We start from the raw sequence: 54,047 nt of genomic DNA, 5'->3' as shown, positions 1-54,047 counted from the left end.
GTTCGCCGATGCGCTTGAGCAGCGCGCCGACACCGGGTTCATGCACCTCGCAGCAAAGGAAGTTCTTCTCGGGCATCAGGGCCGCGATGTGCGCCGTCGCCTCGCCCATGCCGAAGCCGATCTCGAGCACGGTCGGGGCCTGGCGGCCGAAGGCGGCGGCGAAGTCCAGCGCTTCGGCACGGTAGGGAAGCAGGAAGCGCGGCCCGAACTGCTCGTAGGCCCGGGCCTGGCCTTCGGTGGTGCGGCCGCCACGCTTGACGAAGCTCTTCAGCCGGCGGTGCAGCGGATGCGCCTCGCCGGTGGGTTTGTCGCCCGCGGGCGCATCGGCCGGCGGGTCGGAGGGGAGGTCGGTGGGAGAACTGGGAGTCACGGCGGCGGATTGTAGAGACCGCGCCATTCGACCACCCATGAGGCGAGCGCTTCGGCCGGGGTGGCGGCGGCCGCCCGCCGCAGCCCGAGCACCTGTGCTGCACGCTGCAGCGCCGCCAGCGCCTCTGCCGGCGTCGACGTGGCAAGCGCTTCGGCGCCGTTCTGCTTGGACAGCTTGTCGCCGTCGGCGGCGAGCACCAGCGGCGTATGGAGGTAGCTCGGCGTCGGCAGTCCGAGGGCCTGCTGCAGCAGGATCTGGCGTGCCGTGTTGTCCGCCAGGTCTTCACCGCGCACCACGTCGGTCACGCCCTGGTCGGCGTCGTCCACCACCACCGCGAGCTGGTAGGCCCACGGCCCGTCGGCGCGCTTGAGAACGAAGTCGCCGACCTCCTGCCCGACCGACTGTTGCCGGGCGCCGAGACGGCGGTCGTTCCATTGCAGCAGGCCGGCGCCCCGAACCGCTTCGAACTTCGAGGTCGCGAAGCGCCAGGCCCGTGCCGGCTTGCCGTGCAGGCCGTCGCGGCAGGTGCCGGGGTAGACCCGTTCGCCATGGCGTGCGTGCGCGATGCCGCGTGCGGCCAGTGCCTGCTCGATGTCCTTGCGCGAACAGCCGCAGGGGTAGGCCCACTGCGCGGCCACGAGGCGATCGAGCGCGTCCTGGTAGAGGCCCGTGCGGCGGGTCTGCCACTCGGGCGCGGCATCGGGCAACAGCCCGCAGGCGGCCAACTGCGCGAGGATGCGCTGGTCCATGCCGGGCAGGCAGCGTTCGGTGTCGGCATCCTCGATGCGCACCAGCCAGCGTGCCTGCGGGCCGCGGGCCCGGACGTCGAGCCAGCTGGCCAGTGCCGCGACCAGCGAGCCGGCATGCAGCGGCCCGGTCGGCGAAGGCGCGAAACGGCCGATCCGGCGCATCGGTCCGGCGAGCGGATCAGGCCAGCTTGAGCGCCAGCGTCAGGCCGGAGAGGAAGGCGTCCTCGACCCGATGGCCGGTGCACCAGTCGCCGGCGATGCCGATGCGGGCCTTGGCGTCCCACAGGTGCGGCTTGCCCACCGGCACCTGGGTCTGCGCCTCGGGCCAGCAGCGGGCCTGCGCGTGCGAAGGCTCGGCGCGGATGCCGGTGATCTCGGCGAAGGCGCGCAGCAGCTTGGCCTCGACCCGCGCGGCGTCGTCGCGCAGGTGCTCCTGCGACCAGGCGGCGCTGGCCTGCAGGGTCCAGCGCTCGATCGGATCACGCCCGGGCTTGGACGATTCGCGCGCCAGCCAGGCCACGCGATGGTGGGTGCTGCGGGCGGCGTTCCATTGCGGCCCCAGGTGCGACAGCGTCGGCTGGTTGGCCTGGGGAAAGGCGATCATCAGCGTCCAGCAGGGCGCGATGCGAACCGGCTCGATCCGGCGGCTGAGGTCGGCGGACAGTCCGCCGTCGCCCAGCAGCGCGCGGGCCCGCGCCGGCGGTACGGCCAGCAGCACCGCGTCGAACCCGGAATAGACATGCTGCGAGTCGTCGGCACCGGCCGTGCGCAGCTGCCAGCGCCGGCCGTCGAGGGCGTCGCGCTCGATCTGCTTCACGTGGGTGCCGGTCAGCAGCGCGTCGCCGAGCGGCTGGGCCCAATGGGCGACCAGCGCATCCATGCCGGGCTGGGCGACGAAATGCGGTTCGCGCGCCGGCAGGGCGGCCTCGGCGACCCGGCCGTGGGCGTCGAGCACGCGCACCAGGTTGGCGCTCCAGGGCTTGCAGATCTGGGGGGTGGTTTCCAGCACCCGTGCGAAGCGCGGATCGCGCACCGTGAAGTACTGGGCGCCGCTGTCGAAGCGGCCGAAGGGGGTGGACTCGCTGGCCATGCGGCCGCCGGCGGCGGCTTCGCGTTCGAACACCGTCACGCGGTGGCCGGCCTGCAGCAGCGTTCGGGCACAGGCCACGCCGGCGATGCCGGCGCCGATGACGGCGTAGTGGCGGGAGGCGGGGGATCGGTGGCGGTCGGCGTCGGGGCGCAGTGTCATGGCAGTCTCTCGGTTGTTGCCATGTGACTCTAACCGGGTTGGCTAGCGCCCACGGTGGCGTTCGAGCAAGGCGCGGCGCGTGCCTTCGTTGTCGAAGCGCTCCAGCCACCACTGCATCGCGCGGCCCGGGCTGCCGGCGCTGCGCACCCGCCAGGCGCAGTGCATGGTCGCGATCGGCAGCACCCGCTCGGTCTTGCGTTCGACCAGGTGGCCGGCCTCGATGTACGGGCGCGCCATCGGTTCCGGCAGGAAGCCGCCGCCCAGCCCGTGCAGCTGGGCCGCCAGCTTGGCCTGCATGGTCGGCACCGTCAGTACATCCTGGCCGCCGACCAGGTTGACCGTCATGCTCGGCCCCGAGCGCGCCGAGTCGGCCGCGGCCACCGCGCGATGCTGGCGCAGCACGTCGTCGCTGAGCGGCTCCGGGAGCCGGGCCAGCGGATGGTGCGGCGCCACCGCGTAGACGAAGAACAACTGGCCCAGCGGCCGGCTGCGGATGCCGGTGGCGGTGAAGGCCAGGCTGGCGGCATCGAGCACCGCGCCGACCGCCAGGTCGGCCTCGCCGCTGGTCAGGGCCTCGATGGTGCCGAGCAGGGTTTCGTCGCGCAGCTTGAGCCGCGTCGGCGGCTCCAGGGCATAGAAGGCGCTGACCAGGTCCAGCAGCGGGTCGCGCGCGATCACGCTGTCGACCGCGATCGTCAGCATCGGTTCCCAGCCGGTGGCGATGCGCTTGACCCGGTTGGCGACCGCGTCGATCTCGCCCAGCAGGCGGGACGATTCGCGCAGCAGCTCGACGCCGGCCTCCGTCACCTGCGCCTGGCGTCCGCTGCGGTCGAACAGCAGCACGTCGAGCGCGTCCTCGATCAGCCGCACCCGGTAGCTCAGGGCGCTCGGCACCAGGTTCAGCGAGCGGGCGGCAGCGGCGAAGCTGCCGGTGCTGGCCACGGTTTGCAGCATGGCCAGGGCATCCGGCGTCAGCACGTCACGGGCGGTGGGCATCGGGCTCGATCATTCAAAAAAATTGAATGATGCCATCAAAGCCGGACGCTTTCAGGGCCGGCCCCGGACCCTAAAGTTGAGGCATCCGCTGCGCACAGGGCGCGGCATTTCGGAAGGCCCTCCACGAGAGGGCAGGAGTTCGACGATGTTGCAGGTTCGCAAATCCCAGGAACGCGGTTATGCCGATCACGGCTGGCTGCGCTCCTTTCACAGCTTCTCTTTCGCAGGCTACTACGATCCGGCCCACATGGGCTTCGGCAATCTGCGCGTGATCAACGAGGACCGGGTCGCCGCCGGTGCCGGCTTCGGCACCCATGGCCACAAGGACATGGAGATCATCAGCTATGTCCTTTCCGGCGAGCTGGCGCACAAGGACAGCATGGGCAACGTGGAATCGATCCCGCCCGGCGACGTCCAGCGCATGAGCGCGGGCCGCGGCGTGATGCACAGCGAGTTCAACCACAAGGCCGATGAGACCACGCACTTCCTGCAGATCTGGATCGAGCCGAACGTGCGCGGCATCGCGCCGGGCTACGAGCAGAAGACCTTCCCGGCCGATGAGAAGCGCGGCCGCCTGCGTCTGGTCGCGTCGCCCGATGGCGCCGACGGCTCGGTGCTGCTGCATGCCGACGCCCGCCTGTTCGCGGGCCTGCTCGACGGCGACGAACAAGCCAGCCTGGCGCTGGACCCGAAGCGCAAGAGCTACGTGCACCTGGTGCGCGGCGAACTCGAAGCGAATGGCACGAAGCTCGCTACGGGTGACGCTGCGCTGATTGAAGGCGAAAGCCGGCTGACGCTCGGTGCCGCCAAGGATGCTGAAGTGCTCGTATTCGATCTCGCAGCCTGAGATCCAAACTTTTTTTCAACCTAGAGGAGTCCATCCCATGTCCACCACCACCGCCCCCTACGCCGCCGCGCCCAGCGCCGGCGCCACGCAAGACTCGCTCGCGCTGCTCGGCCGCGTGCTGATCGCCTTGCTCTTCGTGCCGGCCGGATTCGGCAAGATCGGCGGCTTCGCCGGCGTCGTCGGCTACATCGGCGCCGTCGGCCTGCCGATGCCGCAGCTCGGCGCGGTCATCGCGATCGCCGTGGAACTCGGTCTCGGCCTGCTGCTGCTGGTCGGCTACAAGACGCGCATCGTGTCGATCGTGCTGGCCGTGTTCACGGTCGCGACGGCGGTGTTCTTCCACAACTTCTGGGCCATGCCCGCCGACAAGGCGTACATCAACCAGCTGATGTTCTTCAAGAACATCGCGATCGCCGGTGGTCTGCTTGCGATCGCCGCCCTCGGCGCCGGTCGATTCTCGATCGACCGGAAGTAGTCCTCGCCCCAGCCCGGCCGCGCCGGCCGGGCTATTGCGTACGATGCGCGATTGTTTTCTTCCAGGAAGTATTCGATGGCGGACATCGTCGTAGTTTTCCATTCGGGCTATGGCCATACGCAGCGCATCGCGCAGGCGGTGGCCGACGGCGCCGAGGCCCACATGCTGGCGATCGACGCCGACGGCAATCTCCCGGCCCACGGCTGGGAGCTGCTGGCGGCGGCCGATGCGATCATCATGGGCGCGCCCACCTACATGGGCGGGCCGAGCTGGCAGTTCAAGAAGTTCGCCGACGCCTCCTCGAAGGTCTGGTACGTGCAAGGCTGGAAGAACAAGCTCTTCGCCGGCTTCAGCAACAGCGCCGCCATGAACGGCGACAAGGACGCCACGCTGACCTACCTCTGGCACCTAGCGATGCAGCACAGCGGGCTGTGGGTCAGCCTCGGGATCATGCCGAGCAACGACAAGGCGGCGACGCGCGACTCGCTCAATTACGTCGGCGGCTACAACGGCCTGCTGACGACATCGCCCACCGACGCGAGCCCGGCCGAAATGGCCCGTGGCGACTTCGACACCGCACGCGCGTTTGGCGAGCGGGTCGCCGAGGTGGCAAGATCGCGGGCCTGATCCCGCAACCGCCCCACGGAGAACCCCGATGACCGCACCGCTTCTGCTTCAACCCCACGACAAGGACCTCGGCGGCGGCTTCAAGGTGCGGCGATTGCTGCCGGCGGCGAAGCAGCGCTCGGTCGGCCCGTTCGTCTTCTTCGACCATTTCGGGCCGGCCACCGAGACGCCGGGCTCCGAGCACGACGTGCGCCCGCATCCGCACATCGGCCTGGCGACCGTCACCTATCTCTTCGAGGGCGCGATGATGCACCGCGACAGCCTCGGCAGCGTGCAGGAGATCCGCCCCGGCGCGATCAACTGGATGACCGCCGGGCGCGGCATCGTGCACTCCGAGCGCAAGCCCGACACGCTGCGCGATGCCACCTACGTCAACCACGGCCTGCAGCTGTGGGTCGCCTTGCCCCAGGCCCACGAAGAAGTCGAGCCGAGCTTCGTCCACACCGCGGCGGCAGACATTCCGGCGCTGGAGGTGCAGGGTGTGCCGGTGCGGGTGCTGGTCGGCGAAGCGTTCGGCGTTCGTTCGCCGGTGGCGACGCTGTCGCAGACCGTCTACCTCGACGTGGCGCTGCCGGCGGGCGGGCGATTCGAACTGCCGGCGCTGGCGCGCGAGCTCGCGGTCTATCCGGTCGATGGCGACATCACGCTCGACGGCGAGCCGGTGGCGCAGCACCAGATGGCGATGCTGGCCGAAGGCCAGGGCGGCGTGCTGGCCGCGCAGGGCGCGGTGCGTCTGGTGGTGATCGGCGGCGAGCCGCTCGACGGGCCGCGCTTCATCACCTGGAACTTCGTATCGAGCCGTCGCGAGCGCATTCTCGAGGCCGGCGCCGACTGGGCCGCCCAGCGCATGGGCCATGTGCCCGGCGAAACCGAATTCATTCCGCTGCCGGGCCATCCGTTCCAGGTGCAGCAGGCGGCGGATTCCGGCACGACGCCGGTCTGAGCCTCAGTTCTTTTTGAGCGCCAGGTCCGGGTCTTCCGAGGCCCGCGCGCTGGCGCGGTTCGAACGCGCGCTCAGGTCCGGCGCCAGCGATTCGCGGCCGTCGAACACGAAGCACTCGCCGTGGTAGTGCGCACCGCCGACCTGTTCGAAATACTTGAGGATGCCGCCTTCGAGCTGCAGCACATCGGCCAGGCCGGCCTCGCGCATCAGGATCGCGGCCTTTTCGCAGCGGATGCCCCCGGTGCAGAAGCTGACCACGGTCTTGCCGACCAGTTCGTCGGCGTGCTGCTTCAGTGCCTTGGGGAATTCGGTGAACTTGCCGATCCGCCAGTCGATCGCGCCGTCGAAGCTGCCGTGGTCGACCTCGAAGGCATTGCGGGTGTCGAGCAGCGCCACCGGCCTGCCGGCGTCGTCGTGCCCCTGGTCGAGCCAGCGCTTGAGCGTCGGGGCGTCGACGCCCGGCGCCCGGCCTGCGGCCGGCTGGATCGCCGGATGGTCCATCCGGATGATCTCGCGCTTCAGCTTGACCAGCATGCGCCGGAACGGCTGCGCCTGCGACCAGCTCTCCTTGGCCTCCAGGTCGGCAAAGCGGGAATCGGCGCGCAGTTCCCCGAGGAAGGCGTGGACGTTTCCTTTTTCCCCGGCGAGGAACAGGTTGATGCCTTCAGGCGCCAGCAGGATGGTGCCCTTGAGCGCCAGCGCATGGGTGCGGGCACGCAAGTGCTCGCGCAGCTCGGCGCTGTCGGCGATGCCGACGAATTTGTAAGCGGCGATGTTCAGTATTTCTTGCACGGGGCGCGATTGTAGGGATGCCCGCATCACATCGTGGAGGCGGCGTTTTCTACAATGGCCGGATGTTCGTTCACCTGCGCCTGCACACCGAGTTTTCCGTCGTCGACGGCACCAACCGCATCGATGAAGTCGTCAAGGCCGCGGCCGCCGACGGCCAGCCTTCGCTGGCGATCACCGACCTCAACAACCTGTTCGGCGCCGTCAAGTTCTACAAGGAGGCGCGCGGCAAGGGCGTCAAGCCGGTGCTGGGCGCCGAAATCCATGTCGAAGGCCTGGGCGCCGAGCCGGGCGCGCTGACCCGCATCATCCTGCTGGTGCAGAACAAGGAAGGCTACCTGCACCTGTCCGAGCTGCTGGCGCGCGCCTGGACGCAGAACGTCGGCCGCGGCCAGGCCCAGGCGGCCTGCAAGCTGGCCTGGCTCGAGGAACTGCAGGGCGGGCTGATCGCGCTGTCGGGCGCGCAGGCCGGGCCGCTCGGCGCGGCGCTGCTGCAGGGCCAGGAAGAGCGCGCCGCCGAGATCGCACTGCAGCTCGCCGGACTGTTCCCGCACCGCTTCTACATCGAGCTGCAGCGGGCCGGCCGGCCCGACGACGAGCCGCACGTGATCGCCGCCGTCAAGCTCGCCGCGCGCCTCAGGCTGCCGGTGGTCGCGACCCATCCGGTGCAGTTCGCCACCGCCGACGACTACGAGGCGCACGAGGCGCGGGTCTGCATCTCCGAGGGCGAGATCCTCGGCAACCCGCGCCGGGTGCGCAAGTTCACGCGCGAGCAGTACTTCAAGTCCTCGGCCGAGATGGCGGCGCTGTTCGCCGACGTGCCGAGCGCGTTGGCCAACACGGTCGAGATCGCCAAGCGCTGCAACCTCACGCTGGTGCTCGGCAAGCCGCAGCTGCCGAACTTCCCGACGCCCAACGGCATGCCGATCGAGGAGTACTTCCGCGTCGCCTCGTTCGAAGGGCTCGAAGAGCGCCTGGCGCACCTGTACCCTGACGCCGCCAAGCGCGATGCCGAGCGGCCGCGCTATGTCGAGCGGCTCGAGTTCGAGATCAACACGATCCTGAAGATGGGCTTCCCGGGCTACTTCCTGATCGTCGGCGACTTCATCAACTGGGCCAAGAAGAACGGCTGTCCGGTCGGTCCGGGCCGGGGCTCGGGTGCCGGCTCGCTGGTGGCCTACGCGCTCAAGATCACCGACCTCGACCCGCTCGAATACAAGCTGCTGTTCGAACGCTTCCTGAACCCCGAGCGGGTTTCGATGCCCGACTTCGACATCGACTTCTGCCAGGGCAACCGCGACCGCGTGATCGACTACGTCAAGGACAAGTACGGCCGCGACGCGGTGAGCCAGATCGCCACCTTCGGCACCATGGCCGCGCGGGCCGCGATCCGCGACGTCGGCCGGGTGCTCGACATGAGCTACATGTTCTGCGACGGCGTCAGCAAGCTGATCCCGAACAAGCCCGGCAAGCCGGTCACGATCCAGTACCCGCCCGCGGACCTGTCGGAAGCCGACCGGGAAAAGTACGCGATCGCCGCCGAGCCGCAGCTCGCCGCCCGCATCGAAAAGGAAGAAGAAGTCCGCATGCTGGTCGAGCTGGCGCAGAAGCTCGAAGGCATGACCCGCAACATCGGCATGCACGCGGGCGGCGTGCTGATCGCGCCGGGCAAGCTCACCGACTTCTGCCCGCTCTACCAGCAGCCGGGCAGCGATTCGGCCGTGAGCCAGTACGACAAGGACGACGTCGAGGCCGTGGGCCTGGTCAAGTTCGACTTCCTGGGCCTGGCCACGTTGACGATCCTGGAGATCGCCAAGGACTTCATCGTCGCGCGCCACAAGGGCCAGGAGAACTTCGCCTTCGAGAACATCCCGCTCAACGACGTGCCCACCTACAAGCTCTTCTCCGAGGGCAAGACCGAGGCCGTGTTCCAGTTCGAATCGCGCGGCATGCAGGGCATGCTGAAGGACGCGCGGCCGACCCGGCTCGAGGACCTGATCGCGCTCAACGCGCTGTACCGTCCCGGCCCGATGGACCTGATCCCGAGCTTCGTGGCGCGCAAGCACGGCCGCGAGCCGGTTGAGTATCCGCACCCGCTGGTGGCCGAGATGCTGTCCGAGACCTACGGCATCATGGTCTACCAAGAGCAGGTGATGCAGACCGCGCAGATCCTGGGCGGCTACTCGCTCGGCGGCGCCGACCTGTTGCGCCGCGCGATGGGCAAGAAGAAGGCCGAGGAAATGGCCGAGCACCGCGAGATCTTCCGCAAGGGCGCGGCCAAGAACGACATCGACCAGAAGAAGGCCGACGAGATCTTCGACCTGATGGAGAAGTTCGCGGGCTACGGCTTCAACAAGTCGCACGCGGCCGCCTACTCGCTGCTGGCGTACCACACGGGCTGGCTCAAGGTCCACTACACGGCCGAGTTCTTCTGCGCCAACATGACGGTGGAAATGGACGACACCGACAAGCTCAAGGTGCTGTTCGAGGACGCCCAGAAGAACTTCGGCATCAGCTTCGAGCCGCCGGACGTGAACCGCGGCAACTACCGCTTCGAGCCGGTCACCGATCGCGTGATCCGCTACGGACTCGGCGCGGTCAAGGGCACGGGCCAGCTCGCGGTCGAGGCGATCGTGAAGGCACGCGAGGAGGGCGGCGCGTTCACGAGCCTGTTCGACTTCTGCGTGCGCGTCGACCGCCAGCGCATCAACAAGCGCACCGTCGAGGCCCTGATCAAGGCCGGCGCCTTCGATGCGATCCAGCAGAACCGGGCCTCGCTGATCGCCTCGGTCGACCGCGCCTTCGAATTCGCCAACGCGACCCAGGCCAACGTGGCGCAGGCCGACATCTTCGGCGACTGCGAGCACGGCTCGGCGACCCAGGAGCCCGGCCTGGTCGACGCCACGCCCTGGGGCGTCAAGGAGCGGCTCACCTACGAGAAGACGGCCGTCGGCTTCTACCTGTCGGGCCACCTGTTCGACGAGGTCGAGCACGAGGTGCGGCGCTTCTGCAAGCGCGAGATCGACGAGCTGCTCGACAGCCGCGAGCCCCAGGTGATCGCCGGCATCGTGAGCGACTTCAGGGTCATCAACGGCCAGCGCGGCCGGCTCGCGATCTTCAAGCTCGACGACAAATCGGGCGCGATCGACGGCACCGCCGACGAAGCGCTCTTCAATGCCAACCGCAATGTGCTCAAGGACGACGAGCTGGTGATCGTCAGCGGTCGCCTGCAGCCCGGCCGCGGCGGTTTCGAGGCCCGCTTCCAGGTCCAGCAGGTCTGGGACCTGGCCACGGCGCGCTGTCGTTTCGGCAAGTTCCTGCGCGTGGCGGTGAACGGCAAGGCGCCCGACATCGCGCGGTTGGTCAAGGACTTCCCGCCGCGCACCGAGCAGAGCGAGCACGGCGAGCTGCGGCAGGGGCTGGGCGTGCGCCTGTCGATGGCGCGCGGCGGCGCACAGGTCGAACTGCAGCTGGGCGAGCGGGCGAAGTTCTTCCCCACCGATGCGGCGCTGGCCAGCTGGACGGCGCAGGCCGATGCGGGCAAGGCGGCGGTGGTCTACGAGTAGACCCGTGCATGTTCAGCCTCGACCGCGAGCTGTTCCTGCTGCTCAACGCCGACGCGGACGCGCAGGACTGGCTGATCGGCACGGCCTATTTTCTGGCCGTCCATGCGCACTGGCTGTTGCTGGCGCTCGTGCTGGGGCTGGCGCTTCACCGCTGGCGGCCGCTGGTCAGGCCGCTGGCGGGCGCCGTGCTGGCGATCGGCATCGGGAGCGTGGCCTGCGAGCTCATCGGGATGATGTGGGATCGGCCGCGGCCGTTCGAGCAGGGCCTGGGCGTCCCGCACCTCGTCCATGGCGGCAGCCCGTCCTTCCCGAGCAGCCACGCCACGGCGTATGCGGCGCTGGCCTTTTCGTTCCTGCTGGTGGCGAGATACCGCCAGGTCGGCGGGGCCCTGCTCGTGCTGGCGGGGCTCGTGAGCGTGGCGCGTGTGGTGGTCGGGGTGCACTTTCCGCTGGACATCGCGGCCGGCGCCGCCATCGGGTGCCTGGCCGCGGTCGCCGCGCATTCACTGGTCGAATGGATGTTCGGCATCGCCCGATCCGTGGGGATTCGCAAAGGCTCGTAGCGAGCCGATGCGTCCGAAGGCGCCGCCGGCCCTCACGCTGCGCCGACTGGATCAGCGTTTCGGCCGCAGCGTCACGATCAACCGCGGCGGCACCGTGCCGTCGATGTCGCGCGGCAGCTTCTCGGTTTTCTGCAAGGCGCGCAGGGCGGCGTCGTCCCAGTTCGGCAGGCCGCTGGTCTTGACCAGCTGCGGCGTGCCGACGATGGTGCCGTCGGGCGCCAGCCGGACGTCGAACTCGGCGCCCGGATTGCCGCTCACCAGATCGGCGTCGGGGAACACCACGTTCGGCCGCACCGCGGCGGCGACCTTGCCGCCGTAGCTGCCCGACGGGCCCGACGACTTCGCGGCAGCGCCTTCTCCGCCCGAGCCGGCCATCGCCTGCATCCGCTTGAGCGTGGCCGCCCGATCAGCGGCGGCCTGCGCAGTCTGCTTGGCCTCGGCTTCCTTCTTCTTCGCGGCTTCGGCCTGCTTGGCGGCCTCGGCCTCCTTGCGCTTCTGTTCGGCGAGCTTCTTCTGCTCTTCCTTCTTGCGCTCGGCCTCGTCCTCGGCGCGCTCGCGTGCCTCGGCCTCGCGCTTTTCCTGCGCCGCCTTCTTCTGGGCTTCGAGCTTCTTCTGCTGCTGGGCCTGCTGCTCGAGTTCGCGCTCCTTCTGCTCCTTCAGTTCCTTCTGCTTCTTCTCGCGTTCGAGGGCAATGTCGGGCGCCTTCGGCGCGGGTGTCGGCTCGGGCGGTCGAACCGCCTGGGGCGGTGGCGGCGGAGGAGGGGGCGGCGGTGGGGCCGGGGTCGGCGTCGGGGCCGGCGGCACCGGCACCGGTGCCACGGCGCGCGGGGCGGCCTGCTGCACCGTGGTCGACCACAGTTCGGCCTCGACGGCGTCGTTCTCGGCCTCGCGCCGCCAGTTCACGCCCCAGGTCAGGGCGGCGATCAGCAGCGCATGGGCGACCAGGGCCAGCGCCACGGCGCGCGGCGTGCCGCGCTGCGGCGGCGGCGCGAATTCGGGACGGTCGGCGGCGAGCGACACTTACCTGGCGCCCGTGGTTTGGACCGACAGCCCGACCCGCTCGATGCCGCTGCGCTTGAGCTGGTTCATGGCCTTCACGACGGTCTCGTACTTGACGGTCTTGTCGGCGCTGATCACCACCGGCCGCTCGGCATCGCCGCCTTGCGCCTGCTTGGCGGCGGCGCCGATCTGCGTCATCGGGATCGAGCTGCCGCCGCTGCCGGTCGACGGGTCTTTCTTGATCTGCACCTCGTCGTCGCTCTTGATCACGATCTCGATCGGGCGGTCGGGTTGCTTGTTGGCCTTGTCGACGCTCGGCAGGTTGATCACGCTCGGCGTGATCAGCGGCGCCGTGACCATGAAGATGATCAGCAGCACCAGCATCACGTCGATGAACGGGACCATGTTGATCTCGTTGATCGTGCGGCGGCCGCGGCCGCGGGAGGACATGGCGGGCATGGTGCGGGCTCCGTTCAGCGGCCGGCCGGGGTCACCGACGCCGGATTCACGTGGGCCGTGAGGTTGCGCTGCAGGATGTTCGAGAACTCTTCGATGAAGGTCTCGAGCGCGATCGCGATCTTGTCGATCTCGCGCGCGAAGCGGTTGTAGGCGACCACGGCGGGAATCGCGGCGAACAGGCCGATCGCGGTGGCGACCAGCGCCTCGGCGATGCCGGGCGCGACGGTGGAAAGCGTCACCTGCGCCAGTGCGGCCAGGCCGGTGAAGGCATGCATGATCCCCCAGACCGTGCCGAACAGGCCGACATAGGGCGAGACCGAACCGACCGTGGCCAGGAAGGACAGGTTCTGCTCGACCGCATCGAGCTCGCGCTGGTAGCTGGCCCGCATGGCGCGGCGCGAGCCGTCGAGCAGGGTGCCGGTGTCGGACACGTGGCGTTCGCGCAGCTTTTGATATTCGCGCATGCCGGAGGCGAAGATGCGCTCCATCGGGCCGGCGAACTTGGCGTTCTGGGCCGCCGACGAGAACAGCTCGTTGAGGCTGGTGCCGGACCAAAAGTCGCGCTCGAAGTCCTCGTTGAGCGAGCGGGTGCGCTTGAGCGCGAAGTACTTGCGGAAGATCGCCGCCCAGCTGGCGACGGACACCACGATCAGCAGCAGCACCACGAGCTGCACCGGCAGGCTGGCGTGGAGCAGGAGGGAGAGTATCGACAGGTCTTGTTGATTCATGGCTTGAGAGGTTGAGACATGGAGCCGGCGAAGCGCTCGAGGGTTCCCGAAACTTGGCGCGGGATGCGTGCGGGCCGCAGGCTGGCCGCATCGACCCAGCCGATGCGGATCGTGCCTTCGCACAGCAGGGCCGGGCCCGATGCTGCGCCTTGCTCTGAATTTGATAGCACGCGCTGGGCGATTATCAGGGACGCCGAGCCGATCTGGCGCAGCTCGGCTGTAACCAGCAGTTCATCGTCGAGCCGGGCCGCGCGGTGGTACTTCAGCTGGGTTTCGCTGACCACGAAGATGCCGCCCGTGTCCTCGCGCAGCTGGCGCTGGGCAATGCCGAGGGAGCGCAGCCACTCGGTGCGGGCGCGCTCCATGAACTTCAGGTAGTTGGCATAGAACACGATGCCGCCGGCATCGGTGTCCTCCCAGTAGACGCGAATGGGCAGCGCAAAGCTCATTCGGTCAGGCGGCAACGGCGGCGCCGGCCCAGGCGCGCAGGCGGGCCACCGACTCCTCGAGGTGCGCCATCGAGCTGGCGGTCGAGAAGCGGATGAAGCGTCCGGTCTCGGCACTGCCGAAGTCGCGTCCGGGCGTGACCGCGACATGGGCTTGCTGCATCGCCTCGAAGGCGAAATCCCAGCTGCCGTCGATGCCGAGCTTCTCGGCCAACGAGGAGCAGTCGGCCCAGGCGTAGAAGGCGCCGTCGGGCATCACCGGCACTTTGAGCCCCAGCGCGTTCAGCTGCGGGATGAACCAGTCGCGACGGGCCTTGAACTCGGCCCGGCGGCGCTCGTACTCGGCGATGCTGTCGGCCTCGAAGCAGGCCAGCGCCGCGTATTGCGAGACCGTGCTGGCGCAGATGAAGAGGTTTTGCGCCAGGCGTTCGACCGCCGGCACCAGGGCATCGGGCACCACCAGCCAGCCGAGCCGCCAGCCGGTCATGTTGAAGTACTTGCTGAAGCTGTTGATGCTGATGACCTGGTCGTCGATCGCCAGCGCGGTCTGGCCGAACTGGTCGTCGTACGACAGGCCGAGATAGATCTCGTCGATCAGCGTGATCCCGCCGCGCGCGCTCACGACCTCGTGGATGCGGCGCAGTTCGTCGGGCGCGATCGAGGTGCCGGTCGGGTTCGAGGGCGAGGCCAGCAGCACGCCGCGGGTGCGCTCGGTCCAGGCCGCCTCGACCTTGGCGGCGCTGAGCTGGAAGCGCTCGGCCGCGGTGGTCGGCACCAGCACGGCGCGGCCGTCGGCCGCGGTCACGAAGTGGCGGTTGCAGGGGTAGCTGGGGTCGGGCAGCAGCATCTCGTCGCCGGCTTCGATGAGTGCCAGGCAGGCCAGCTGCAGCGCGGCCGAGGCCCCGGCCGTGATGACGATGCGGCGGGCCGGCACGTCGATCTTGAAGCGCTCGGCGTACCAGCCGCTGATGCGCTCGCGCAGGTGCTCGAGGCCGGTGGCCTGGGTGTACTGCGTGGCGCCGGCGCGGACCGCGCGCGCAGCGGCTTCCTGCACCAGCGGCGGCGCCGTGAAGTCGGGCTCGCCGATGTTCAGGAAGATCATCGGCCGGTCGGTGTGGGCGACCTCGCGCGCCAGCTTGGAGGCCGCCTTCGCGACCTCCATGACATAGAACGGCTCGATCCGTTCGGCCCGCTGCGAAATCCTCATGGCTTCGCCTTGCCGCTCAACCGGTCGGCCTCCACCTCGTCGGGACGCAGTTGGGGCGCCAGACCGTTGAGCACCGCGTTGACGTACTTGTGGCCGTCGGTGCCGCCGAATTCCTTGGCCAGCTCGATGCATTCGTTGAGCACCACGCGCCAGGGCACGTCGAGGCAATGCTTGAATTCGTAGACGCCGATCCACATCACGCCATGCTCGATCGGCGAGATCTCCTCCAGCTTGCGGTCGAGCAGCGGCACGATCAGGGCGTCGAGCTCGTCGGCGCTTTCGATCGACCCGTGCAGCAGCGCGTCGTAGTGGGCCGCGTCGGCCTTGTGGAAGCCGGCCAGGTCACGTGTGAACTGGTCGATCGAGGCGGCGTCGTTGCGCCCCACGAGGTGCTGGTAGAGGGCCTGCAAGGCGAACTCGCGGGCCCGGCTGCGGTTCGACTTGGCGGCGGCCTTGCGCGCCCCGGTGCTGGTGAGCCCGGTGCGGGTCTGGCGCGGCTTGCCGCTGGATGATTTGGTGTCTTCGGTCATGTAAGGGTGGCGAGCAGCTGCGCCATCTCGACCGCCACGCGCGCGGCGTCGCGGCCCTTGTCGGTTTGTCGCGCCACGGCTTGTTCGAGGTTCTCGGTGGTCAGGATCGCGTTGGCGATCGGGATGCGGTAGTCGAGCGCCAGCCGGCTCACGCTGGCGCCGGACTCGTTGGCCACCAGTTCGAAGTGGTAGGTCTCGCCGCGGATGATGCAGCCCAGCGCCACCAGGGCGTCGTAGCGCTCGCGCTCGGCCAGCGCCTGCAGCGCCACCGGGACTTCGAGCGCGCCGGGCACGCTCACGTGCTCGATGTCGTCGTCGGCGACGCCGAGCGCCGCGAGTTCATCCCGGCAGGCCTTGGCCAATGCGTCCGTGATGTCTTCGTTGAATCGCGCCTGCACGATCCCGATGCGGAGGCCCTTGCCGTCGAGCGCGACGTCGGCGCCCTTGTTCGCGTGTTGCATCAGAAGTTTTCTTTCGAGATGTAGCCGGCGATCTCGAGGCCGTAGCCGGCCGCCATGCTGGGCATGCGGCGCGGTGTGCCGAGCAGATTCATCTTGTGGACCCCGCACTCGCGCAGGATCTGGGCGCCGATGCCGTAGCTGCGCAGGTCCATGCGGCCGCGCTCGGGCGCCTGCGCCGGCCGCGCCGTGCCGTCGAACTGCGACAGCAGCTCGGCGCCGGTCTCGCCGCAGTTCAGCAGCACGGCCACGCCCTTGCCCTGGGCCGCGAGATGCGCCAGGCTGGCGTCGAGGCTCCAGGAATGCAGCGCGCGGTTGATTTCGAGCGCATCGAGCACCGACAGCGGCTCGTGCACGCGCACGTCGACCGTGTCGCCGGCATCCCACTTGCCGCGCACCAGCGCCAGGTGCACGCCGTTGCTGGGCTTGTCCTTGAAGGCGTGGGCGGTGAAGGGGCCCCAGGCGGTCTGGATCTCGCGGCAGCCGACCTTCTCGACCAAGGTCTCGGTGCGGCTGCGGTGCTCGATCAGGGCGGCGATGGTGCCGATCTTGATGTCGTGTTCGGCCGCGAACAGCTGCAGGTCGGGCAGGCGCGCCATCGTGCCGTCTTCGTTCATCACCTCGCAGATCACCGAGGCCGGCGAGCAGCCTGCCATGGCCGCCAGGTCGCAGCCGGCTTCGGTATGGCCGGCGCGCATCAGCACGCCGCCGTCGACCGCCTGCAGCGGGAAGATGTGGCCGGGCTGGACCAGGTCGGCGGCCACGGCGTTGGGCGCCACCGCGGCCTGCACGGTGCGCGAACGGTCGGCGGCCGAGATGCCGGTGGTGACGCCCTCGGCGGCCTCGATCGAGACCGTGAACGCGGTCGAGTGCTTGGCGCCGTTGCGCGCCACCATCGGCGGCAGCTGCAGCCGCTCGCACATCTCGCGCGACAACGTGAGGCAGATCAGGCCGCGCGCATGGCGGGCCATGAAGTTGATCGCCTCGGGCGTGACATGGTCGGCGGCGAGCACGATGTCGCCTTCGTTCTCGCGGTCTTCCTCGTCGACCAGGATCACCATGCGGCCGGCGCGCAGCTCGGCCACGATGTCTTCGACCGGTGATATCGGTGCGGGCGCACGGCCGCTGCGCGGGGCGCCGATCGGCGTGACGGATGCATTCATGGGAGCTTGTCTTGGGTAGGTGGTTGGATGGCGCCGGCCTGGAGCATGCGCTCCACGTAGCGGGCAACGGTGTCGATCTCGAGGTTGACCTGGCTGCCTGCCGTGAGGCCGCCGAGCGCGGTGTTCTCGACCGTGTGCGGGATCAGGTTGATGCTGACCTCGCTGCCGTCGGCGACGTCGTTCACGCTGTTGACGGTGAGGCTGACGCCGTTGATCGTGATCGAGCCCTTGTAGGCCAGGAAGCGGGCCAGCGCCGGCGGCGCCAGCACGCGCAGCTCCCAGCTTTCGCCGACGGGTTCGAAACGGCGCACCGTGCCGATGCCGTCGACATGGCCGGACACGATGTGGCCGCCCAGCCGGTCGCTGGCACGCAGCGCCTTCTCGAGGTTGACCCGTGTCTGCGCCTCCGACAGGCCTGCGGTCTTGTCGAGCGATTCGGCCGAGATGTCGATGGTGAACAGCTTTTGCGCCGGGTCGAGGGTGGTGACAGTCATGCAGGCGCCGTTGAGCGCGATGCTGTCGCCGAGCCCCACGTCGTCCAGATAGCCGTCGGGCACCGCAATGCTGAGACGCTTGCCGTGGGAGGAAGAACTGCCGAGGTCGTGGACGGCGGCGATGCGCCCCACGCCGGTGATGATTCCGGTGAACATCGCCGCATTTTCGCAGAGATGCGGGGGCTGCCCGGCCCGCTGCCTAAAACTTGTCCCGGCCGGCGACGCGGGCGACGATCCGCAGGTCGGGCCCGATCGCCTCGAACGACCGGAATTCGAGCGCCAGGGCCTCGTCCAGCGCAGTGAGCGGACCGCCCGCATGGGGCCGGCTGGCGATGCCCAGGCCATCGCCGATGAACTTCGGCGCCAGGTACAGCAGGATCTCGTCGACCAGGCCCTCGCGCATCAGCGAGCCGTTGAGCTTGTGGCCGGCCTCGACGTGCAGTTCGTTGACCTCGCGCCGGGCCAGGTCGGCGAGCAGGGCGGCCAGGTCGACCTTGCCGTCGGCGTTGGCCAGGCAACTGATGGTGGCGCCGCGGGCTTCGAGCGCGAGGGCCTTGGCCTCGTCGCGGGCGGCGGCGTAGATCCAGACCGGGCGCCCGATCTCGAACAGCCGGGCGTCGGGCGGGGTCTGCAGGCGGCTGTCGACGATCACCAGCGGCGGCTGGCGCACGGTCTCGACCAGCCGGACGTCCAGCCGCGGGTCGTCCTCGATCACCGTGCCGACGCCGGTCAGGATGGCGCCGGCGCGGGCGCGCCAGGCGTGGCCGTCGGCGCGGGCCCGCTCGCCCGTGATCCACTGGCTGGTGCCGTTCTCGAGTGCGGTCTTGCCGTCGATCGAGGCCGCGGCCTTGAGCCGGACCCAGGGGCTCTGGCGGACCATCCGACTGAAGAAGCCGAGGTTGAGTTCGCGCGCCTCCATCGCCAGCGGCCCGACTTCGACCTCGACGCCGGCGGCGCGCAGGCGCTCGAAGCCCTGGCCTGCGACCTTCGGGTTGGGGTCGGCGATCGACGCCACGACCCTGCGGATGCCGGCCTCGACCAGCGCATCGCAGCAGGGGCCGGTGCGGCCGTGGTGGGCGCAGGGTTCGAGCGTGACGAAGGCGGTCGCGCCAGCGGTCGAGGCGCCGCGGGCAGCGGCGTCGCGCAGGGCCATCACTTCGGCGTGCGGGCCGCCGGTGCGCTGGGTGTGTCCGCTGCCGACGATCCGGCCGTCGGGCGCGACGATGACGCAGCCGACCGCCGGATTCGGAGGCGCCATGGTGCTGGCCTCCTGCGCCAGCGAGAAGGCGAGAAGCATCGCTTCGGACGGGGTCGGATGCGTGGGCGGGCGGGGGGGCGTGGTGGTGCTCAGGATCGGACTTTCAGCGGTTCCAGCATTCGGCCTGGAGGGCCTCGGTGGCGCTGGCGGAAGCGAGGCCCCGGAGACCGGCCTGATCGAGCGTGAAGCCGCCGCATCTGTCGCCGACCTGGGCGCCCCGGGGGGTGGCGGTCAAAGTGTAGCCGCTGCCCCTGGCCTGCGAGGCCTCGAAGCCGATGGCATAGCTGTTTGAAGGCACGCCTTTCAAGGTCTCCGGGAAATCGGCTTCGTCGTCGAGATAGCTGCCCGTGTGGGTCGCGACGCGCTCGAGCCAGTGCGCCGCCTGCAGCAACCCGGTCCGGGCTTCGGCGCGCCGGCCGCGCCGAACGGCTTCGTGGTAGCTCGGCAGCGAAAGGGCGGCGAGGATGGCCACGATGGCGAGGGCGACCATGACCTCGATCATCGAGAAGGCCGCCGTTCGCCGGGGTCCGCGCCTCGGCGTCATTGCATCTGGCGCCAGCTCGGGCGCCGGATGAAGGTGCCGAGCCGATGCCGGGCAGGCGGCGCCTGCACGCCGGGGGCGGACACGCCGATTTCTTGCTGGGCGCCCCGGATGCCGACGCCGGGCCCGGTCTCGATGCGCGACGGCTGCCCGGCGGTCGCCGCCGGCACGTCGACGTAGAGCGGCGACTTGGGCGCCGCGCCGTTGACGATGTCGATCGTGGTTCGAAAGTGCCGTGCCGGGCTGGTTTTCGTTCCGTCGGCGTTCGCCGGAACGATGCTCCAGATGTCGATCAGGTCGCCCTCGAACCAGCTCGGGTGCTGCAGCACGCGCTCGCGCGCGACCGGCAAATCAAGGAACCACCCTCTGCGCGCCTGGCTGCCGCTGTAGGGGACGGGGTTGGACGACACCGTGCCGGGACCACGGCCCGCGCCGGTGCGCATGCTCTGCGCCACCAGCGCGGCGCGGCCGGTGTAGATCGGGCCCTGGCCCTGTGTCCTGACGCCGCTGACCGCGGAATCGTCGCGGACGCCGTAGACCGTCTGCACCTGGCTGTCGACGCGGTCGGCGACCGTGAGTTCGCGCCCGGTCCCGAATGCCAGCATCACGCCGCCGTCCGGATGCGCCTTCCAGACCGGTGCGGTCGTGATCGGCTGGCGCGACACGACGGAGCCGGGGCGGGTCGCGATGAACAAGGGAACCCCGCCGAAGGCGACTTCCCATTGACCGGGCGAGACTGCGCCGAGGTCGAACTTCCAGAGGTTGCCGTGCAGGTCGCCCGCATAGGCAAGGTCGGGGGTGCCGTTGCCGTCGAGGTCGATCAGGCGAGGCGCCGAAAGCCCGTTGCCGCGGCCCGCGACCTTGTCGCCCTCGGCAGCGATCTTGAACAGTTCCCGTCCTTCGTCGAGGTACTGGATCAGCAGGACAGCCCGTTCGTCGGCGCTGTTGTAGCCGTTGCCCATCACCAGCGCCCAGCGGCCGTTGTTCATGCGCGCGATCTGGCGGCTGAGTGCTGGATCGCCGGCTTCGATCACGGGGGCGCTCGTCAGGTGCCCGATGTCCCGGTCCAATCCGGCGGTGCGGGTGCGGTCGAGCACCACCAGCGCGGCTGCATTGACGGCGTCGAAGGTACTCGGATCGGTGACGTCCAGCACGAAATAGCCCCGGCCGCCGGCGCCGAGGAAGCCCGCGAGGTAGGTTCTCCACTGGCGGGCATCGCGGCTGCCGGGCGGCCCCAGATAGAGGTCGCCGCCAAGCGGCGAACCGTCGACGAAATAGGCGTGCTGGTAGCCGGGTTGGGTCAGCGACCCGATCCTGGGGTGCAGGCCTTCGGGCAGGTAGGCGATCTTCTCCTCGCCCGAGACTGCATCGAACCCGTGCAGCAGCCCGTCGTTGCCGCCGACATAGAGCATCGAGGGGCGCAAGCGGCTCGCGGCGCGAAAGGCCGCGTGATTTTCGGCGGCGTGCGGGCTCGAAGGCGGTCCCGCGAGCAGCCAGAGCTTGGAATTGACGATGTCACCCTGGCGCGATGGGCGCGCCCGCAGCGGTCCGGGCGGCGTGGCCGACTGCTCGCGGGTGCGGTCCCCCCGGATGTGGTCCAGCCTTTCCTTGGCCCGTTCGGCGGCATCGGGGGCGGTGTCGAGGACCCCATCGACGGTCATGAGTGCCTGCTGCTGGGCCAGCGAGAGCGCGGGCCACTTCCAGGAGATTCCGGTGGTGGCACCGTCTTCGGTCCTGGCCGAGAGCACCAGGCGGGTGGCGGGCCAGCGGTCGTCGCGGGCATCCATGAGGTTCGCGGTGCCCCACAGACCGGCAGTGTCGAGAGCAGCGGTCGTGGCCCGGATCCGATAGCCGGTGATCGAACCGCTCCAGCCCCGCGCGTCGTAGGCGGCCACGAAGAGTGCGGCGTCGAGCCGGCTCGAACCTGAACTGGCCACCAGGGAAGACAGGGCCGCGATGTCGACGGGCGCGGTGCTCAGCGGCAGGGGTTCGGCGAGGGCCGCGACGCTTCCCCAGCCGGTCGACACGATGGCGGACAGCAAGTTCATGCCGAAAGTGCTGTGGAGGGTCATCCGGGCCTCAGGAGCGATGCCGTTTCCATACCAGCGTGGTCTGGAGGACGGTTTGCGTGGCTGCCCGGTGCCCCTGGGCGATGGCCGTGATCCGGTAGACGAAGGGCGTCTCGCTGTCGGGGGCGAGCGCCTCGGCCGATCCGCCACGGGTCGCCACGGCGGTGTCGTAGGGGAGGAGCTCGACCCAGTACCAGGCTCGCTGCGCCGCGCCCGAGGCCAGCAGGGGATGGCCGCCGCCGGCCGTCTCGCCCCCGGTGTAGGCGCCATGGGACGCCGCCACCTTCTTCATCGCGGCCAGTGCCGCCGCGTCGGTCCAGAACTGCGCCATCACGCGATCGGGGACGCAGATCCCCGCCGCGCAGGAGGGTGACCTGCCGCCGAGGGCGGCTTGCAGGTCCGACAGTTCGCCGGCATCGGTGGGGTAGAACGCGCGTCCACCCGCGGCATCCAGAACGCTCCAGGCCCGGCAACCCGGGCCCACGCACGGCGAGCCATCGGCTTGCAGGCCCCGGATGTCGGATTCGGCGTCGCGCAGCATGGCCTGCGCGGCCTCGAACGTGCGCTGGTGGTCGCTGTCGATGCCGGTGGCCATTTCGTTGATCAGGGCGATGCGCGAGGACCCGAGCACCAGCAGGGTGGTCAGCAGCACCACCACGAAGACCACGAAGAGCGCGATGCCGCGTTGGCGTTGGCGGGACGCGCGGCTTCGCACCCGGGGCCTCATTGCGGGCGCAGGCTGAAGACGTTGCGCGACACCAGGTGCGCTCGTCCGTTGGAAGGCCGGTCGCCATGGCAGCCCCGGTAGACCTGCACTCGGTGCGGGCTTTTTTCGTTGCCTTGCAGGTCGAGGCAGATCTCGATCGCGGCGACGGCCCCCCAGCGCTTCAGCGCCTCGACCTCGCGGGCCTCCATGATCCGGACGCCGCCGGAACTGGCGACCCGGTAGCGGACCTGGAAGTCGGCGACACCGCTGACCAGCGGCTGCTTTCGGCGGCCGGTGCAGCTCAGTTGGCCCTTGGCATCGACTTCGAAGGTCGCGTCGACGCGCTCGCCGCCGGAAACGCCGGAGCCGCTGCAGTCGAACTGCCCCGGTGCCTTCGCCCAGGCGGTGGCGGCAAAGGCGACTGAGACCTTGTCGGGCGCGGCCCCCTTGCCATCGATGCCGAACACGGCGAAGTCCGTGCCGCCCGCCTGCGCACGGCTGGGACCGAACGCGTGGAGTCCGGTGACCTCGTTGCGCATCAACTCGACGGCGCCGGCCTGGCGGAACTGCAGCCCGATCACGTGCAGCGCATAGGCGCTTTGCTGCCGCAACTGGCCGAGGTCGGAGACGGCGCCGGCAGCCTCGCGCGACAGCAGCAGCGTGCCCAGGGCCGACATCACGACCAGCATGCCGACCACCAGCCCCGCAAGCAGTTCGAGCAGGCTCAGGCCGCGCTCCCGGCCCGGGCGCGGACGCGGACGGTCAAGGTTGGACATGCGCCAGGTGGCAGATGAGGCCCGTCGGGCAATCCAGACCCAAACCGGCCGGCGAGTCGACCACGAGGGCTTTGCGATAGGCCGCATCGCCCTCTGTGCGCTCGTTGGCGCGCCATGCCACCATCACGCCGAGCAGCTCCCCGCGACCGGCTTCGTGGCCGCTGTTTGCGAAGACCTGGCCTGCGCCGCGGGGCAGGGTGTCCGCGATCGCCAGCTTCCAGGCTGCGAGATCCCAGTGCGCCAGCATTCCGGCGTCGCAGGCGGCAATTCGGCAGTCGGCCCGGGCCAGCATCGGCCCCGGTTCGTCGGACTGGTCTTGCGGCGGGCCAAAGCCTTGGGGGTGGGTCTTGATGCGCTCAGCGAAATCCTCGATCAGCCGCACGGACTGGGCACGCCGCACGCTGGTCTGGGTTTCGGCGAGCGCTCGCAACTGCACGCCCAGCATGCCCAGCACCGCCACCGCGAGGATCGACATCGCTACCAGCGACTCGAGCAGGCTGATGCCGGCCTGGCGGCTCAATCGGGGCATTTGTCGGCCTGCTGGAACGCCTGGAGTCGACCGCCGGCGGACATGCACAGGACCATTGCGGCGATCTTGTCGTCGTTGCGGGCGGGGCTCAGCGCTACGCTGAATCCGAGGGTGTTGCCGAAGCGTCCCCAACGGTTCAGGGAGAGTTGCGAGGTCGCTTGCGCGGTGCGGAACATCACCTTCACGTGCTCGGGTGCGGGCCAGGCCTGGAGGATTTCGTCGCCGGCGCGTCGGGTGCCGTCTTCGGGGACCTCGGCAAGGATCTGCCATCCGCAGCTCCAGTCGGCGACTTCGCGGACCACGCAGCCGGGCGGCGAGGCCTTGCGCAGCGTGACGTGGCCGCCGCGCCGCAGCGCCTCCGCGCGCGCCAGGTAGATCGTGGCGGTCATGTCCTCGCCGGCGCGGCGCAGCCGATAGCGTTCGATGACGCCGCCGAAGCTCGGCATCGCGAGGGCAGCGAGGATCGCGGCGATGGCGAGCGCCGTGACCAGTTCGATCGTGCTGAGACCCGTGGATCGACCGAGGGGGCGGGACAGGTGAAGAGGCAGGGTGGGTATCACCGCCCGGATGCTAGGCGCGGCCGGACCCCTGGCCGACGCTCAACGGCCCGAGGGGCGCATCGTCATGACAGACGGCGGATTGCGGCCAGGGTCGACAAACCACGACCAATGTGAGGTCAGGGTGTCAGATGTCCCTGAGCAACTGCCTGAACTCGTCCACGTCCTCGAAGCTGCGGTAGACCGAGGCGAAGCGCACGTAGGCCACCTTGTCGAGCCGCTTGAGCTCGCGCATGACCAGTTCGCCGACCTTGGTCGATTCGATCTCCCGCAAGCCGCTGGACAGCAGCTCTTGTTCGATGCGCAGCAGCGCGTTGTCGATCTGTTCGATGCCGACCGGCCGCTTGCGCAGCGCCAGCATCATCGAGGCCCGCACCTTGGCGGTGTCGAAGTCGGCCCGGCTGCCGTCCTTCTTGACCACCACCGGGAAGTTGACGTCCGGCCGCTCGTAGGTGGTGAAGCGCTTGTCGCAGCCACCGCACTGGCGCCGGCGGCGCACGAAGTCGCCGTCTTCCGACACCCGGGTCTCCATGACCTGGGTCTCCAGATGACCGCAGAAGGGGCACTTCATGCGCTGTCGTGCCGGTTACTTGTAGACCGGGAAGCGGCTCGTGAGCGCGTGCACCTTGGCCCGCACCGCATCGATGTTCGCGGCGTCGCGCGGATTCTCGAGCACGTCGGCGATCAGGTTGGCGGTGGCGCGCGCTTCCTCGTCCTTGAAGCCGCGGGTGGTCATCGCCGGCGTGCCGATGCGCACGCCGCTGGTGACCATCGGCTTCTCGGGGTCGTTCGGGATCGCGTTCTTGTTGATCGTCATGTGGGCGGCGCCCAGCACGGCTTCGGCTTCCTTGCCGGTGATGCCCTTGGCGCGCAGGTCGACCAGCATCACGTGGCTTTCGGTGCGGCCGCTGACGATGCGCAGGCCGCGCTCGGTCAGCGTCTCGGCGACGATCCGGGCATTGGTCACGACCTGCTGCTGGTAGGCCTTGAACTCGGGCGACAGCGCCTCCTTGAAGGCCACCGCCTTGGCCGCGATCACGTGCATCAGCGGGCCTCCCTGCAGGCCGGGGAAGATGGCGCTGTTGATCGCCTTCTCGTGCTGCGACTTCATCAGGATGATGCCGCCGCGCGGGCCGCGCAGGCTCTTGTGGGTGGTCGAGGTGACGACGTCCGCGTGCGGCACCGGGTTCGGGTACACGCCCGCGGCCACCAGGCCGGCGTAGTGGGCGATGTCGACCATGAAGATGGCGCCGACATCCTTGGCGACCTTGGCGAAGCGCTCGAAGTCGATCCGCAGCGAATAGGCCGAGGCGCCGGCGATGATCAGTTTGGGCAGGTGTTCGTGCGCCTTGCGTTCCATGGCGTCGTAGTCGATGGCTTCCTCGGCGTTCAGGCCGTAGCTCACGACGTTGAACCACTTGCCGCTCATGTTGAGCGGCATGCCGTGGGTCAGGTGGCCGCCTTCGGCCAGGCTCATGCCCATGATGGTGTCGCCGGGCTTCAGGAAGGCCAGCATCACGGCCTCGTTGGCCGAGGCGCCGCAATGCGGCTGCACGTTGGCGGCGTCGGCGCCGAAGATCTGCTTGATGCGGTCGATGGCCAGCTGCTCGGCGACGTCGACGTGCTCGCAGCCGCCGTAATAGCGCTTGCCGGGATAGCCCTCGGCGTACTTGTTGGTGAGCTGCGAGCCCTGGGCGGCCATGACGGCCGGCGAGGCGTAGTTCTCGCTCGCGATCAGCTCGATGTGGTGCTCCTGGCGGGCGTTCTCGGCCTGGATGGCAGCCCAGATTTCAGGATCGGTCTGTTCGACCAGGATGTTGCGGTGGTACATGGCAGTCCTTCAAGACGATGGTCCTTGTTCTTCAACCAAACAAGGGCTGCCCAGGCGAACGGCTGATCACCCGCAAACGAACCGCGGGCGGCACGCTTCCCAGTGGTAGTCCACGTCAGCGCAATGCACCTGAAAAGGGTTGCGCCTATCGCCAGTCGCGTGCCGGCCGAGTGTAGCCGACCGCGGGCGCCGGCGCGGCCCGAAGGGCTACGAGTCCCCGAGCAGGGCGACTTGCTGCGGATCGGGCTGGGCCGGCTTGGCCGCTGCCGGCGGCGCCACGACCTGGACCGGATTGGTGCGCGGCGCCGGCGTCGTCGTGGGCGGCGCGCGGCCGGCGACCACCTGGCGCAGCCGCTCGTGCTCGGCCAGCACCTTGCCGGCATAGCCGCCGTCCTCGGTCAGATTGGCGGCGCCGACGTAGTAGCGCAGGCCGCCCTCGAGGGAGCCGGCGCGGGCGATGCATTCCTGCAGCACCTTGACGCCGACGCGCATGTTGGTCACGGGGTCGAAGGCGGTCAGGGTTCCGCCGGCGCTTTCGTACTTCTCGCCGTGGACCCGGGTCATCACCTGCATCAGGCCCTGGGCGCCGACCTGGCTCTGGGCGAAGGGATTGAAGCTGGACTCGACCGCCATGATCGCCAGGATCAGGGTCGGGTCGAGCTTGGTCTTCTTGCCGAGGTCGAACGCCTCGGCGACCAGCACGCTCAACGGCTCGGCTGCCACCCGGTACTTCTTGCTGAGCCAGTAGGCCACCGCGGCCTGCTGCTTGGGCAGTTCATGGGGGCTGGCAGCGGTGGTCCGCTCGATCGCGGTGGGCTCGAGGTCGCTGACCTCGACGGCCTCGGGCGCCGGCTTGCGCGATTGCAGCCAGCCCATCAGTTGCTCTTCGCCGGTCTGGCGCAGGTCCGGGCGGGCGGCCAGCGCCAGCACGGCGAACACGATGGCCAGGCCGAGCAGGGCGAAGCTGTTGTGGGTGATCTCGAAGAAGCCGTCGACCACATCGGACACGAAGGTCCGTAGCCCGCGGGCTGTGGCATCTAACGCCTGTTTCATCGCTCTTCCTTTCTGTGCGGCACCCGATCGCAGCGCCACGGGGGCGGAGCAGAAAGGAAGCGGCGCTTGGATTGGTACGAATCAGGCCCGCGCGAAAAGAGGGAGAGAGCGCGGCCGCCTGATCAAGCCGGCAGATGCCGGCAGCGGATTTGGGAGAGTCCGGCCACTCGGGGGCTCGGGAAAGATTGGCATTCTAGGGACCGCTAAATATCTGGTCAAGAATATGAAATAGGTCTGATATTCTAATTTCGATGTAAAGAAATGTATGAAATAGTGCACGAATCGGTGGCGCGGAGTCCATTGAAAACGCGATTTGCAATCCATCCGCATAGCGCATAGGCTCTACTTGCCTGAGCTATCAGGCGTCTACCAAGGTCCAGTGGCCCGACGAGCAAAATCCGACGGTCCAGCGGCTGAGGCCCAACGGTGGCAATCCCTTGCTGCCAGCATGACCGGAACGATTGAACTTCCGGTCGAGCGAAAAGATGGCATGGGTGTTTCGCCCGCCATCAAGCCCGGAGGCCTGACTTCGCGTCGAGCCGCCGGGCTTTCTCACTTTGGGGCCGCCACGGGTTTGGGGCACACTCCCCGTCGATGAATGCTGCTTTGCTGAAACAGAACAAATGGGTGCGGCGCGGGCTCTGGACGCTGCTGATCCTGCTGGCGGTCTGGGTGATCGCCTGGCTGGCGGTACCGCCGATCGTCAAGGGCCAGGTGCAGAAGATCGCCAGCGACAAGCTGGGCCGCCAGGTCACGGTGGGCAAGATCGAGTTCAAGCCCTGGACCCTCGAACTCGCGGTGAACGACCTGCGCATCGCCACCGCCGACGGCAGCCAGCCGCAGGTCGCCGTCAAGCGCATCTATGTCGACGCCGAGCTGCAGTCCATCCTGCGCCTCGCACCGGTGATCGACGCGGTCCGGATCGAGGCGCCGGCGATCCAGCTCACGCACCTCGCCGATGGCCGCTACGACATCGACGACATCCTGGCCCGGCTGACTCCCGCGCCGGAGCCTGCCGATGCGCCCAAGAAGGACCCGCCTCGGTTCGCCGTCTACAACATCGCGATCACCGACGGCGCCGTCGACTTCAGCGACGAAACCGTCAAGCGCCGCCACGAGTTGCGCGAATTCGCGCTCAGCGTGCCCTTTCTGAGCAACCTGGCCTCCAAGCGCGAGATCAAGACCGAACCGAAGCTGGCCTTCGTCCTCAACGGCAGCAAGTTCGATTCGGCGGCCGAGTCGACGCCCTTTGCCGCCAACCGCAAGACCGACGCCCGCATCAACTTCCAGGGGCTCGACCTGGTGCCCTACCTGGGCTACATCCCGGGCGGGCTGCCGATGGCGCTGAAGGCCGGCAAGCTGGATGCCGACCTGAAGATCGATTTCGAGCAGGCGGCGACCGCAGGCCTCAAGATCACCGGCAGCGTCGCGGCCAACGGCATCAAGGTGGTGGACGCGAAGGGGCACGACCTGCTCGGCTTCGATGCGCTCAAGATCGCGCTGGCCGACGTCCGCCCCCTGGAGCGCGTGGTTCATCTGAGCGAAGTGGCGCTGGCCGGGCCCGATCTGGTCGTGGCCCGCGATGCCGCGGGGCGCCTCAATCTGCTGGCGACCGACCCGGGCACCGGCGCGGCCGACAAGCCGGCGGCCCCGCCGGCGCCGGCCGCCGACGGCGCGGCCCCGGCGGCCGAGCCGCAGCCCTGGCGGATCCAGGTCGACAAGGTGGCCCTGAGCGACGGCCAGATCGGCTGGCGCGACCAGACCACCCGGCCCGCAGCGGCCATCGACGTCAAGCAACTGGCGCTCGAGGTCCAGGCCGTGACCTGGCCGATGGAAAAGCCGGCCACCTTCAGCGGCTCGACTTCGGTGGGCGGCGCGGCCCTCAAGTTCAGCGGCGAGGCGACCGACAAGCGGGCCCGGGTCGCCACCGAGATCGAGGCGCTGCCGCTGTCGCTGGCTGCGCCGTACCTGGCCCAGAGCCTCGAACCCTCGCTCGACGGCAAGCTGAGCGGCAAGGTCGATGTCGAATGGACGCAGCCCGACCTGAAGTTCAAGGCCCGCAGCGTGGTCGCCGACGGGCTGGCCCTGACGCAAGAAAAGACGGCGCTGGCCAGCGTCGGCCGCTTCGAACTGGTCGACGCCGAGGCCGACATGACCAAGCACACCCTGACGGTGGCCTCGTTCACCGCCTCGAACCCGAAGCTGCGGGTCGTGCGCGACAACGAGAAGCGCTGGATGTTCGAGCGCTGGCTGAAGGCGCCGGCCGACAGCAGCCAGGCCGGCACGGCCGACGCCAAGGTCGCGGCACCCAAGGATCCGAAGGCGGCCGAGGGCGCGCCGCCGGCGGGCGCCAACACCACGCCGTGGTCGCTCGCCATCGGCAAGCTGGCGGTCGACAACGGCGCGCTGAGCTACGAGGACAATGCCGGCGCCACGCCGGTGGCCTTCGAGATCAGCGCCTTCACGCTGAACGCGCAGAAGCTGGCGCCGAACACGGCCACCGTGTCGCCGCTCAAGCTGTCGGGCCGCATCGCTGCCGGGCGGGCCGAGGCGGGGCGCTTCGAGTACGACGGCAACCTGGTGCTGAAGCCGATCGCGGCCGAAGGCCGGCTGGTGGTGGGCTCGCTGCCGGCCCATGCCTTCAAGGCCTACTACGCGGACGCACTCAATATCGACATCCGCCGCGCCTTCGCCAGTTATCGCGGCACGGTCAAGGTCGCGACCCTGCCCGCGGGCCTGAGCGTCAATCTGGCCGGCGACACCGCGGTCGACGAATTTCGTGCCAACAGCGTCGTGCTGACGCAGGCGCCCGGCCTGTCGAGCAACCGGCAGCTGCTGAGCTGGAAGACGCTGGGCCTGCGTGGCCTGCAAGTCGCGATGGTGCCGGGCGCGCCGCTCAAGGTCGACGTCCGGGAGACCTCGCTGACCGACTTCTATGCCCGCGTGATCATCGATCCGACCGGCAAGCTGAACCTGCTGTACCTGGTCAAGCAGCCCGGCGAGCCGGCGGCAGGGGAGGCGCCGGCGGTCGAGGTCGAAAGCAAACGCAGCCTGGGCGGCACCACCACGACCACCGCCCGGCCGCGCTCGGCACGACCCCGCGCGCCGGCGCCGCAGCAGGCGCCCCCGCAGGAGCTGATGGTCGGCGGCGGCCCCGACACACCGGCCGCGGCACCGGTGGCGGCCGCGTCGGCGCCGGTCGACAACGCGATGGCGCCGGTGATCAATTTCGGCCCCATGAGCCTGGTCAACGGCAAGATCGACTTTTCCGACCTGTTCATCAAGCCCAACTACTCGGCCGACCTGACCGAGCTGACCGGCAAGCTGAGCGCCTTCTCGTCGAAGCCCCAGGGCGACAAGCCCGCGCTGGCCGACCTCGAACTGCGCGGCAAGGCACAGCAGACCGCCTCGCTGGAGATCACCGGCAAGCTCAATCCGCTGGTCAAGCCGCTCGAACTCGACATCACGGCGCGGATGAAGGAGCTCGACCTGCCGCCGTTGTCGCCCTACACGATCCGCTTTGCCGGCCACGGCATCGAGCGCGGCAAGCTCAGCATGGACGTCAACTACAAGATCGCCCCCGATGGCACGCTGACCGCGGCCAACAAGCTGGTGCTGAACCAGCTGCAGTTCGGCGAGCAGGTCGAAGGCGCGCCCGCCAGCCTGCCGGTGCGGCTGGCCGTGGCGCTGCTGGCCGACCGCAACGGGGTGATCGACATCGACCTGCCGCTGCGCGGATCGATCAACGACCCGCAGTTCAGCGTCGGCCCGCTGATCCTGAAGGCGATCGTGAACCTGCTCGCCAAGGCCGTCACCGCGCCGTTCGCGCTGCTGACCGGCGGCTTCGGCGGCGGCGGCGGGGACTCCAGCACGATCGCCTTCGCGCCCGGCAGCGCCGAACTGTCCAAGGAGGCGAAGGAAAACCTCGACAAGGTGGCCAAGGCGCTGAACGACCGGCCGGGCCTGCAGATGACCGTGGTCGGCACCGCCAGCCTCGACAAGGAGCGCGACGCCTACCAGCGCCAGCGGCTGCGCGAGATGACGCAGGCCGAGAAGCGCCGGGTCGCGGTCCGCGCCGGCAAGGACGCGGCCGAGGTGGCGCCGGTCACCGACGCCGAATATCCGGAGCTGCTGACCGCTGTCTACAAGCGTTCGGAGGTCACCAAGCCGCGCAACGTGGTCGGCTTGGCCAAGGACCTGCCGGTCAAGGACATGGAAGACCTGCTGCTGGCCAGCATTCCGGTCGACGAGGAGTCGATGCGGCAGCTGGCCGTGGCGCGGGGCGCGGCGGCCCGGGACTACCTGCTCGAGCAGAAGCTGCCGACCGAACGCCTGTTCCTCGGCGCCGTCCGCACCAAGGCCGAAGGGGCCGACTGGAAACCCGGCGCCGAACTGAAACTGGCGACCCGTTGACCCGCAGCACCGCAAGTCGGTGAAAATGGAGCCATGCGCCGGCCAAATGCCGGCGCCTCGCTTTTTCTTACAGATAACGACATTCGCTCAGTGACTTCAACTTCCTCCAAGCCTCACGACCTCCAGTCCCTCGACACCTTGACCGGGGGTGCCTTCACAGCGCCGACCTCTGGCGAGCGCGCCCAGCGCATCCGGGATTGGCTCGCGGCCAACCCGACGCCCGAGCAGATGCAGGACGTCTTCAAGGAGCTGAGCGGGCGCGACAAGGGCGCCGCCCGGCTGCTGCGCGAAAAGCTCGACGAGCTCAAGCGCGCCAAGAGCCAGGAGGCGATCGCCGTCGAATGGGCCCACAAGGCCGAGGCCCTTCTGGCCCAGCCGAAGCTCAACATCGCCGATGCGCTGGCCTGGCAACGCGACGCCGCCAAGGCCGGCGCACCGCTGTCGCGCGAGCCCCTGGCCGGTTTCAAGGCCCGGCTGGCCGAGCGCGTGAAGGGCATCGAGGACCTGCAGCACCGGGCCCAGGTCCATCGCGAGGCGGCGGTGCTGCTGGCGCAGCGCTTCGAGGTGCTCTCGACCAAGAGCTGGCGCGATGCGCAGGGCGTCGAGGAGGCCCTGCGGGCCGACGTGGCGCACTGGCAGCAGCAGGCAGCCGAAATCGTGGCCGACCCCAACTGGAGCAGCCTCGATGCCCGATTCGCACCCCAGCTCGAGTCTTCCAAGGCGCAGCTGCTGGTGGTGTCCGACGCCTTCCACGGCGCCCTGACCCTGGCCGTGGCCGCCGCCGCGGACGCCGCGGCGCCGTTGCCGCCGGTGCCGGTCTGGGCCGACGAGCTGCGGGTGGCCCGTGGCGGCACGCCCGAGGCCGCGCCGGCGCCGGCCAAACCGCCCGCGCCCAAGGTCGACCCCGAAAAGCGCGCCGCCGCGCAGGATGCGGTCCAGGCCGCGCTCGCCAAGCTCGAGCAGGAAACCACCGAGGGCCACGGCAAGGCCAGCGCCGGTGCGGCCGCCGCGCTGCGTGCGGTGCTCAAGGACCACGGCAAGCTGGTCGAGCCGCCCCTGGAGGCCCGCGTCCATGCGGCGCTGGTGGCCGCAGGCGAGCTCGAAGGCTGGCAGCGCTGGAGCGCCGACAAGGTGCGTGAAGACCTGGTCGCCAAGGCCGAAGGGCTGCTCAAGCGGCCCGAAGGCCAGGCGCTGGGCGGCCGCAAGATGCAGGAGACCCTGCGCGCGCTGCGCGAGCAATGGAAGCAGGCCGACCAGGGCGGCGTCCCCAACCATGCACTCTGGAAGCGTTTCGACGAAGCCTGCAACGAAGCCCACAAGGTGGTCGAGGCCTGGCTCGAGAAGGTCCGTGCCGACGCCGCCGAGCATCGGGCGCTGCGCACCGCGCTGATCGAGGAAGTCAAGGCCTGGGCCGCCGAGCACGCCGATGCGTCCGACCTGAAGGCGCACAACCGAGCCCTGCACCAGTTCGCCGATCGCTGGCGCGATGCCGGGCATGTCGGCGAAAAGGTGTTCGCCGAGCTGCAGGCCCAGTGGAACGAGGCCTTCGGTGCCGCCCGTGCGCCTTTCGAATCGGCCCAGAAGGCCAGCGTCGAGCGTCGCCAGGCGATGATTGCAGAGGCGGCCGAACTCGGCGCGGCGCCGATGCTGCGCATCGACGCGGTCAAGGCACTGCAGCAGCGCTGGCAGCATGAGGCGCAATCGGTGCCGCTCGAGCGCCGCCACGAACAAAAGCTCTGGGACGCCTTCCGGGCCCCGATCGACGAAGCCTTCAACCGCAAGACGGCCGAGCGCGAGAAGGCTTCGGCCGCGATGAGCGAGCACGACCGCCACGTGCTGAATGCCTCCAAGGCGCTCGAGGCCGCCAACAGCACCGGCGATGCCCAGAAGATCCGTGCCGCGGTGGCGCAGCTCGAGGCCGCCCTGCGCGGCGAGGCGCCGCCGCCCGCGGCAGCGCCGGCCAGCGCGCCGAGCGATGGTCCCGCGGTCGGGGCGACTGAAGTGGTTGCCCCGGGGCAGGCGGCGGCCGAGTTCGGCGAAAGCGCCGGCCAGGCGCCGGCGCCCGAGGATGCGGAGGCGCTGCCGACGGCCGCGCCGGCCGATGCCCCTGCGGCGCAGGACCTGGTGGCGCCGGCCGATGGCGCCGACCCTTCGGCGCGCTCCGATGCCGAAGCCGCACCGGCTCCCGTGGCACCCCCGAAGCCGGCGCCGAAGCCGGTGATCGCCGTGCGCGGCGACGACCGTCCCGGCAACAAGAAGGCCGAGGCCATGCCTGCCGGCCGCGGCGGCAAGTTCGGCGATCGCCGCGATGCGCGTGGCGGCCCGGGCGGCCGCACCGGCGATCGCCCGGCACGGCCGGGCGAGCGTGGCGCACCCGCCGGCGGCGGACGCTTCGGTGATCGCCCGCCGCGCTTCGAAGACCGCGGTCCCCGCCTCGGCGACGCGGCTTTCCGGGCCCAGCGCGAAGCGCTCGAGCGGGCCGATTTCGCGCTGCGCAAGCTGGCGTCGCAGGCCCATGGCGAAGCGCTCACGCAGGTGCTCGGCGCCTGGGAGAAGCGCGACGCCGCGCAGTTGCCCAGCGTCCAGGAACTGGGCCGCGCGGTGACGCCGGCGGTGCGCAGCAGCTGGTCGCAGGCGATCGGCGCCGCGCCGTCGGCCCAGGCCGCCGACGCCGCCGAAGCGCTGCTGCGGCTCGAGATGGCGGCCGAGGTGCCGACGCCGGCCGAGCAGCTCGACGCCCGCCGGGCCCTTCAGCTCAAGCTGTTGACCCGGCGCGGCGATCCGACCCCGGAGCAGACCTGGGGCCAGGACGCCGGCAAGGTGCTGGCTGCCAGCCACGACGCTGCTTCGGCGCGCCGGCTGCAGAACGCACTCAAGGCACTGCTGCGCAAGTAAGGGCGGCGGCCGTCCCGCAAGGGGCGGTCGTGCTCAGCGGCCCGGCGGCGCCTTGAAGAAGGCGTCGAACAGCCCCACCAATCCGGCAAACTCGGCCTCCAGCGCCGAGCGGTTCACGAAGTAGGCCTCGCAGGCGACGGCGAAAAACTCGGCCGGCGACTGCGCGCCGTAGGGATCGAGCCAGGGCGCCTCGCCGCCGAAGCGCTCAGCCATGATCGCCTTCTCGCGCAGCGCCTCGTAGGCCGGCTGCAGGGTCGCGAACCAGGCGGCGCGGGCCTCCCGCGCGCTGCGCGTGCCGAGGAAACCGGGCGGCAGCGGCGGGCAGCCGTCGGCCTCGCCGCTGCGCATGTCGATCTTGTGGGCAAATTCGTGGATCACCACGTTGTAGCCCTCGGCCCGCGTGACGCTGCTCGCGAGCACGTCCTGCCAGCTCAGCATCACCGGCCCGCGGTCCATGGCCTCGCCGGCCACGATCTCGTCGTACTGGTGGACCACGCCGCTGGCGTCGGTGGTCGTGCGGTGCGCCACCACCTCGGACGGGTGCACCACGATGCCGACGAAATCGTCGTACCAGGCCAGGCCGCCTTTCAGGTGCAGCACCGGCAGCACCGCCTGGGCGGCGATCGCCAGCGCCACCTCGTCGGTGATGACGAAGCCGTGCGCGCCATGGAATTCCTTGTCGCGCAGGAACGCCGCCGCCAGCGCGCGCAGCCGTTCGAGGTCGGCCGCCGGGCGTTCGCCCAGGAAGCGATAGCGGGCCAGCGTGGCCTGCCAGAGGGCGTCGGGCAGGCCGGGAGGTGGGCGCAGCTTGCGCAGCCAGCCGAACATCAGCGCAGATCGACCCGCTGGGCACCCGCGCTCGACAGGCACAGCAACTGGGCGCGCGGCGGATGCGCCGCCGCGTCCCAGTCGCTCAGCACGATGCGCCGCATGCCGTCGCCGAGGTCGTGGGCCGCCGGCCGGTGGGTGTGGCCGTGCACCAGCGTCCCGGCGCCGGCCTGCCGCAGCCAGTCGCGTGCGGCATCGGCATCGACATCGGCCCAGACCATGTCGGGACTGCGCTTGCGGTCCTCGCTCTGGGCCCGCACCGAGCGCGCGAGCGTGCGCCGCTCCTCGAGCGGCCGGGCCAGCAGCGCCTGCTGCCACTCGGGCGTGCGCACCTGGGCCCGGAAACGCAGGTAGTCGGTGTCTTCGAGGCACAGGGCGTCGCCATGGCTGAGCAGCCAGCGCTCGCCGTGCAGCACCAGCACCGTCGGGTCGGAGACCAGCGTCATGCCGCAGCGCGCCGCAAACTCGGCGCCAACCAGGAAGTCGCGGTTGCCGTGCATGAAGAACACCGGCCGGCGCGCGGACGCGGCCCGCAGCACCTCGGCGCACTGGGCTTCGAAGCCGGGCAGGGCGGCGGCGTCGTCGCCGACCCAGACCTCGAACAGGTCGCCGAGGATGAAGATCGCGTCCGCCGGCGTCGTCTCCAGGTAGCCCTGCCAGGCCTCGACGGTGGCAGGCTCCGACGGCTGCAGGTGCAGGTCGGAGATCAGGTCGACCGTGCGCCACGCGGGCGGCGCGACGATCTCGGGAAATGCCATGCGCGGCTCGTCAGGCTCAAGCCTTGACGACGGCCTTTTCGATCACCACGTCTTCGAGCGGCACGTCGTCGTGGAAGCCCTTGCGGCCGGTCTTGACCGCCTTGATGCCATCGACGACTTCCTTGCCGCCGACCACCTTGCCGAACACCGCGTAGCCCCAGCCCTGGGCCGAGGGCGCCGTGTGGTTCAGGAAGCCGTTGTCGGCGACGTTGATGAAGAACTGCGCGGTGGCCGAGTGGGGCGCGTTGGTGCGCGCCATGGCGACCGTGTAGTTGTCGTTCTTGAGGCCGTTGTTGGCTTCGTTCTGGATCTCGGCGCCGGTCGGCTTCTGGGTCATGCCGGGCTCGAAGCCGCCGCCCTGCACCATGAAGCCGGGGATCACGCGATGGAACACGGTGTTGTCGTAGTGGCCCTTGGTCACGTACTCGAGGAAGTTGGCGACGGACTTGGGCGCCTTGGCCTCGTCGAGTTCGAGCGTGATGATGCCCTTGTCCTTGATGTGCAGTTCGACTTGGGGGTTGCTCATGGCTGTGGTCCTTTGCTTATTTCGCCAGGGTGGCGGACTGGATGGTGATGGTTTCGAGCGGCACGTCCTGCATGCCGCCCTTGTTGCCGGTGCGCGCGGCGCGGATCTTGTCGACCACCTCGGTGCCCGAGACCACCTTGCCGAACACCGCGTAGCCGTGGCCGTCCGGGTTGGGGGCGTCGAGCATGGCGTTGTCCTTCACGTTGATGAAGAACTGCGCGGTGGCCGAGTTCGGATCGGAGGTGCGCGCCATGGCGATCGTGTATTTGTCGTTCTTGAGGCCGTTCTTGGCCTCGAGCGGGATCGGCGCGCGGGTCGGCTTCTGCTTCAGGTCGGGCGTGAAGCCGCCGCCCTGGATCATGAAGCCGTCGATGACGCGGTGGAACACCGTGCCGTCGTACTGCTTGTCCTTGACGTACTGCAGGAAGTTGTCGACCGTCTTGGGGGCCTTGTCGGGTGCCAGCTCGATCACGATGTCGCCGGCCGAGGTGGCGAGCTTGACGCGCGGGGCGCCCTGCGCCCAGCTGGACACGGCGGTCGTGGCGATGGCCAGCGTGGCGGCCAGGGCCAGGGCCCGGCGGCGCGAAAAGGCTTGAAGAATCACGGGTGGATCGCTTTCGAAGGAGTGCGCCGCGGCGCGTTCAGGAAAGAAGAAGGCTTCAGTTGCGCACCGGCTTGCGGACCGCCGGCGTGGCCGGCGGCAGGGTGTCGGGCGCCGGCGCGCCGAACATCTGGCGCACCAGGGCCAGCTTGGGCGGCGCGGTCGTGTTGCCGGCCTCCAGCTTGAGCGCCCGGCCATAGGACTGGGCCGCCAGCCGCGCATACACGTCGCCGAGGTTTTCGTGCGCGGTCGCGTAGTCGGGGTTGAGCTTGATCGCCATCTCGAGGGCGGCGCGCGCCTTGTCGAACTGGCTCTGGGCCGCATAGAGGGCGGCCAGGTTGTTGTAGGGCTCGGGCAGTTCGGGAAAGTCCTGCGTCAGCGCCGTGAAGACCACGATCGCGTCGGCCTGCTTGCCCTGCTCGGTCAGGATCACGCCGCGCAGGAAGCGCATCTGCGGGTCGCGGGGCTTGCCCGCGATGTAGGCGTCGGCCTTGGCCAGCGCCTGGTCGGCCTTGCCCTGGCGCAGCAGGGTATTGACGTCGGAATAGTCGTCGGCGTGGGCGATGCCGACCGTGAGGGCGACCAGCAGCGCCGCGACGGCCTGGACGATGCGCAGACGGGAGGAGGGGGCGAAAGCGGCGTGCGGCATGGTGTCTCGAGAGGTGGAGGGAATGGGCCTCGTAAACACGCGGAAAACATCCGGCGGTGGCCGTTTATACTTGCAAGATTGTAGCCGAGGGGTCTTTTCCAGCCGCTCGTCGCCACGCCCCCGTCACCCCTGAAAAACCCCCATCGTTCGCCCGTTCCCTGCACGTGCGCGAATCGACGTTTCCGAGCCTCATGAGTCTTCGCATCTACAACACGCTCTCGCGTGAACTGGAGGAATTTACGCCTCTGCAACCTGGCAGGGTGCGCATGTACGTCTGCGGCATGACGGTCTACGATTACTGCCATCTGGGCCATGCGCGCTCGATGATCGCCTTCGACGTGGTGCAGCGCTGGCTCCGGATCTCCGGCCTGGACGTGGACTACGTGCGCAACATCACCGACATCGACGACAAGATCATCCGCCGGGCGGTCGAGAACGGCGAGAGCATCCGGGCCCTGACCGACCGCATGATCGACGCCCTGCACGAGGACGCCGACGCGCTGGGCATCGAACGGCCTACACACGAGCCGCGGGCGACGGAGTTCATTCCGCAGATGCTGTCGATGATTTCCACGCTGGAGCACAAGGGCCTGGCGTATCGCTCGCCCAACGGCGACGTCAACTACGCGGTGCGCAAATTTCCCGGCTACGGCAAGCTGAGCGGCAAGACCCTCGACGAGCTGCATGCCGGCGAGCGCGTCGCGGTGCTCGACGGCAAGGACGATCCGCTCGACCCGGTGCTCTGGAAGAGCGCCAAGGCCAGCGAACCCGACGAGGTCAAGTGGGCGAGCGAATTCGGCCCCGGCCGGCCCGGCTGGCACATCGAGTGCTCGGCCATGGCCTGCCAGCTGCTCGGCGAGACGCTGGACATCCACGGCGGCGGCGCCGACCTGCAGTTCCCGCACCACGAGAACGAGATCGCCCAGAGCGAAGGCGCCACCGGCAAGCCGCTGGCACGCACCTGGATGCACAACGGCTTCATCAACATCGACGACGAGAAGATGTCCAAGAGCCTGGGCAACTTCTTCCTGATCCGCGACGTGCTGAAGAAGTTCGACGCCGAGACCGTCCGTTTCTTCGTCGTCCGGGCCCACTACCGCAGCCCGCTCAACTACAGCGACGTGCACCTGAACGACGCCCGCAATTCGCTGCGCCGCCTCTACAACGCGCTGGCGCTGGTGCCGCCGGCGCCGGTCGCCATCGACTGGGCCCAGGCTCATGCGGCGCGCTTCAAGGCCGCGCTGGACGAGGACTTCGGCACTCCCGAGGCCGTGGCCGTGCTGTTCGACCTCGCGGGCGAGGTCAACCGCACGCAATCCGCCGAATCCGCCGGCCTGCTGAAGGCGCTGGCCAGCTGCCTGAACCTGCTGCAAGCCGACCCGCAAGCCTTCCTGCAGGCCGGCAGCACGCTCGACGACACCACCATCCAGGCCCTGATCCTGCAGCGCGCGCAAGCCAAGGCGGCGAAGAACTTCGCCGAGGCCGACCGCATCCGCAACGAACTGCTGGCCCAGGGCATCGTGCTCAAGGACTCGGCGAGCGGCACCACCTGGACCGCGGCGCAGTGAGCGCCGCCCCCCGAACCATGGCTGCCGCCAAGGAGCCGATCGTCCAGGTCTTCACGCCCGATTACTGGGAAGAAGCCTGCAAGCACCTGGGCAAGAAGGACCGCGTCATGAAGCGGCTGATCCCGCGCTTCGGCGACGTTCGCCTGGAGTCGCGCGGCGATGCCTTCACGACGCTCGCGCGCAGCATCGTCGGCCAGCAGATCTCGGTGCCGGCGGCCCAGACGGTCTGGCGCCGCTTCGTCGAACTGCCGCGCAAGCTGACGCCGGCCAGCGTGCTGAAGCTCAAGGTCGACGACATGCGCGGCGCCGGGCTGTCGGCGCGCAAGGTCGAATACCTGGTCGACCTGGCGATCCATTTCGACTCGGGCGCGGTGCACGTCGACGCCTGGGAAAACATGTCCGACGAGATGATCATCGCGGAACTGGTGGCGATCCGCGGCATCTCACGCTGGACCGCCGAGATGTTCCTGATCTTCCACCTGATGCGGCCCAACGTGCTGCCGCTGGACGACCCCGGCCTCATCAGCGGCATCAGCCAGAACTACTTTTCGGGCGATCCGGTCAGCCGCAGCGATGCCCGCGAGGTCGCCGTGGCCTGGGCCCCGTATTGCAGCGTGGCGACTTGGTATATTTGGCGATCGCTCGACCCGCTACCGGTCGCAATTTGAAAAACAGGAGAAGACGTTGGCGAAACGAACCTTTCTCGACTTCGAGCAGCCCGTGGCCGAGCTCGAAAGCAAGATCGAAGAACTGCGTTATGTCCAGACCGAATCCGCGGTCGACATCTCGGAAGAAATCGATCAGCTGGGCAAGAAAAGCCTGCAGCTCACCAAGGACATCTACAGCGACCTGACGCCCTGGCAGATCACCAAGATCGCCCGCCATCCGGAACGCCCCTACACGCTCGACTACGTGAACGAGATCTTCACCGATTTCGTCGAGCTGCACGGCGACCGGCATTTCTCGGACGACCTGTCGATCGTCGGCGGCCTGGCGCGCTTCAACGGCACGCCCTGCATGGTGCTGGGCCACCAGAAGGGCCGCGACACCCGCGAGCGCACGGCACGCAACTTCGGCATGAGCAAGCCCGAGGGCTACCGCAAGGCGCTGCGCCTCATGAAGACGGCCGAGAAGTTCAAGCTGCCGGTCTTCACCTTCGTCGACACGCCGGGCGCCTACCCGGGCATCGATGCCGAGGAGCGCGGCCAGTCCGAGGCCATCGGCCGCAACATCTTCGAGATGGCGCAGCTCGAGGTGCCGATCATCGTCACGATCATCGGCGAGGGCGGCTCCGGCGGCGCGCTGGCGATCTCGGTCGGCGACCAGCTGGTGATGCTGCAGTATTCGATCTATTCGGTGATCAGTCCCGAAGGCTGCGCCTCGATCCTCTGGAAGACCAGCGACAAGGCGCAGGAAGCGGCCGATGCGCTCGGCATCACCGCGCACCGCCTGAAGGCGCTCGGGCTGGTCGACAAGATCGTCAACGAGCCGGTCGGCGGCGCGCACCGCGACCATCGCCAGATGGCCGCCTTCCTCAAGCGGGCGCTCAACGATGCCTTCCGCCAGGTCGGCGACCTGTCGACCAAGGACCTGCTCAACCGGCGTTACGAGCGGCTCCAGAGCTACGGCCGCTTCGCCGATACCAAGGCCGACAGCAGCAAGTGAGGCGCTGAGCACCGGGCAGGCCCGGCGCTCCACCGCCCGCTCGGTTTCCATGGAAAATCCGGCCGCCCAAGCTCTCGCGTCCTGGGCGGCGGCGCCGTTGCCGCTGGCGATCGCCTACAGCGGCGGCGCCGATTCGACCGCGCTGCTGCACGCGGCCGCGGCCCGCTGGCCCGGGCAGGTGCATGCCCTGCATGTGCACCATGGCCTGCAGCAGGCGGCCGATGATTTCGAGGCGCACTGCGCCGCTGCCTGCGCGGCGCTGGGCGTTCCGCTGCATTCGGCCCGCGTCGACGCCCGCCACGCCCCCGGCGAGAGCCCGGAGGACGCGGCCCGCCGGGCCCGCTACGCCACGCTGGCGGCGTTGGCGCTGTCCCGGGGCTTGCGCCACGTGGCGCTGGCCCAGCATGCGGACGACCAGGTCGAGACGATGCTGATCGCGCTCGGCCGCGGGGCCGGCCTCGACGGCCTGGCGGGCATGCCGCGCTGCATGGAGCGGCACGGCGTGAGCTTCCACCGGCCGCTGCTCGACCTGCCTGCCGACGCGCTGCGCGCCTGGCTCGCCGCCAGCGGCGTCGCCCATGTCGTCGACCCCACCAACGCCGACCTGCGCTACACCCGCAACCGGCTCCGGCAGCTGGTGCTGCCGGCGCTGGAGGCCGCGCTGCCGCAGTTCCGCGAGACCTTCGCCCGCTCGGCGCGCAACGCGGCCCGGGGCTCGGCGCTGCTGGCCGAGCTGGCGGCCCGAGACCTGGCGGAGGCCGGCGCGCCGCCGGCGCTGGCCGTCCTGCGGGCGCTGCCGCGGGAACGCCTGGCCAATGCGCTGCGCCACTGGCTGCGGCGCGACCACGGCGTGGTGCCGAGCGAGGCGCAGCTGGAGCAGCTGCAGGACCAGATCGCGGCCTGCAGCACGCGCGGGCACCAGATCCGCCTCAAGATCGCCTCCGGGCGGGTCGAGCGGGAGGGCGCCGTGCTGCATTGGTACAATGCTTCGCCCTTGTCGCAGTCCGCCGCCCCGGCGCGGAAGCGTTGAAGCGCTGAATCCGGCCCGGCGGGCGCTGCCTGCAGAGGCCAGCGCAGCCAGCGATGCGGCATCCGAATCCTTCTCTTTGACTTTCACCCATGGCATTGATCGTTCATAAATACGGCGGCACGTCGATGGGCTCGACCGAGCGCATCCGGAATGTCGCCAAGCGCGTTGCCAAGTGGGCACGCGCCGGCCACCAGATGGTGGTGGTCCCGAGCGCCATGAGCGGCGAGACCAACCGCCTGCTCGGCCTCGCCAAGGAACTGGCGCCCGCCGCCCCCGGTGCCGGCCACTACCGCGAACTCGACATGCTCGCCTCCACCGGCGAGCAGGCCTCGTCGGCGCTGCTGGCGATCGCGCTGCAGGCCGAGGGCCTGGAGGCCGTGAGCTACGCCGGCTGGCAGGTCCAGGTGAAGACCGACAGCGCCTACACCAAGGCACGCATCGAGAGCATCGACGACGAGCGCGTGCGCGCCGACCTCGATGCCGGCCGCGTGGTCGTCATCACGGGCTTCCAGGGCGTCGACGACGGCGGCAACATCACGACCCTCGGGCGTGGCGGCAGCGACACCTCGGCGGTGGCGATCGCCGCGGCGCTGAAAGCCCACGAGTGCCTGACCTTCACCGACGTCGACGGCGTCTACACCACCGACCCGCGGGTCGAACCCGACGCCCGCCGGCTCAAGACCGTGAGCTTCGAGGAGATGCTCGAGATGGCGAGCCTGGGCTCCAAGGTGCTGCAGATCCGCTCGGTCGAGTTCGCGGGCAAGTACAAGGTGCCACTGCGCGTGCTGTCGAGCTTCACGCCCTGGGACATCGACATCGAGGAAGAAGCCAAGTCCGGCACCCTGATCACTTTCGAGGAAGACGAAAACATGGAAAAAGCCGTCGTATCCGGCATTGCCTTCAACCGCGACGAGGCCAAGATCTCGGTGCTCGGCGTGCCCGACAAGCCAGGCATCGCGTACCACATCCTGGGCGCGGTGGCCGACGCCAACATCGAAGTCGACGTCATCATCCAAAACCTGAGCAAGGACGGCCGCACCGATTTCAGCTTCACGGTGCACCGCAACGACTACGCCCGCGCGGTCGACCTGCTCAAGGACAAGGTGCTGCCGACCCTGGGCGCCGCCGACATCGTCGGCGACACCAAGATCTGCAAGGTCAGCATCGTCGGCATCGGCATGCGCAGCCACGTCGGCGTGGCGAGCAAGATGTTCCGCGTGCTGAGCGAAGAGGGCATCAACATCCAGATGATTTCGACCAGCGAGATCAAGACCTCGGTCGTGATCGACGAGAAATACATGGAACTTGCGGTCCGCGCGTTGCATAAAGCCTTCGATCTGGACCAACCGACCGCCTGAAGATGGCATAATTCGAGGCTCAGGAACTGTGACCGAGTGGCCGAAGGTGCTCCCCTGCTAAGGGAGTATGGGGTGTAGAGCCTCATCGAGGGTTCGAATCCCTCCGGTTCCGCCAAATTGATCTTCAATGATCTTTGAAAGCCCCGACGCTGATTCAGCTTCGGGGCTTTTTCTTTGGAACAGGCGAATGCAGATTCAGTACAGAGGGCCTTTTGCCCTGAGGGGCTACGGCAAGGCGCTCGACGACGGCCGATTCGAGGCCGTCTTCGTGGTCACCGAGCCGACGACGGCGGGCGAGATGGACTCGCATCACTCGACCCACCTGTTCTTCGACTCGGAGCCCGCAGCCGTCGCGGCCGCCGATGCCGCCGCTGCACACTGGCTGGAGCGGCTCGTGACGGCCGCCGCCTGATTCCGCGCGCGGCGCGCGCTACCATCCCGTGATGCCTGAATTCACCCTGGAACTCGCATCCGTCGTCGCCGTGACCTTCGCCGCCATCATGACCGTCGGCTTCGCCTGGCGCGAGCGCAAGTGGGGTCCGGCGCTGATGATGGCCGGCATCGTGGGCTTCCTGGCCATCATTGCCTACGGCATCGTGCCGAAGTTCTGACGAGGGCCGGTCCGCAGGCTTACTCGATGACCAGGCCCTTCAGGGCGGGGTCGGCGTCCGGCACGCGCAGCTTCATGTCCTTGAGCGTCTTCACCAGCAGCCCGGCGATCATCAGGTTGCGGTGATGCTTGCTGTCGGCCGGTACGACGTACCACGGCGCGTCGTCGGTCGACGTGGCGGTCAGCGCCTTCTCGTAGGCCGCCTGGTAGGCGTCCCACTTCTTGCGCACCGCCAGGTCGTCGAGCGAGAACTTCCAGTGTTTGTCGGGCTGGTCGACCCGCTCCTGCAGGCGCACGCGCTGCTCCTGCTTGCTGATGTGCAGCATGCATTTGACGATGACTGTGCCGGTCTGGGTCAGCAGGCGCTCGAAGTCGTTGATCTGGGCATAGCGCTGCCGGGTCTGGTCCTTGTCGATCCAGCCTTCGACCACCGGCACCAGCACGTCTTCGTAGTGGCTTCGGTTCCAGACAGTGATCTCGCCGGTGCGCGGCACCACGGCATGGCAGCGCCACAGGAAGTCGCGCGCGCGCTCTTCCTCGGTCGGCGCCTTGAAGGCCGTCACCTTGACGCCCAGCGGCGAGGTGCGCGAAAACACCCAGCGGATGGTGCCGTCCTTGCCGCTGGTGTCCAGCCCCTGCAGCACCAGGAGCAGCTTGCGCCGGCCTTCGGCGTGCAGCACGTTCTGCAGCCGGTCGAGCTCGATGGCCAGTGTGTCGAGCTGCTCGCGCTGGGCGTCGTCGCCGCCGGACGAGAACGGCGTGGCGGCCGGATCGACGCCGGACAGCTTGAACTTGGAACCGACACGGAATTTCTTGAAACTGGCCATGGCAGGGGGTCTTTCAGGTCTCGTCGTCGGGATCGATGGAAGCGCTCCAGCGGCTGTCCCAGTCGGCGCGCCGGGCGCCGTCGAGGTCGCGCCGGTCGCGCTTGGTGGGACGGCCCTGCTCGATGCTCAGCGCCGGTTCGCTGCCGAGCCGGCGCTGCTCGCGTGCCGCCGCCTGGGCCGCCAGGCTCTCGGGCGTTTCTTCGTAGAGCTGCTGGGCGACCGGGGCCGGGCCGCGCTGGCCGCTGATGCCGCGTACCCAGACCACCCGCGACAGGCTGCCGAGGCGCAAGCTGACCGTGTCGCCCACCTTGACCTCGCGTGAGGCCTTGGCGACGTCGCCGTTGACCTGCACGCGGTTCTTGCCGATCTCGTCGGCGGCCAGCGAGCGCGTCTTGAAGAAGCGCGCCGCCCAAAGCCATTTGTCGATTCGAAGTCGGTCCATGAGTTCAGCGATTGTCGCGCGCCAGCGGGATTCGCACGACAGCATCCAGCCCGACGGTCCGGCCGCCGGCCTCGCGGTTGTCCAGCGCGATGCTGCCGCCCAGGGCCAGCACGATCTCGCGGCAGATCGCCAGCCCCAGGCCGGAGCCGCTGCCCACGTCGCCGGCCGCGAACGGCGCGAACAGCCGCTGGCGCAGCTCGTCGGAGATGCCGCGGCCCTGGTCGCTGACCTGCAGCAGCGCCAGCTCGCCTTCGGCATGCACCCGCACCGTCAGCGCCGCTGCGCGCGGGCTGTGCTTGATGGCGTTGTGCAGCAGGTTGCGGGCGAGCTCCTGCAGCATCCAGAGATGGGCGCGCACCGGCACCGGTGCCGGATCGGTCGAGAGCTCGAAGTCGAGCGCCTTGTCGGCGACCAGCGGCGACAGGTCGAGCGCCACCGCGCGCACCGCGTCGGCCAGGTCCAAGGTGACCGACTCGGGCTGCTGGCGCAGCTGCTCGACCTTGGCCAGCGACAGCATCTGGTTGGCCAGCGCGGTCGCGCGCTCGACGGTCTCGCTGATCTCGCCCAGCGCCTGGTCGGGCGGGACGTCGCCGCGGCGGGCCGACTGCACCTGCGCCTTGAGCACCGCGAGCGGCGTGCGCAGCTGGTGCGCGCTGTCGCGCACGAAGCGTTTCTGGTGGTCGAGTAGGCGCTGCAGCCGGCCCATCACCTGGGTGGTGGCGTCGATCAGCGGACGCAGTTCGCGCGGTGCGTCGGGGGCGTCGATCGGCGACAGGTCGTCGGCGGCGCGGCCCTGGATCGCCTCGCCCAGCGCGCGGACCGGGCGGGTGGCGCGCTGCACCACGACGACCGTGACCGCGGCGATCACCCCCATCAGCACCAGCTGGCGCCACAACATGTCGACCAGCAGCTTGCGCGCCAGCGTCTCGCGCAGCTCCAGCGTCTCCGCCACCTGCACCACGGCCATCGCGCGTCCGCGGCCGCTCGCGATCGGCTGCAGCAGCACGGCCACGCGCACCGGCATGGCGCGGAACTCGGCGTCGTAGAAGTCGACCAGCGCGGCATAGGGCGGGCGGTTCGGCAGCTTGCCGCGCCAGAAGGGCAGCTCCTCGAAGCCCGAGACCAGCTGGCCGTCGAGCGCCGACACCCGGTAGTACATCCGGCTCTGGTTGTCGGCCTCGAAGGCCTCGAGGGCGGAGTAGGGGACGATGGCGCGCAGTGTGGCCGCCTCGTCGTAGCCCTCGACGTCGAGCTGCTCGCCGATGGTCTTGGCGGAGGCCAGCAGTGTGCGGTCGTAGGCGGTCGTGGCGGCCGCCAGGCTCTGCCGATACAGGCTCACGCTGTTGATCACGATGAACACGGTGATCGGCCCCAGGATGCCCATGAGCAGCCGGGCGCGCAGCGAGGTGGCCCGCATCACGCGTCTTCGCGCAGCAGGTAGCCCAGGCCGCGCAGCGTCATCAGCGTGGCGCCGGTGGCGGCGAGCTTCTTGCGCAGCCGGTAGACCACGACCTCGATGGCTTCGTACTGCACGTCGGCCTCGCCCGGAAACACCAGCTCGAACAGGCGCTCCTTGCTGACCGCGTGGCCGGGCTTGGCCATCAGCGCCTTCAGCAGCGCCAGTTCGCGCGGCGTCAGTTCGAGTACCTCGGCGCGGTGGTAGATGGCGCCGCTGTCGGGTTCGTAGCGCAGGCCCCCGACTTCCGGCAGGCGCGCCGTCGCCTCGGCGCCCTGGTGACGCCGCTTGAGCGCCCGGATGCGGGCCTCGAGTTCGTCGAGGTCGAAGGGCTTGGGCAGATAGTCGTCGGCGCCGGCGTTGAGGCCGACGATGCGGTCGCCGACCGTGCCGCGGGCGGTGAGCAGCAGCACCGGCGTGCGCAGCCCGGCGGCGCGCGCCTGGGCCAGCACCTGCAGGCCGTCGAGCCCGGGCAGGCTCAGGTCGAGCGCCACCACGTCGGGTTCGAGCGCCCGCCACTGGGCCAGCGCCTGGGCGCCGTCGCCGCAGATCCGGACGTCGATCTGGCGCCGCCCGAGCGTGCGCTGCAAGGTGGTTTGCATCGACGGATCGTCTTCGACTAGCAGCAGCTTCATGGCGCGATTTTCGGTGTTTACCCCAGTCCGAAGGACAGCCAACTGACAGCAGGGCGGCGCATCATAGCGGCGTCAGCTTCTACTCAGCTTGCCAAAATCCAAGGAGACCTGCATGCGTCGCGATACCTTTCTGAAGTCCCTGGCCGCCCTGGCCGCCACCGGTGCCCTGCCGTTGTCGGCCTGGGCCGCTCCCAATGTCAAGATGATGATCCCCGCCAATCCGGGCGGCGGCTGGGACACCACGGGGCGGGCGCTGGGCAAGGCCCTGACCGACGCCAAGCTGGCCGACACCGTGACCTTCGACAACAAGGGCGGCGCCGCCGGCGCGCTCGGCCTGGCCCAGTTCGTCAACGGCTCCAAGGGCGATCCGAACGCGATGATGATCATGGGCGCCGTGATGCTGGGCGGCATCATCACCGGCAAGCCGCCTGTGAGCCTGTCGCAGGCGACGCCGATCGCCCGCATCACGAGCGAATACAACGTCTTCGTGCTGCCCGCCAGCTCGCCCCTGAAGACCATGAAGGACGTGGTCGAGCAGCTCAAGAAGGACCCGGGCAGCGTCAAGTGGGGCGGCGGCTCGCGCGGCTCCACCGAGCACATCGCCGCGGCCATGATCGCCCAGAAGGTCGGCGTCGATCCCTCGAAGATCAACTACGTCGCTTTCCGTGGCGGCGGCGAGGCCACGGCGGCGATCCTGGGCGGCAACGTCACGGTCGGCGGCAGCGGCTACAGCGAGTTCGCCGAATACATCAGCGCCGGCAAGATGCGCGCGATCGCGGTCACCTCGGCCCAGCGCCTGCAAGGCGTCAATGTGCCGACGCTCAAGGAGCAGGGCATCGACGTCGAGATCGGCAACTGGCGCGGCGTCTACGGCGCGCCCGGCATCACGCCCGAACAGCGCAAGGCGCTGACCGACATGGTGCTGGCGGCGCTCAAGACGCCGACCTGGGGCGAGGCGCTCAAGAAGAACGACTGGACGCCGGCGGTGCTGTCCGGCGAGGCCTTCGCCAAGTTCGTCGACGACGAGTTCGCGAGCCTGCGCGCGACCATGGTCAAGTCGGGCATGGTTTGAACGCCTGATCGGCACGGCAACGGGCGCAGGCCGTCGATCGGCCTGCGCCCTTTTTCCGCCCCCAGCGAGGTCCAGAAGAATGTCCAACATCGACTCACTCCCCCATTCACCCCCGGCTTTGTGGCCGCAGACGCTGGTCGGCGCCGGGGTTCTCGTCACCGGGCTGGCGCTCGCCTTCGGTGCCATCGGCATTTCGTCCGAGGCCGGCTATGGCGGTGTCGGGCCCAACTTCCTGCCCTGGCTGGTGTCGATCGCGCTGACCATCTGCGGCGGCTGGATCCTCTGGGAGTCGCGCACCGGCGGCTTCCGCGAGATGGATGAGCCTTCGGGCGCCACCAAGGCCTACTGGGCCGGTTTCATCTGGGTTTCGGCGGGCTTGCTGCTCAACGCGGCGCTGATCACCAGCATCGGCTTCATCCTGAGCTGCACCCTGTGCTACCTGCTCGCGGTCCAGGGCCTGCGCCGCGCCAGCGGGCAGGGCGGCGTCAACACGCCGCGCACCTGGCTCATCGACCTCGTGACCGGGCTGCTGATCGCGGCGCCGGTGTTCTGGACCTTCACCAAGTTCCTGGCGATCAACCTGCCGGGCCTGACCGCCACGGGCTGGATCTGACATGGATATCTTCAATGCATTGATGCATGGCTTCGCGCTGGCGATCACGCCCGCGAACCTTCTCTGGTGCCTGGTCGGCTGCGCCCTGGGCACGGCGGTCGGCGTGCTGCCCGGCATCGGCCCGGCGGTCGCCGTCGCGATGCTGCTGCCGATCACCGGCAAGGTCGACGTCACGGCTTCGATGATCTTCTTCTCGGGGATCTACTACGGGGCGATGTACGGCGGCTCGACCACCTCGATCCTGCTCAACACACCCGGCGAGACCGCCAGCATGGTGACCGCGATGGAGGGCAACAAGATGGCCAAGAGCGGGCGCGCCGGGGCGGCGCTCGCCACGGCGGCGATCGGCTCCTTCGTCGCCGGCACCATCGCCACTGTCATCGTCACGCTGTTCGCGCCCTTCGTGGCCGACTTCGCGGTCAAGCTCGGCCCGCCCGAGTATTTCCTGCTGATGCTGCTGGCCTTCACCACCGTGAGCGCGGTGCTCGGCAAGAGCACGCTGCGCGGCATGACGGCACTGTTCATCGGCCTGGCGGCGGGCTGCATCGGGCTCGACCAGATCTCGGGCCAGGGCCGCTACACCGGCGGCATTCCCGAACTGCTCGACGGCATCGAGATCGTGCTGGTCGCGGTCGGTCTGTTCGCGGTCGCCGAGGTGCTGTATGCCGTGCTGTACGAGGGCAAGGTGGTCGAAGGGCAGAACAAGCTCAGCCGCGTCCACATGACGGCGCGCGACTGGAAGCGCTCGATCCCGGCCTGGCTGCGCGGCACCGCGATCGGCACGCCCTTCGGCTGCATCCCGGCCGGCGGCACCGAGATCCCGACCTTCCTGAGCTACGCGACCGAAAAGAAGCTGGCCAAGGATTCGGATGCCAAGGCCGAATTCGGCACCAGCGGCGCGATCGAAGGCGTGGCCGGCCCCGAGGCCGCCAACAACGCCACCGTGACGGCGGCGCTGATTCCGCTGCTGACGCTCGGCATCCCGACCTCGAACACCACCGCCATCCTGCTCGGCGCCTTCCAGAACTACGGCATCCAGCCGGGGCCGCAGTTGTTCACGACTTCGGCCGCGCTGGTCTGGGCGCTGATCGCCTCGCTCTACATCGGCAACGTGATGCTGCTGGTGCTGAACCTGCCGATGGTCGGGCTGTGGGTCAAGCTGCTCAAGATCCCGAAGCCGCAGCTCTATGCGGGCATCCTGATCTTCGCCACGGTGGGTGCCTACGGCATGCGCCAGAGCGCCTTCGACCTGGTGCTGCTGTATGTGATCGGCGTGCTCGGCGTCGTGATGCGGCGCTACGACTTCCCGACCGCGCCGGTGGTCGTCGGCATGATCCTCGGGCCGCTGGCCGAAGCGCAGCTGCGCAACGCGATGTCGATCGGCGAGGGCAGCGCGGCAGTGTTCTTCCAGCGTCCGATGTCGATCGTGCTGGTGATCATCGTGCTGGCGGTGATGATCCTGCCGCGCGTGGCCAAGCGGCTGAGCGAGCGGCGCGCCGCCGCGGCGGCGGCCGCCTGAGGCCGCGGCGCGACGCTCAGTTCGCGGCCGAGCCCGCGTCGGACGGGGCGGTCGCGGTCTGCTGCATCCTGGCGCCCTGCAGGCGCTGCACTTCGGCCATGAATTCCGGGCCGCTGCGCATGCGCTGATAGGCCGCCATCTGGGCCCGGTAGGCCGGGCTCGACGGGTCGAAGCTGTCCCGGTTGGCGACCTGGCTCATGCCCGACCGGATCCAGAGGCTCGTGTCGGCGGCGACTTCGACCCGGCTCATCGCGCCGGTCGCGGGATCGGCGGGGCCGACGCGATACTCCTGCGGCGCACTCATCATCGACCGGCTCGCCGCCAAGTCGGCCGTGACGGCCGAACGGCTGTAGGCGCTGCCCGTGGTGGCGATGGGCGCTCCGACCCACTGCTCGGCCGGGACCGTCTGGGCAAAGGCGGTCGCACCGGCCAGCGCGAGGACGGAGACACCGAGAACTTGCCTGGCATTCATGATGAAATCTCCCGAAGGCTTGGACGTGCAGTCGCGGACATCGCGGCCATCACAGGGCGTGACTGTGACGGCTCCGGGCCTGGGGGGCTGTGCGTTTTGGCACCTCGTTTCTCAATCCGCCCGATGCCGCTGGGAGGTCCGCCATGGCGCTCCAACGTTCCACTCTCGGCCTGCAGCACATCGCGCTGCTGCAAGGCCTGTCGGCCGAACGGCTGGAGCAGCTGGCGCAGCGCTGCCAATGGAAGAGCCTGCCGGCCGCGACCCCGGTGCTGCTGCGTTCCGAGCAGAAGAGCGAGGTCTACTTCGTGGTCTCGGGCGCCCTGCGCGTGACCTCCTACGCGGCCAATGGCCGGCAGGTCACTTTTCGCGATCCGCAGGCTGGCGAGCATTTCGGCGACATCGCGGCGATCGACGGCCAACCGCGGTCGGCGGACGTCGTGACGCTCACGCCTTCCGTGGTGGCCAGCCTGGACCGCGCTGCCTTCCTCGAGCTGCTGCGCGACGAGCCGATGGTCGCCGAGCGCGTGATGCGCGGCCTGGCGGCGCTGGTGCGGCAGCTGTCGGACCGGGTCATCGACCTGAGCACGCTCGGGGTGCAGAACCGGGTGCACGCCGAACTGCTGCGGCTCGCCCAACAGGCCGGTGTGGTCGACAACCGCGCGCGGCTGGATCCGATGCCGACCCATGCCGAACTGGCCGGGCGGATCAGCACCAACCGCGAACAGGTCACGCGGGAGCTCAACGCGCTGCGCCGCGAGGGCGTGCTCGCCAAGGACGGCAAGGCGCTGGTGGTGCCTGACGTGGCGCGGCTGGCGGGACTGGTGGCCGAAGTCCGGGGCTTCGACTGAACCCCTAGTCGTTCGAGCGCCAGGCCGGCAGCTTCCAGCCGGTCCAGAGCGCCCCGAGACGCAAGACGATCGCGGTCGTGGCACCGGCGGTCAGTCCGACCCAATCGGGCGCCTGCAGGGTGTCGGCGCCGACGATGACCCAGGCGCCCACGAAAGAGCAGATCGCGTACGGCTGGTGGTCGCTGAAGGCGCGCGGGATCTCGTTGCAGACGATGTCGCGCAAGACGCCGCCGAACACCGCGGTCATCATGCCCATCAGCACGGCCACGATCGGCGGCATCGAGGCGCCGAGCGCGATCTGCGTGCCGGTGGCGGTGAAGAGGCCCAGGCCGAGCGCGTCGGGCCACTGCATCGCGCGCTCTGTGAGCGCGAAATGGCGGTCGCGCAGGAACAGCATCGCCGCCACGCACAGCGCGAGCAGCAGCCACAGCCAGCCCGCATGCTCGACCCAGAAGAAGGGCCGGCGGTCGAGCAGCACATCGCGCAGGGTGCCGCCGCCGAAGGCTGCGAGGCCGGCCACCATGACCACGCCGACCGCGTCGAGCCGCTTGCGCGCGGCCTCGATCAGGCCCGATATCGCAAACGCCAGCGTCGCCGCCGCCTCGATCGCGATCTGTGCATTGGAGAGCGACAGGACGGTGGAGAGCGGCAGGCTTTGCATGGGAAGTCAGTTGTGCATGTGGCCGTGCGATTCTGTCGCAGCACCGGCCGGTGCACCGACCGGGACGTCGACCTGGAGCGAGCTCTTGACGCCCTTGGCGTCCTCGAAGCGCAGGGTGAACGGGATGCTGCCGCCCTTGGCGATCGGCTGCTTCAGGTCCATCAGCATGACGTGCAGGCCGCTGGGCTTGAGCTCCACGGTCTGCCGCGGCGGCAGTTCGAGCCCGCCGGCGACTTCGCGCATCTTCATGGTGTCGCCTTCCATCTTCATCTCGTGCACTTCGGCCACGCCGGCCGCGGGCGTCGAGGCGCCGACCAGCCGGGCCCCCGAGGGCGCCATGAGCTTCATGAAGGCGCCGGTGCCGCTCTGGCCGGGCACCGTCTGACGGACCCAGGCGTCGCGTACGTCGACCGCGGCCACGCCGGCCGGCAGCACGTCGAGGCGGGCCGCCGGCAGGGCCAGCTTCTCGGTCGAACCGGCGGCCGGCACCTGGGCCCAGTCGGCGCTGCCGACGTCGCAGCTCTGCAGCACCTTGAAATAGAGCGGGCCGGGCTTGTCGGTGAGCTTGCCGCGGACGATGAATTCGGCCCGCTCGGCGCCCGGCAATGCGGTCTGTGCCGAGTCGGCCTTCCAGGACACCTCGCCCGGCGTGGCGGCCAGGGTCCAGCCCTGGCGCGGCTGGGCCTGGATCAGCGTGAAGCCCTGGGGCAGCTGGACCCGCACGCCGGTGGTGGCCTTGGCGTCGGTGCAGGCATGGCCGACGCGGAAGGCAGCGTCGTATTCGCTGCCGGCCGCGGCGCCGCCGGCGGGCAGGGTGACGTGGGCCATGGCGGCGGAGCTGCAGAGTGCGGCGCAGGCGGCGAGGGTACGGAGGGGGGTGGTGTGGTTCATTTGGTGGCTCCTTTAGTCAGTTGAGGACAGAGCAAAAACAGCTTCGCAGTTTCTTGATCTGTCCCGCAAGGTCTCAGTAATCCCAGCGCAACTCGGCGGTGTAAGTGCGCTGCGGGTAGGGGTGGAAATTCCAGTACTGGTAGTTGTTGGCATTGTCGATACCGAAGGCGGCCGACCACTGCTTGTCGATCTGGTAGCGCGCCCGCAGATCGACCGTGAAGTACTTGCTGGCGCCGAAGTAGGCGAAGCCGTTGACGTCGCTGTTGTCGAGGGTCGAGTACTGCTTGCCGCTGTAGCGCGCGGCCGCGGTGAAGGCCCAGCGGGCGTCGGGCCTGTAGGTGGCGTAGAGGGTGGAGCGCCATTGCGGAACCCGCGGCTGCCACTTGCCGACGCTGGCCGGGAACAACGGGTTCGAGACGATCTTCGAGTCGGCATAGGTGAGGCTGGCGCCCATGTCGAGGCCGCGCATCCAGACGTTTTGCCCGGTGTAGGAAAGCTCGAAGCCGGTGGTGCGGACCTTGGCGATGTTCTCCACCCGCGAGATGCTGGTGTTCGGGATCAGCTGGCTGTAGAGCGCGTCGTCGGTGGTCTCGTGGAACAGCGTGGCGCGGGCCAGGCCGTTGCCGAGGTCCTTCTCGGCGCTCAGTTCGCTGGTCCATGATTTCTCGGGCTTGAGGAACGGGTTGTTGATGAAAGACAGCGCGCCGCCGGTCGTGGCGCCATACAGCTCGC

At 69.2% G+C, this 54,047-nt stretch carries 56 protein-coding genes, 1 tRNA gene and 1 riboswitch (2 of these 58 running past the window's edge); of the genes, 20 read left to right on the top strand and 37 right to left on the bottom strand.

Annotation, left to right across the window (positions count from 1 at the left end):
• The 4 genes in view from trmB to QTI68_RS15915 are tightly spaced (at most 42 nt apart) and all read right to left on the bottom strand, a layout consistent with a single transcriptional unit that may run on beyond the window.
• On the bottom strand, positions 1 to 409 hold the 5' portion of the coding sequence (gene trmB, locus QTI68_RS15930; RefSeq protein ID WP_286522594.1) for a tRNA (guanosine(46)-N7)-methyltransferase TrmB. Its footprint begins 383 nt before the window's first position; 409 of the gene's 792 nt are visible here — the first part of the coding sequence; the start codon lies at positions 407 to 409; its stop codon lies beyond the left edge, outside the window.
• Entirely contained in the window at positions 367 to 1,281 is a 915-nt protein-coding gene (gene gluQRS, locus QTI68_RS15925; protein ID WP_286522592.1) for a tRNA glutamyl-Q(34) synthetase GluQRS, read from the bottom strand. Before gluQRS ends, trmB begins: the two co-directional genes overlap by 43 nt.
• Before the next feature lie 16 nt (positions 1,282 to 1,297).
• A complete protein-coding gene (locus QTI68_RS15920; protein ID WP_286522590.1) occupies positions 1,298 to 2,368 on the bottom strand; it encodes an NAD(P)/FAD-dependent oxidoreductase in 1,071 nt (356 codons plus the stop codon).
• Between the two features lie 42 nt (positions 2,369 to 2,410).
• Complete coding sequence (locus QTI68_RS15915) at positions 2,411 to 3,364, bottom strand: LysR family transcriptional regulator (protein WP_286522588.1); 954 nt, start codon at positions 3,362 to 3,364, stop codon at positions 2,411 to 2,413.
• Positions 3,365 to 3,509: 145 nt separating this feature from the next.
• Between QTI68_RS15915 and QTI68_RS15910 the strand changes: the two genes are divergently transcribed.
• The 4 genes from QTI68_RS15910 to QTI68_RS15895 all read left to right on the top strand — a co-directional run bounded on the left by QTI68_RS15910 (position 3,510) and on the right by QTI68_RS15895 (position 6,256).
• On the top strand, positions 3,510 to 4,211 hold the full coding sequence (locus QTI68_RS15910; RefSeq protein WP_286523181.1) for a pirin family protein: 702 nt from the start codon (positions 3,510 to 3,512) through the stop codon (positions 4,209 to 4,211).
• Positions 4,212 to 4,248: 37 nt separating this feature from the next.
• Complete coding sequence (locus QTI68_RS15905; RefSeq protein WP_286522587.1) at positions 4,249 to 4,686, top strand: DoxX family protein; 438 nt, start codon at positions 4,249 to 4,251, stop codon at positions 4,684 to 4,686.
• 75 nt (positions 4,687 to 4,761) lie between these two features.
• Positions 4,762 to 5,313 carry a flavodoxin family protein gene (locus QTI68_RS15900; protein WP_286522585.1) on the top strand — a complete coding sequence of 184 codons (552 nt, stop codon included), beginning with the start codon at positions 4,762 to 4,764 and terminating at the stop codon, positions 5,311 to 5,313.
• 28 nt (positions 5,314 to 5,341) lie between these two features.
• The gene (locus QTI68_RS15895; RefSeq protein ID WP_286522583.1) at positions 5,342 to 6,256 is read left to right on the top strand and encodes a pirin family protein; all 915 of its coding nucleotides are present in this window, start codon (positions 5,342 to 5,344) and stop codon (positions 6,254 to 6,256) included.
• 3 nt (positions 6,257 to 6,259) lie between these two features.
• Here QTI68_RS15895 and QTI68_RS15890 read toward each other — a convergent pair whose 3' ends face one another.
• A complete protein-coding gene (locus tag QTI68_RS15890) occupies positions 6,260 to 7,048 on the bottom strand; it encodes a sulfurtransferase (protein ID WP_286522582.1) in 789 nt (262 codons plus the stop codon).
• A 62-nt stretch (positions 7,049 to 7,110) separates the two neighbouring features.
• Here QTI68_RS15890 and dnaE point away from each other — a divergent pair, with 62 nt between their 5' ends.
• Both dnaE and QTI68_RS15880 read left to right on the top strand, forming a co-directional pair.
• Complete coding sequence (dnaE, locus tag QTI68_RS15885; RefSeq protein WP_286522580.1) at positions 7,111 to 10,611, top strand: DNA polymerase III subunit alpha; 3,501 nt, start codon at positions 7,111 to 7,113, stop codon at positions 10,609 to 10,611.
• An 8-nt stretch (positions 10,612 to 10,619) separates the two neighbouring features.
• On the top strand, positions 10,620 to 11,174 hold the full coding sequence (locus QTI68_RS15880; protein WP_286522579.1) for a phosphatase PAP2 family protein: 555 nt from the start codon (positions 10,620 to 10,622) through the stop codon (positions 11,172 to 11,174).
• Positions 11,175 to 11,225: 51 nt separating this feature from the next.
• Here QTI68_RS15880 and tolA read toward each other — a convergent pair whose 3' ends face one another.
• From tolA to QTI68_RS15785, 19 genes are all read right to left on the bottom strand, one after another.
• A complete protein-coding gene (gene tolA, locus QTI68_RS15875) occupies positions 11,226 to 12,194 on the bottom strand; it encodes a cell envelope integrity protein TolA (RefSeq protein WP_286522578.1) in 969 nt (322 codons plus the stop codon).
• Positions 12,195 to 12,632, bottom strand: coding sequence for an ExbD/TolR family protein (locus QTI68_RS15870; RefSeq protein WP_286522577.1), 438 nt, complete (start codon positions 12,630 to 12,632; stop codon positions 12,195 to 12,197). It lies immediately after the preceding gene.
• 14 nt (positions 12,633 to 12,646) lie between these two features.
• Complete coding sequence (gene tolQ, locus QTI68_RS15865; RefSeq protein ID WP_286522575.1) at positions 12,647 to 13,360, bottom strand: protein TolQ; 714 nt, start codon at positions 13,358 to 13,360, stop codon at positions 12,647 to 12,649.
• Complete coding sequence (ybgC, locus tag QTI68_RS15860) at positions 13,357 to 13,809, bottom strand: tol-pal system-associated acyl-CoA thioesterase (protein ID WP_286522573.1); 453 nt, start codon at positions 13,807 to 13,809, stop codon at positions 13,357 to 13,359. Before ybgC ends, tolQ begins: the two co-directional genes overlap by 4 nt.
• Positions 13,810 to 13,813: 4 nt before the next feature.
• Positions 13,814 to 15,013 carry a pyridoxal phosphate-dependent aminotransferase gene (locus QTI68_RS15855; RefSeq protein ID WP_286522572.1) on the bottom strand — a complete coding sequence of 400 codons (1,200 nt, stop codon included), beginning with the start codon at positions 15,011 to 15,013 and terminating at the stop codon, positions 13,814 to 13,816.
• Positions 15,010 to 15,543: a transcription antitermination factor NusB gene (gene nusB / locus QTI68_RS15850; RefSeq protein ID WP_286522571.1), complete on the bottom strand. Its 534-nt coding sequence runs from the start codon at positions 15,541 to 15,543 to the stop codon at positions 15,010 to 15,012. Before nusB ends, QTI68_RS15855 begins: the two co-directional genes overlap by 4 nt.
• Positions 15,540 to 16,004, bottom strand: coding sequence for a 6,7-dimethyl-8-ribityllumazine synthase (gene ribH / locus QTI68_RS15845; protein ID WP_286522569.1), 465 nt, complete (start codon positions 16,002 to 16,004; stop codon positions 15,540 to 15,542). Before ribH ends, nusB begins: the two co-directional genes overlap by 4 nt.
• Positions 16,004 to 17,164: a bifunctional 3,4-dihydroxy-2-butanone-4-phosphate synthase/GTP cyclohydrolase II gene (ribBA, locus tag QTI68_RS15840; RefSeq protein ID WP_286522566.1), complete on the bottom strand. Its 1,161-nt coding sequence runs from the start codon at positions 17,162 to 17,164 to the stop codon at positions 16,004 to 16,006. Before ribBA ends, ribH begins: the two co-directional genes overlap by 1 nt.
• Complete coding sequence (locus QTI68_RS15835; protein ID WP_286522564.1) at positions 17,161 to 17,814, bottom strand: riboflavin synthase; 654 nt, start codon at positions 17,812 to 17,814, stop codon at positions 17,161 to 17,163. Before QTI68_RS15835 ends, ribBA begins: the two co-directional genes overlap by 4 nt.
• A 43-nt stretch (positions 17,815 to 17,857) precedes the next feature.
• Positions 17,858 to 18,955 carry a bifunctional diaminohydroxyphosphoribosylaminopyrimidine deaminase/5-amino-6-(5-phosphoribosylamino)uracil reductase RibD gene (ribD, locus tag QTI68_RS15830; RefSeq protein WP_286522560.1) on the bottom strand — a complete coding sequence of 366 codons (1,098 nt, stop codon included), beginning with the start codon at positions 18,953 to 18,955 and terminating at the stop codon, positions 17,858 to 17,860.
• 64 nt (positions 18,956 to 19,019) lie between these two features.
• Entirely contained in the window at positions 19,020 to 19,460 is a 441-nt protein-coding gene (locus QTI68_RS15825) for a type IV pilin protein (protein WP_286522558.1), read from the bottom strand.
• On the bottom strand, positions 19,457 to 21,505 hold the full coding sequence (locus QTI68_RS15820; RefSeq protein ID WP_286522556.1) for a pilus assembly protein: 2,049 nt from the start codon (positions 21,503 to 21,505) through the stop codon (positions 19,457 to 19,459). Before QTI68_RS15820 ends, QTI68_RS15825 begins: the two co-directional genes overlap by 4 nt.
• Positions 21,506 to 21,536: 31 nt before the next feature.
• Positions 21,537 to 22,241, bottom strand: coding sequence for a pilus assembly PilX family protein (locus QTI68_RS15815; protein ID WP_286522554.1), 705 nt, complete (start codon positions 22,239 to 22,241; stop codon positions 21,537 to 21,539).
• Between the two features lie 8 nt (positions 22,242 to 22,249).
• Complete coding sequence (locus QTI68_RS15810) at positions 22,250 to 23,008, bottom strand: hypothetical protein (RefSeq protein WP_286522552.1); 759 nt, start codon at positions 23,006 to 23,008, stop codon at positions 22,250 to 22,252.
• Positions 22,995 to 23,528, bottom strand: coding sequence for a type IV pilus modification protein PilV (gene pilV / locus QTI68_RS15805; protein ID WP_286522551.1), 534 nt, complete (start codon positions 23,526 to 23,528; stop codon positions 22,995 to 22,997). The genes QTI68_RS15810 and pilV overlap by 14 nt, the downstream gene beginning before the upstream one ends.
• Positions 23,525 to 24,097 (bottom strand): GspH/FimT family protein, encoded by a 573-nt coding sequence (locus tag QTI68_RS15800; protein ID WP_286522550.1) that lies wholly within the window; start codon positions 24,095 to 24,097, stop codon positions 23,525 to 23,527. Before QTI68_RS15800 ends, pilV begins: the two co-directional genes overlap by 4 nt.
• A gap of 124 nt (positions 24,098 to 24,221) precedes the next feature.
• Complete coding sequence (gene nrdR / locus QTI68_RS15795) at positions 24,222 to 24,665, bottom strand: transcriptional regulator NrdR (RefSeq protein WP_286522549.1); 444 nt, start codon at positions 24,663 to 24,665, stop codon at positions 24,222 to 24,224.
• Positions 24,666 to 24,680: 15 nt separating this feature from the next.
• On the bottom strand, positions 24,681 to 25,925 hold the full coding sequence (glyA, locus tag QTI68_RS15790) for a serine hydroxymethyltransferase (RefSeq protein ID WP_286522547.1): 1,245 nt from the start codon (positions 25,923 to 25,925) through the stop codon (positions 24,681 to 24,683).
• A gap of 41 nt (positions 25,926 to 25,966) precedes the next feature.
• Positions 25,967 to 26,094, bottom strand: a riboswitch (ZMP/ZTP riboswitch).
• Positions 26,095 to 26,132: 38 nt separating this feature from the next.
• Entirely contained in the window at positions 26,133 to 26,978 is an 846-nt protein-coding gene (locus tag QTI68_RS15785; RefSeq protein ID WP_286522546.1) for a lytic transglycosylase domain-containing protein, read from the bottom strand.
• A 594-nt stretch (positions 26,979 to 27,572) separates the two neighbouring features.
• Between QTI68_RS15785 and QTI68_RS15780 the strand changes: the two genes are divergently transcribed.
• Both QTI68_RS15780 and QTI68_RS15775 read left to right on the top strand, forming a co-directional pair.
• Positions 27,573 to 31,391 (top strand): DUF748 domain-containing protein, encoded by a 3,819-nt coding sequence (locus QTI68_RS15780; protein WP_286522545.1) that lies wholly within the window; start codon positions 27,573 to 27,575, stop codon positions 31,389 to 31,391.
• Between the two features lie 90 nt (positions 31,392 to 31,481).
• Positions 31,482 to 34,286 (top strand): DUF349 domain-containing protein, encoded by a 2,805-nt coding sequence (locus QTI68_RS15775; protein WP_286522544.1) that lies wholly within the window; start codon positions 31,482 to 31,484, stop codon positions 34,284 to 34,286.
• 33 nt (positions 34,287 to 34,319) lie between these two features.
• On the opposite strand, the gene QTI68_RS15770 is transcribed toward QTI68_RS15775, so the two are convergent.
• Genes QTI68_RS15770 through QTI68_RS15750 form a run of 5 tightly spaced genes read right to left on the bottom strand, consistent with a single transcriptional unit; the run spans position 34,320 to position 37,648 of the window.
• Positions 34,320 to 35,114, bottom strand: coding sequence for a M90 family metallopeptidase (locus QTI68_RS15770; protein ID WP_286522542.1), 795 nt, complete (start codon positions 35,112 to 35,114; stop codon positions 34,320 to 34,322).
• Complete coding sequence (locus tag QTI68_RS15765) at positions 35,114 to 35,872, bottom strand: UDP-2,3-diacylglucosamine diphosphatase (RefSeq protein WP_286522541.1); 759 nt, start codon at positions 35,870 to 35,872, stop codon at positions 35,114 to 35,116. The genes QTI68_RS15770 and QTI68_RS15765 overlap by 1 nt, the downstream gene beginning before the upstream one ends.
• 16 nt (positions 35,873 to 35,888) lie before the next feature.
• Positions 35,889 to 36,398 carry a peptidylprolyl isomerase gene (locus tag QTI68_RS15760; RefSeq protein ID WP_286522540.1) on the bottom strand — a complete coding sequence of 170 codons (510 nt, stop codon included), beginning with the start codon at positions 36,396 to 36,398 and terminating at the stop codon, positions 35,889 to 35,891.
• Positions 36,399 to 36,414: 16 nt separating this feature from the next.
• Positions 36,415 to 36,999: a peptidylprolyl isomerase gene (locus QTI68_RS15755; RefSeq protein WP_503011712.1), complete on the bottom strand. Its 585-nt coding sequence runs from the start codon at positions 36,997 to 36,999 to the stop codon at positions 36,415 to 36,417.
• Between the two features lie 58 nt (positions 37,000 to 37,057).
• Complete coding sequence (locus QTI68_RS15750; RefSeq protein WP_286522539.1) at positions 37,058 to 37,648, bottom strand: tetratricopeptide repeat protein; 591 nt, start codon at positions 37,646 to 37,648, stop codon at positions 37,058 to 37,060.
• Positions 37,649 to 37,839: 191 nt separating this feature from the next.
• Between QTI68_RS15750 and cysS the strand changes: the two genes are divergently transcribed.
• The 8 genes from cysS (at position 37,840) to QTI68_RS15710 (ending at position 43,880) form a co-directional block, all read left to right on the top strand.
• Positions 37,840 to 39,216, top strand: coding sequence for a cysteine--tRNA ligase (gene cysS, locus QTI68_RS15745; protein WP_286522538.1), 1,377 nt, complete (start codon positions 37,840 to 37,842; stop codon positions 39,214 to 39,216).
• Positions 39,217 to 39,233: 17 nt separating this feature from the next.
• A complete protein-coding gene (locus QTI68_RS15740) occupies positions 39,234 to 39,884 on the top strand; it encodes a DNA-3-methyladenine glycosylase family protein (protein WP_286523179.1) in 651 nt (216 codons plus the stop codon).
• 16 nt (positions 39,885 to 39,900) lie between these two features.
• On the top strand, positions 39,901 to 40,881 hold the full coding sequence (locus tag QTI68_RS15735) for an acetyl-CoA carboxylase carboxyltransferase subunit alpha (RefSeq protein WP_286522537.1): 981 nt from the start codon (positions 39,901 to 39,903) through the stop codon (positions 40,879 to 40,881).
• A gap of 49 nt (positions 40,882 to 40,930) precedes the next feature.
• A complete protein-coding gene (tilS, locus tag QTI68_RS15730; protein WP_286522536.1) occupies positions 40,931 to 41,911 on the top strand; it encodes a tRNA lysidine(34) synthetase TilS in 981 nt (326 codons plus the stop codon).
• An 89-nt stretch (positions 41,912 to 42,000) separates the two neighbouring features.
• Positions 42,001 to 43,269, top strand: coding sequence for an aspartate kinase (locus QTI68_RS15725; RefSeq protein WP_286522535.1), 1,269 nt, complete (start codon positions 42,001 to 42,003; stop codon positions 43,267 to 43,269).
• Positions 43,270 to 43,291: 22 nt separating this feature from the next.
• Positions 43,292 to 43,384: transfer RNA gene (locus QTI68_RS15720), tRNA-Ser, on the top strand.
• Positions 43,385 to 43,456: 72 nt separating this feature from the next.
• On the top strand, positions 43,457 to 43,681 hold the full coding sequence (locus tag QTI68_RS15715; protein WP_286522533.1) for a hypothetical protein: 225 nt from the start codon (positions 43,457 to 43,459) through the stop codon (positions 43,679 to 43,681).
• 31 nt (positions 43,682 to 43,712) lie between these two features.
• Entirely contained in the window at positions 43,713 to 43,880 is a 168-nt protein-coding gene (locus QTI68_RS15710) for a hypothetical protein (RefSeq protein WP_286522532.1), read from the top strand.
• A gap of 19 nt (positions 43,881 to 43,899) precedes the next feature.
• On the opposite strand, the gene QTI68_RS15705 is transcribed toward QTI68_RS15710, so the two are convergent.
• Genes QTI68_RS15705 through QTI68_RS15690 form a run of 4 tightly spaced genes read right to left on the bottom strand, consistent with a single transcriptional unit; the run spans position 43,900 to position 47,239 of the window.
• On the bottom strand, positions 43,900 to 44,706 hold the full coding sequence (locus tag QTI68_RS15705; RefSeq protein ID WP_286522530.1) for a PPK2 family polyphosphate kinase: 807 nt from the start codon (positions 44,704 to 44,706) through the stop codon (positions 43,900 to 43,902).
• Between the two features lie 13 nt (positions 44,707 to 44,719).
• Positions 44,720 to 45,148, bottom strand: coding sequence for an RNA-binding S4 domain-containing protein (locus QTI68_RS15700; protein WP_286522528.1), 429 nt, complete (start codon positions 45,146 to 45,148; stop codon positions 44,720 to 44,722).
• Between the two features lie 4 nt (positions 45,149 to 45,152).
• Entirely contained in the window at positions 45,153 to 46,568 is a 1,416-nt protein-coding gene (locus QTI68_RS15695) for a sensor histidine kinase (protein ID WP_286522526.1), read from the bottom strand.
• Positions 46,565 to 47,239, bottom strand: a complete 675-nt coding sequence (locus QTI68_RS15690) for a response regulator transcription factor (protein WP_286522525.1) — start codon at positions 47,237 to 47,239, stop codon at positions 46,565 to 46,567. The genes QTI68_RS15695 and QTI68_RS15690 overlap by 4 nt, the downstream gene beginning before the upstream one ends.
• Before the next feature lie 112 nt (positions 47,240 to 47,351).
• Here QTI68_RS15690 and QTI68_RS15685 point away from each other — a divergent pair, with 112 nt between their 5' ends.
• The 3 genes from QTI68_RS15685 (at position 47,352) to QTI68_RS15675 (ending at position 50,443) form a co-directional block, all read left to right on the top strand.
• Complete coding sequence (locus QTI68_RS15685; RefSeq protein WP_286522524.1) at positions 47,352 to 48,311, top strand: Bug family tripartite tricarboxylate transporter substrate binding protein; 960 nt, start codon at positions 47,352 to 47,354, stop codon at positions 48,309 to 48,311.
• 79 nt (positions 48,312 to 48,390) lie between these two features.
• Positions 48,391 to 48,924, top strand: coding sequence for a tripartite tricarboxylate transporter TctB family protein (locus tag QTI68_RS15680; protein ID WP_286522522.1), 534 nt, complete (start codon positions 48,391 to 48,393; stop codon positions 48,922 to 48,924).
• Position 48,925: 1 nt separating this feature from the next.
• Positions 48,926 to 50,443, top strand: a complete 1,518-nt coding sequence (locus QTI68_RS15675; protein ID WP_286522521.1) for a tripartite tricarboxylate transporter permease — start codon at positions 48,926 to 48,928, stop codon at positions 50,441 to 50,443.
• Positions 50,444 to 50,459: 16 nt separating this feature from the next.
• Here QTI68_RS15675 and QTI68_RS15670 read toward each other — a convergent pair whose 3' ends face one another.
• The gene (locus tag QTI68_RS15670; RefSeq protein ID WP_286522519.1) at positions 50,460 to 50,915 is read right to left on the bottom strand and encodes a hypothetical protein; all 456 of its coding nucleotides are present in this window, start codon (positions 50,913 to 50,915) and stop codon (positions 50,460 to 50,462) included.
• A gap of 143 nt (positions 50,916 to 51,058) precedes the next feature.
• On the opposite strand from QTI68_RS15670, the gene QTI68_RS15665 reads away from it, so the two are divergent.
• Positions 51,059 to 51,763 (top strand): Crp/Fnr family transcriptional regulator, encoded by a 705-nt coding sequence (locus tag QTI68_RS15665; protein WP_286522518.1) that lies wholly within the window; start codon positions 51,059 to 51,061, stop codon positions 51,761 to 51,763.
• A gap of 4 nt (positions 51,764 to 51,767) precedes the next feature.
• On the opposite strand, the gene QTI68_RS15660 is transcribed toward QTI68_RS15665, so the two are convergent.
• The 3 genes from QTI68_RS15660 to QTI68_RS15650 all read right to left on the bottom strand — a co-directional run.
• On the bottom strand, positions 51,768 to 52,424 hold the full coding sequence (locus tag QTI68_RS15660; protein WP_286522516.1) for a trimeric intracellular cation channel family protein: 657 nt from the start codon (positions 52,422 to 52,424) through the stop codon (positions 51,768 to 51,770).
• A 6-nt stretch (positions 52,425 to 52,430) separates the two neighbouring features.
• Positions 52,431 to 53,315 (bottom strand): copper chaperone PCu(A)C domain-containing protein, encoded by an 885-nt coding sequence (locus QTI68_RS15655; RefSeq protein WP_286522514.1) that lies wholly within the window; start codon positions 53,313 to 53,315, stop codon positions 52,431 to 52,433.
• Positions 53,316 to 53,388: 73 nt separating this feature from the next.
• Positions 53,389 to 54,047, bottom strand: partial view of a TonB-dependent receptor gene (locus tag QTI68_RS15650; protein ID WP_286522513.1) — the final stretch only. It continues 1,666 nt past the right edge of the window; 659 of the gene's 2,325 nt are visible here — the last part of the coding sequence; its start codon lies beyond the right edge, outside the window; it ends in the stop codon at positions 53,389 to 53,391.

Source organism: Variovorax sp. J31P207 (assembly GCF_030316965.1).
GTDB classification, from domain to species: Bacteria; Pseudomonadota; Gammaproteobacteria; order Burkholderiales; family Burkholderiaceae_C; genus Variovorax; species Variovorax ginsengisoli_B.
This window is presented reverse-complemented; position numbering and strand designations above follow the sequence as displayed.

Excerpts from the sequence above, each read along its gene's own strand:
- QTI68_RS15725 (WP_286522535.1), top strand. The coding sequence starts at position 42,001 with ATGGCATTGATCGTTCATAAATACGGCGGCACGTCGATGGGCTCGACC.
- QTI68_RS15820 (WP_286522556.1), bottom strand. The coding sequence starts at position 21,505 with ATGAACTTGCTGTCCGCCATCGTGTCGACCGGCTGGGGAAGCGTCGCG.
- QTI68_RS15680 (WP_286522522.1), top strand. The coding sequence starts at position 48,391 with ATGTCCAACATCGACTCACTCCCCCATTCACCCCCGGCTTTGTGGCCG.
- QTI68_RS15895 (WP_286522583.1), top strand. The coding sequence starts at position 5,342 with ATGACCGCACCGCTTCTGCTTCAACCCCACGACAAGGACCTCGGCGGC.
- QTI68_RS15770 (WP_286522542.1), bottom strand. The coding sequence starts at position 35,114 with ATGTTCGGCTGGCTGCGCAAGCTGCGCCCACCTCCCGGCCTGCCCGAC.
- QTI68_RS15690 (WP_286522525.1), bottom strand. The coding sequence starts at position 47,239 with ATGAAGCTGCTGCTAGTCGAAGACGATCCGTCGATGCAAACCACCTTG.
- QTI68_RS15705 (WP_286522530.1), bottom strand. The coding sequence starts at position 44,706 with ATGGCCAGTTTCAAGAAATTCCGTGTCGGTTCCAAGTTCAAGCTGTCC.
- QTI68_RS15915 (WP_286522588.1), bottom strand. The coding sequence starts at position 3,364 with ATGCCCACCGCCCGTGACGTGCTGACGCCGGATGCCCTGGCCATGCTG.
- QTI68_RS15760 (WP_286522540.1), bottom strand. The coding sequence starts at position 36,398 with ATGAGCAACCCCCAAGTCGAACTGCACATCAAGGACAAGGGCATCATC.
- ybgC (WP_286522573.1), bottom strand. The coding sequence starts at position 13,809 with ATGAGCTTTGCGCTGCCCATTCGCGTCTACTGGGAGGACACCGATGCC.
- ribD (WP_286522560.1), bottom strand. The coding sequence starts at position 18,955 with ATGCTTCTCGCCTTCTCGCTGGCGCAGGAGGCCAGCACCATGGCGCCT.
- QTI68_RS15655 (WP_286522514.1), bottom strand. The coding sequence starts at position 53,315 with ATGAACCACACCACCCCCCTCCGTACCCTCGCCGCCTGCGCCGCACTC.
- QTI68_RS15700 (WP_286522528.1), bottom strand. The coding sequence starts at position 45,148 with ATGGACCGACTTCGAATCGACAAATGGCTTTGGGCGGCGCGCTTCTTC.
- QTI68_RS15870 (WP_286522577.1), bottom strand. The coding sequence starts at position 12,632 with ATGCCCGCCATGTCCTCCCGCGGCCGCGGCCGCCGCACGATCAACGAG.
- QTI68_RS15710 (WP_286522532.1), top strand. The coding sequence starts at position 43,713 with ATGCCTGAATTCACCCTGGAACTCGCATCCGTCGTCGCCGTGACCTTC.
- QTI68_RS15660 (WP_286522516.1), bottom strand. The coding sequence starts at position 52,424 with ATGCAAAGCCTGCCGCTCTCCACCGTCCTGTCGCTCTCCAATGCACAG.
- QTI68_RS15740 (WP_286523179.1), top strand. The coding sequence starts at position 39,234 with ATGGCTGCCGCCAAGGAGCCGATCGTCCAGGTCTTCACGCCCGATTAC.
- tolQ (WP_286522575.1), bottom strand. The coding sequence starts at position 13,360 with ATGAATCAACAAGACCTGTCGATACTCTCCCTCCTGCTCCACGCCAGC.
- gluQRS (WP_286522592.1), bottom strand. The coding sequence starts at position 1,281 with ATGCGCCGGATCGGCCGTTTCGCGCCTTCGCCGACCGGGCCGCTGCAT.
- QTI68_RS15905 (WP_286522587.1), top strand. The coding sequence starts at position 4,249 with ATGTCCACCACCACCGCCCCCTACGCCGCCGCGCCCAGCGCCGGCGCC.
- QTI68_RS15910 (WP_286523181.1), top strand. The coding sequence starts at position 3,510 with ATGTTGCAGGTTCGCAAATCCCAGGAACGCGGTTATGCCGATCACGGC.
- QTI68_RS15780 (WP_286522545.1), top strand. The coding sequence starts at position 27,573 with ATGAATGCTGCTTTGCTGAAACAGAACAAATGGGTGCGGCGCGGGCTC.
- nusB (WP_286522571.1), bottom strand. The coding sequence starts at position 15,543 with ATGACCGAAGACACCAAATCATCCAGCGGCAAGCCGCGCCAGACCCGC.
- QTI68_RS15835 (WP_286522564.1), bottom strand. The coding sequence starts at position 17,814 with ATGTTCACCGGAATCATCACCGGCGTGGGGCGCATCGCCGCCGTCCAC.
- ribH (WP_286522569.1), bottom strand. The coding sequence starts at position 16,004 with ATGCAACACGCGAACAAGGGCGCCGACGTCGCGCTCGACGGCAAGGGC.
- QTI68_RS15750 (WP_286522539.1), bottom strand. The coding sequence starts at position 37,648 with ATGCCGCACGCCGCTTTCGCCCCCTCCTCCCGTCTGCGCATCGTCCAG.
- QTI68_RS15825 (WP_286522558.1), bottom strand. The coding sequence starts at position 19,460 with ATGACGCCGAGGCGCGGACCCCGGCGAACGGCGGCCTTCTCGATGATC.
- dnaE (WP_286522580.1), top strand. The coding sequence starts at position 7,111 with ATGTTCGTTCACCTGCGCCTGCACACCGAGTTTTCCGTCGTCGACGGC.
- cysS (WP_286522538.1), top strand. The coding sequence starts at position 37,840 with ATGAGTCTTCGCATCTACAACACGCTCTCGCGTGAACTGGAGGAATTT.
- ribBA (WP_286522566.1), bottom strand. The coding sequence starts at position 17,164 with ATGAATGCATCCGTCACGCCGATCGGCGCCCCGCGCAGCGGCCGTGCG.
- QTI68_RS15685 (WP_286522524.1), top strand. The coding sequence starts at position 47,352 with ATGCGTCGCGATACCTTTCTGAAGTCCCTGGCCGCCCTGGCCGCCACC.
- QTI68_RS15765 (WP_286522541.1), bottom strand. The coding sequence starts at position 35,872 with ATGGCATTTCCCGAGATCGTCGCGCCGCCCGCGTGGCGCACGGTCGAC.
- glyA (WP_286522547.1), bottom strand. The coding sequence starts at position 25,925 with ATGTACCACCGCAACATCCTGGTCGAACAGACCGATCCTGAAATCTGG.
- nrdR (WP_286522549.1), bottom strand. The coding sequence starts at position 24,665 with ATGAAGTGCCCCTTCTGCGGTCATCTGGAGACCCAGGTCATGGAGACC.
- QTI68_RS15920 (WP_286522590.1), bottom strand. The coding sequence starts at position 2,368 with ATGACACTGCGCCCCGACGCCGACCGCCACCGATCCCCCGCCTCCCGC.
- QTI68_RS15670 (WP_286522519.1), bottom strand. The coding sequence starts at position 50,915 with ATGAATGCCAGGCAAGTTCTCGGTGTCTCCGTCCTCGCGCTGGCCGGT.
- QTI68_RS15810 (WP_286522552.1), bottom strand. The coding sequence starts at position 23,008 with ATGTCCAACCTTGACCGTCCGCGTCCGCGCCCGGGCCGGGAGCGCGGC.
- QTI68_RS15665 (WP_286522518.1), top strand. The coding sequence starts at position 51,059 with ATGGCGCTCCAACGTTCCACTCTCGGCCTGCAGCACATCGCGCTGCTG.
- QTI68_RS15880 (WP_286522579.1), top strand. The coding sequence starts at position 10,620 with ATGTTCAGCCTCGACCGCGAGCTGTTCCTGCTGCTCAACGCCGACGCG.
- QTI68_RS15785 (WP_286522546.1), bottom strand. The coding sequence starts at position 26,978 with ATGAAACAGGCGTTAGATGCCACAGCCCGCGGGCTACGGACCTTCGTG.
- QTI68_RS15900 (WP_286522585.1), top strand. The coding sequence starts at position 4,762 with ATGGCGGACATCGTCGTAGTTTTCCATTCGGGCTATGGCCATACGCAG.
- QTI68_RS15715 (WP_286522533.1), top strand. The coding sequence starts at position 43,457 with ATGCAGATTCAGTACAGAGGGCCTTTTGCCCTGAGGGGCTACGGCAAG.
- tilS (WP_286522536.1), top strand. The coding sequence starts at position 40,931 with ATGGAAAATCCGGCCGCCCAAGCTCTCGCGTCCTGGGCGGCGGCGCCG.
- QTI68_RS15675 (WP_286522521.1), top strand. The coding sequence starts at position 48,926 with ATGGATATCTTCAATGCATTGATGCATGGCTTCGCGCTGGCGATCACG.
- QTI68_RS15855 (WP_286522572.1), bottom strand. The coding sequence starts at position 15,013 with ATGAGGATTTCGCAGCGGGCCGAACGGATCGAGCCGTTCTATGTCATG.